General features: G+C 44.5%; 56 protein-coding genes and 1 pseudogene. 21 read left to right on the top strand and 36 right to left on the bottom strand.

Annotation, left to right across the window (positions count from 1 at the left end; translation table 11 throughout):
- A pseudogene (locus tag AB4232_RS04255) lies at window positions 1-188 on the top strand (thioredoxin-dependent thiol peroxidase); the annotation flags it as partial.
- A 141-nt stretch (window positions 189-329) separates the two neighbouring features.
- On the opposite strand, the gene AB4232_RS04260 reads toward AB4232_RS04255, so the two are convergent.
- Both AB4232_RS04260 and AB4232_RS04265 read right to left on the bottom strand, forming a co-directional pair.
- Window positions 330-1,406, bottom strand: coding sequence for an AI-2E family transporter (locus tag AB4232_RS04260; protein ID WP_009847379.1), 1,077 nt, complete (start codon window positions 1,404-1,406; stop codon window positions 330-332).
- Window positions 1,399-1,638 (bottom strand): sulfurtransferase TusA family protein, encoded by a 240-nt coding sequence (locus AB4232_RS04265; RefSeq protein ID WP_012604576.1) that lies wholly within the window; start codon window positions 1,636-1,638, stop codon window positions 1,399-1,401. Before AB4232_RS04265 ends, AB4232_RS04260 begins: the two co-directional genes overlap by 8 nt.
- Window positions 1,639-1,816: 178 nt before the next feature.
- Between AB4232_RS04265 and AB4232_RS04270 the strand changes: the two genes are divergently transcribed.
- The 4 genes from AB4232_RS04270 (at window position 1,817) to AB4232_RS04285 (ending at window position 4,779) form a co-directional block, all read left to right on the top strand.
- Window positions 1,817-3,271, top strand: a complete 1,455-nt coding sequence (locus AB4232_RS04270; protein ID WP_009847382.1) for a M48 family metallopeptidase — start codon at window positions 1,817-1,819, stop codon at window positions 3,269-3,271.
- A gap of 123 nt (window positions 3,272-3,394) precedes the next feature.
- The gene (gene arsC / locus AB4232_RS04275) at window positions 3,395-3,745 is read left to right on the top strand and encodes an arsenate reductase (glutaredoxin) (RefSeq protein WP_009847383.1); all 351 of its coding nucleotides are present in this window, start codon (window positions 3,395-3,397) and stop codon (window positions 3,743-3,745) included.
- A 6-nt stretch (window positions 3,746-3,751) separates the two neighbouring features.
- Complete coding sequence (wrbA, locus tag AB4232_RS04280) at window positions 3,752-4,345, top strand: NAD(P)H:quinone oxidoreductase (RefSeq protein ID WP_009847384.1); 594 nt, start codon at window positions 3,752-3,754, stop codon at window positions 4,343-4,345.
- On the top strand, window positions 4,342-4,779 hold the full coding sequence (locus AB4232_RS04285) for a DUF2069 domain-containing protein (RefSeq protein WP_009847385.1): 438 nt from the start codon (window positions 4,342-4,344) through the stop codon (window positions 4,777-4,779). The genes wrbA and AB4232_RS04285 overlap by 4 nt, the downstream gene beginning before the upstream one ends.
- Window positions 4,780-4,894: 115 nt before the next feature.
- On the opposite strand, the gene AB4232_RS04290 is transcribed toward AB4232_RS04285, so the two are convergent.
- Window positions 4,895-6,154 carry a DUF2066 domain-containing protein gene (locus tag AB4232_RS04290; protein ID WP_372086361.1) on the bottom strand — a complete coding sequence of 420 codons (1,260 nt, stop codon included), beginning with the start codon at window positions 6,152-6,154 and terminating at the stop codon, window positions 4,895-4,897.
- 277 nt (window positions 6,155-6,431) lie between these two features.
- Here AB4232_RS04290 and AB4232_RS04295 point away from each other — a divergent pair, with 277 nt between their 5' ends.
- Window positions 6,432-7,670, top strand: coding sequence for a uracil-xanthine permease family protein (locus tag AB4232_RS04295; RefSeq protein WP_004734317.1), 1,239 nt, complete (start codon window positions 6,432-6,434; stop codon window positions 7,668-7,670).
- A gap of 160 nt (window positions 7,671-7,830) precedes the next feature.
- On the opposite strand, the gene upp is transcribed toward AB4232_RS04295, so the two are convergent.
- Window positions 7,831-8,457 (bottom strand): uracil phosphoribosyltransferase, encoded by a 627-nt coding sequence (gene upp / locus AB4232_RS04300; protein ID WP_009847387.1) that lies wholly within the window; start codon window positions 8,455-8,457, stop codon window positions 7,831-7,833.
- 169 nt (window positions 8,458-8,626) lie between these two features.
- On the opposite strand from upp, the gene purM reads away from it, so the two are divergent.
- Both purM and purN read left to right on the top strand, forming a co-directional pair.
- Window positions 8,627-9,667 carry a phosphoribosylformylglycinamidine cyclo-ligase gene (gene purM / locus AB4232_RS04305; protein WP_008222945.1) on the top strand — a complete coding sequence of 347 codons (1,041 nt, stop codon included), beginning with the start codon at window positions 8,627-8,629 and terminating at the stop codon, window positions 9,665-9,667.
- A gap of 120 nt (window positions 9,668-9,787) precedes the next feature.
- Window positions 9,788-10,474, top strand: a complete 687-nt coding sequence (gene purN / locus AB4232_RS04310; RefSeq protein ID WP_372086363.1) for a phosphoribosylglycinamide formyltransferase — start codon at window positions 9,788-9,790, stop codon at window positions 10,472-10,474.
- A 135-nt stretch (window positions 10,475-10,609) separates the two neighbouring features.
- Here the strand turns inward: purN and AB4232_RS04315 are convergent, their stop codons facing one another.
- The gene (locus tag AB4232_RS04315) at window positions 10,610-11,455 is read right to left on the bottom strand and encodes a class II glutamine amidotransferase (RefSeq protein ID WP_009847389.1); all 846 of its coding nucleotides are present in this window, start codon (window positions 11,453-11,455) and stop codon (window positions 10,610-10,612) included.
- A gap of 67 nt (window positions 11,456-11,522) precedes the next feature.
- The gene (gene lpcA, locus AB4232_RS04320) at window positions 11,523-12,098 is read right to left on the bottom strand and encodes a D-sedoheptulose 7-phosphate isomerase (RefSeq protein ID WP_009847390.1); all 576 of its coding nucleotides are present in this window, start codon (window positions 12,096-12,098) and stop codon (window positions 11,523-11,525) included.
- A 328-nt stretch (window positions 12,099-12,426) separates the two neighbouring features.
- Here lpcA and fadE point away from each other — a divergent pair, with 328 nt between their 5' ends.
- The gene (fadE, locus tag AB4232_RS04325) at window positions 12,427-14,892 is read left to right on the top strand and encodes an acyl-CoA dehydrogenase FadE (RefSeq protein WP_372086365.1); all 2,466 of its coding nucleotides are present in this window, start codon (window positions 12,427-12,429) and stop codon (window positions 14,890-14,892) included.
- Between the two features lie 160 nt (window positions 14,893-15,052).
- Here fadE and AB4232_RS04330 read toward each other — a convergent pair whose 3' ends face one another.
- A complete protein-coding gene (locus AB4232_RS04330) occupies window positions 15,053-16,300 on the bottom strand; it encodes a TIGR03503 family protein (protein ID WP_135384116.1) in 1,248 nt (415 codons plus the stop codon).
- A 9-nt stretch (window positions 16,301-16,309) separates the two neighbouring features.
- Window positions 16,310-17,077: a DNA polymerase III subunit epsilon gene (dnaQ, locus tag AB4232_RS04335; protein WP_009847393.1), complete on the bottom strand. Its 768-nt coding sequence runs from the start codon at window positions 17,075-17,077 to the stop codon at window positions 16,310-16,312.
- Window positions 17,078-17,133: 56 nt separating this feature from the next.
- Between dnaQ and rnhA the strand changes: the two genes are divergently transcribed.
- Window positions 17,134-17,598, top strand: coding sequence for a ribonuclease HI (gene rnhA, locus AB4232_RS04340; RefSeq protein ID WP_009847394.1), 465 nt, complete (start codon window positions 17,134-17,136; stop codon window positions 17,596-17,598).
- A 76-nt stretch (window positions 17,599-17,674) separates the two neighbouring features.
- Here rnhA and AB4232_RS04345 read toward each other — a convergent pair whose 3' ends face one another.
- Window positions 17,675-18,460, bottom strand: coding sequence for a class I SAM-dependent methyltransferase (locus tag AB4232_RS04345; RefSeq protein ID WP_122046034.1), 786 nt, complete (start codon window positions 18,458-18,460; stop codon window positions 17,675-17,677).
- A gap of 53 nt (window positions 18,461-18,513) precedes the next feature.
- On the opposite strand from AB4232_RS04345, the gene gloB reads away from it, so the two are divergent.
- The 3 genes from gloB (at window position 18,514) to AB4232_RS04360 (ending at window position 21,597) form a co-directional block, all read left to right on the top strand.
- A complete protein-coding gene (gene gloB, locus AB4232_RS04350; RefSeq protein WP_009847396.1) occupies window positions 18,514-19,272 on the top strand; it encodes a hydroxyacylglutathione hydrolase in 759 nt (252 codons plus the stop codon).
- Between the two features lie 70 nt (window positions 19,273-19,342).
- Window positions 19,343-20,914, top strand: coding sequence for a LysM peptidoglycan-binding domain-containing protein (locus AB4232_RS04355; protein ID WP_372086368.1), 1,572 nt, complete (start codon window positions 19,343-19,345; stop codon window positions 20,912-20,914).
- Entirely contained in the window at window positions 20,911-21,597 is a 687-nt protein-coding gene (locus AB4232_RS04360; protein WP_009847398.1) for a YIP1 family protein, read from the top strand. The genes AB4232_RS04355 and AB4232_RS04360 overlap by 4 nt, the downstream gene beginning before the upstream one ends.
- 138 nt (window positions 21,598-21,735) lie before the next feature.
- Here AB4232_RS04360 and AB4232_RS04365 read toward each other — a convergent pair whose 3' ends face one another.
- From AB4232_RS04365 to rpsB, 21 genes are all read right to left on the bottom strand, one after another.
- Entirely contained in the window at window positions 21,736-22,578 is an 843-nt protein-coding gene (locus AB4232_RS04365) for an endonuclease/exonuclease/phosphatase family protein (protein WP_029223798.1), read from the bottom strand.
- Between the two features lie 61 nt (window positions 22,579-22,639).
- Window positions 22,640-22,978 (bottom strand): nitrogen regulatory protein P-II, encoded by a 339-nt coding sequence (gene glnB, locus AB4232_RS04370; RefSeq protein ID WP_017063373.1) that lies wholly within the window; start codon window positions 22,976-22,978, stop codon window positions 22,640-22,642.
- Between the two features lie 130 nt (window positions 22,979-23,108).
- Entirely contained in the window at window positions 23,109-23,432 is a 324-nt protein-coding gene (locus AB4232_RS04375) for a cytochrome c (protein WP_372086370.1), read from the bottom strand.
- 46 nt (window positions 23,433-23,478) lie between these two features.
- The gene (tilS, locus tag AB4232_RS04380) at window positions 23,479-24,825 is read right to left on the bottom strand and encodes a tRNA lysidine(34) synthetase TilS (RefSeq protein ID WP_009847402.1); all 1,347 of its coding nucleotides are present in this window, start codon (window positions 24,823-24,825) and stop codon (window positions 23,479-23,481) included.
- Between the two features lie 131 nt (window positions 24,826-24,956).
- Entirely contained in the window at window positions 24,957-25,916 is a 960-nt protein-coding gene (gene accA, locus AB4232_RS04385) for an acetyl-CoA carboxylase carboxyl transferase subunit alpha (RefSeq protein WP_017096819.1), read from the bottom strand.
- 45 nt (window positions 25,917-25,961) lie between these two features.
- Entirely contained in the window at window positions 25,962-29,441 is a 3,480-nt protein-coding gene (gene dnaE / locus AB4232_RS04390; RefSeq protein WP_009847404.1) for a DNA polymerase III subunit alpha, read from the bottom strand.
- Window positions 29,442-29,584: 143 nt separating this feature from the next.
- Window positions 29,585-30,205, bottom strand: coding sequence for a ribonuclease HII (gene rnhB, locus AB4232_RS04395; protein ID WP_012604594.1), 621 nt, complete (start codon window positions 30,203-30,205; stop codon window positions 29,585-29,587).
- 48 nt (window positions 30,206-30,253) lie between these two features.
- Window positions 30,254-31,450, bottom strand: coding sequence for a lipid-A-disaccharide synthase (gene lpxB, locus AB4232_RS04400; protein ID WP_269335651.1), 1,197 nt, complete (start codon window positions 31,448-31,450; stop codon window positions 30,254-30,256).
- A gap of 129 nt (window positions 31,451-31,579) precedes the next feature.
- The gene (lpxA, locus tag AB4232_RS04405) at window positions 31,580-32,368 is read right to left on the bottom strand and encodes an acyl-ACP--UDP-N-acetylglucosamine O-acyltransferase (RefSeq protein WP_009847407.1); all 789 of its coding nucleotides are present in this window, start codon (window positions 32,366-32,368) and stop codon (window positions 31,580-31,582) included.
- Between the two features lies 1 nt (window position 32,369).
- Window positions 32,370-32,822, bottom strand: coding sequence for a 3-hydroxyacyl-ACP dehydratase FabZ (gene fabZ / locus AB4232_RS04410; RefSeq protein ID WP_009847408.1), 453 nt, complete (start codon window positions 32,820-32,822; stop codon window positions 32,370-32,372).
- A 93-nt stretch (window positions 32,823-32,915) separates the two neighbouring features.
- A complete protein-coding gene (gene lpxD / locus AB4232_RS04415; protein ID WP_009847409.1) occupies window positions 32,916-33,947 on the bottom strand; it encodes a UDP-3-O-(3-hydroxymyristoyl)glucosamine N-acyltransferase in 1,032 nt (343 codons plus the stop codon).
- A 5-nt stretch (window positions 33,948-33,952) separates the two neighbouring features.
- Window positions 33,953-34,453, bottom strand: coding sequence for an OmpH family outer membrane protein (locus AB4232_RS04420; protein ID WP_009847410.1), 501 nt, complete (start codon window positions 34,451-34,453; stop codon window positions 33,953-33,955).
- A 27-nt stretch (window positions 34,454-34,480) separates the two neighbouring features.
- Window positions 34,481-36,886 (bottom strand): outer membrane protein assembly factor BamA, encoded by a 2,406-nt coding sequence (gene bamA / locus AB4232_RS04425; RefSeq protein WP_009847411.1) that lies wholly within the window; start codon window positions 36,884-36,886, stop codon window positions 34,481-34,483.
- 48 nt (window positions 36,887-36,934) lie between these two features.
- A complete protein-coding gene (rseP, locus tag AB4232_RS04430) occupies window positions 36,935-38,293 on the bottom strand; it encodes a sigma E protease regulator RseP (RefSeq protein ID WP_269335654.1) in 1,359 nt (452 codons plus the stop codon).
- Entirely contained in the window at window positions 38,290-39,498 is a 1,209-nt protein-coding gene (gene ispC / locus AB4232_RS04435) for a 1-deoxy-D-xylulose-5-phosphate reductoisomerase (RefSeq protein ID WP_009847413.1), read from the bottom strand. The genes rseP and ispC overlap by 4 nt, the downstream gene beginning before the upstream one ends.
- A 51-nt stretch (window positions 39,499-39,549) precedes the next feature.
- Window positions 39,550-40,392, bottom strand: a complete 843-nt coding sequence (locus tag AB4232_RS04440) for a phosphatidate cytidylyltransferase (RefSeq protein WP_009847414.1) — start codon at window positions 40,390-40,392, stop codon at window positions 39,550-39,552.
- Between the two features lie 16 nt (window positions 40,393-40,408).
- Window positions 40,409-41,161, bottom strand: coding sequence for an isoprenyl transferase (locus AB4232_RS04445; RefSeq protein ID WP_009847415.1), 753 nt, complete (start codon window positions 41,159-41,161; stop codon window positions 40,409-40,411).
- Window positions 41,162-41,259: 98 nt separating this feature from the next.
- The gene (frr, locus tag AB4232_RS04450) at window positions 41,260-41,817 is read right to left on the bottom strand and encodes a ribosome recycling factor (RefSeq protein ID WP_009847417.1); all 558 of its coding nucleotides are present in this window, start codon (window positions 41,815-41,817) and stop codon (window positions 41,260-41,262) included.
- A 98-nt stretch (window positions 41,818-41,915) separates the two neighbouring features.
- Window positions 41,916-42,647 (bottom strand): UMP kinase, encoded by a 732-nt coding sequence (pyrH, locus tag AB4232_RS04455; RefSeq protein WP_009847418.1) that lies wholly within the window; start codon window positions 42,645-42,647, stop codon window positions 41,916-41,918.
- 156 nt (window positions 42,648-42,803) lie between these two features.
- Window positions 42,804-43,649: a translation elongation factor Ts gene (gene tsf / locus AB4232_RS04460; protein ID WP_009847419.1), complete on the bottom strand. Its 846-nt coding sequence runs from the start codon at window positions 43,647-43,649 to the stop codon at window positions 42,804-42,806.
- Window positions 43,650-43,786: 137 nt separating this feature from the next.
- Window positions 43,787-44,518: a 30S ribosomal protein S2 gene (gene rpsB, locus AB4232_RS04465; protein WP_009847420.1), complete on the bottom strand. Its 732-nt coding sequence runs from the start codon at window positions 44,516-44,518 to the stop codon at window positions 43,787-43,789.
- A gap of 457 nt (window positions 44,519-44,975) precedes the next feature.
- On the opposite strand from rpsB, the gene map reads away from it, so the two are divergent.
- The 3 genes from map to AB4232_RS04480 all read left to right on the top strand — a co-directional run bounded on the left by map (window position 44,976) and on the right by AB4232_RS04480 (window position 49,217).
- Complete coding sequence (gene map, locus AB4232_RS04470) at window positions 44,976-45,854, top strand: type I methionyl aminopeptidase (protein WP_012604605.1); 879 nt, start codon at window positions 44,976-44,978, stop codon at window positions 45,852-45,854.
- Window positions 45,855-45,993: 139 nt separating this feature from the next.
- Window positions 45,994-48,615 carry a bifunctional uridylyltransferase/uridylyl-removing protein GlnD gene (glnD, locus tag AB4232_RS04475; protein WP_065679078.1) on the top strand — a complete coding sequence of 874 codons (2,622 nt, stop codon included), beginning with the start codon at window positions 45,994-45,996 and terminating at the stop codon, window positions 48,613-48,615.
- Window positions 48,616-48,833: 218 nt separating this feature from the next.
- Window positions 48,834-49,217, top strand: a complete 384-nt coding sequence (locus AB4232_RS04480) for a DUF3461 family protein (RefSeq protein ID WP_004734354.1) — start codon at window positions 48,834-48,836, stop codon at window positions 49,215-49,217.
- Window positions 49,218-49,378: 161 nt separating this feature from the next.
- On the opposite strand, the gene truC is transcribed toward AB4232_RS04480, so the two are convergent.
- Together truC and AB4232_RS04490 are read right to left on the bottom strand one after the other, a co-directional pair.
- A complete protein-coding gene (gene truC / locus AB4232_RS04485; RefSeq protein WP_009847423.1) occupies window positions 49,379-50,128 on the bottom strand; it encodes a tRNA pseudouridine(65) synthase TruC in 750 nt (249 codons plus the stop codon).
- Window positions 50,128-50,442, bottom strand: a complete 315-nt coding sequence (locus tag AB4232_RS04490; protein ID WP_372086375.1) for a YqcC family protein — start codon at window positions 50,440-50,442, stop codon at window positions 50,128-50,130. The genes truC and AB4232_RS04490 overlap by 1 nt, the downstream gene beginning before the upstream one ends.
- 87 nt (window positions 50,443-50,529) lie before the next feature.
- Between AB4232_RS04490 and AB4232_RS04495 the strand changes: the two genes are divergently transcribed.
- Both AB4232_RS04495 and AB4232_RS04500 read left to right on the top strand, forming a co-directional pair.
- On the top strand, window positions 50,530-51,570 hold the full coding sequence (locus tag AB4232_RS04495; RefSeq protein WP_012604610.1) for a DUF3549 family protein: 1,041 nt from the start codon (window positions 50,530-50,532) through the stop codon (window positions 51,568-51,570).
- 84 nt (window positions 51,571-51,654) lie between these two features.
- Complete coding sequence (locus AB4232_RS04500; RefSeq protein ID WP_009847426.1) at window positions 51,655-51,963, top strand: DUF3301 domain-containing protein; 309 nt, start codon at window positions 51,655-51,657, stop codon at window positions 51,961-51,963.
- On the opposite strand, the gene AB4232_RS04505 is transcribed toward AB4232_RS04500, so the two are convergent.
- The gene (locus tag AB4232_RS04505; protein ID WP_009847427.1) at window positions 51,929-52,447 is read right to left on the bottom strand and encodes a GNAT family N-acetyltransferase; all 519 of its coding nucleotides are present in this window, start codon (window positions 52,445-52,447) and stop codon (window positions 51,929-51,931) included. The two genes, AB4232_RS04500 and AB4232_RS04505, sit on opposite strands and share 35 nt — an antisense overlap.
- A 768-nt stretch (window positions 52,448-53,215) precedes the next feature.
- Here AB4232_RS04505 and AB4232_RS04510 point away from each other — a divergent pair.
- Both AB4232_RS04510 and AB4232_RS04515 read left to right on the top strand, forming a co-directional pair.
- Complete coding sequence (locus AB4232_RS04510) at window positions 53,216-53,503, top strand: hypothetical protein (RefSeq protein WP_009847428.1); 288 nt, start codon at window positions 53,216-53,218, stop codon at window positions 53,501-53,503.
- A 38-nt stretch (window positions 53,504-53,541) separates the two neighbouring features.
- Window positions 53,542-53,985: a YaiI/YqxD family protein gene (locus AB4232_RS04515; RefSeq protein ID WP_009847429.1), complete on the top strand. Its 444-nt coding sequence runs from the start codon at window positions 53,542-53,544 to the stop codon at window positions 53,983-53,985.
- Between the two features lie 277 nt (window positions 53,986-54,262).
- On the opposite strand, the gene AB4232_RS04520 is transcribed toward AB4232_RS04515, so the two are convergent.
- The 3 genes from AB4232_RS04520 to AB4232_RS04530 form a co-directional block, all read right to left on the bottom strand.
- The gene (locus AB4232_RS04520) at window positions 54,263-55,849 is read right to left on the bottom strand and encodes an AbgT family transporter (RefSeq protein ID WP_009847430.1); all 1,587 of its coding nucleotides are present in this window, start codon (window positions 55,847-55,849) and stop codon (window positions 54,263-54,265) included.
- Window positions 55,850-56,236: 387 nt separating this feature from the next.
- The gene (gene ykgO, locus AB4232_RS04525) at window positions 56,237-56,362 is read right to left on the bottom strand and encodes a type B 50S ribosomal protein L36 (RefSeq protein ID WP_009847431.1); all 126 of its coding nucleotides are present in this window, start codon (window positions 56,360-56,362) and stop codon (window positions 56,237-56,239) included.
- A 1-nt stretch (window position 56,363) separates the two neighbouring features.
- On the bottom strand, window positions 56,364-56,624 hold the full coding sequence (locus tag AB4232_RS04530) for a type B 50S ribosomal protein L31 (protein WP_017103667.1): 261 nt from the start codon (window positions 56,622-56,624) through the stop codon (window positions 56,364-56,366).
- 124 nt (window positions 56,625-56,748) lie between these two features.
- Here AB4232_RS04530 and tsaA point away from each other — a divergent pair, with 124 nt between their 5' ends.
- Window positions 56,749-57,444: a tRNA (N6-threonylcarbamoyladenosine(37)-N6)-methyltransferase TrmO gene (gene tsaA, locus AB4232_RS04535; protein ID WP_372086377.1), complete on the top strand. Its 696-nt coding sequence runs from the start codon at window positions 56,749-56,751 to the stop codon at window positions 57,442-57,444.
- The last annotated feature ends 50 nt before the right edge of the window (window positions 57,445-57,494 follow it).

The raw sequence follows: 57,494 nt of genomic DNA on the forward strand, positions 1-57,494 counted from the left end.
AAGACCACAGTGTTGCTGAACAGTTTGGTGTTTGGGGCGAGAAAAAATTTATGGGCAAAGTGTACGATGGTCTGCACCGTATTAGCTTTCTAATTGATGAAGAAGGTCAGATTGAACACGTCTTCAACAAGTTCAAAACCAAGACTCACCACGAAGTGGTTTTAGATTACTTCAACCCAGAAGCTTAATGTCGATTTTAGTGAGTTGATTCTCTAAATTCGCACCTAGCGAATCTTAATACGCTACTCACTACTAAGCCAAATGCCAAAAGGCCGAATATCATGGATATTCGGCCTTTTTAATACTTACTCAACTGTATTGATCTTCAATTACGATTGATGCTCAGGGTCATCGTCGAGAGCATGACTCGGTAAAGCATTCCAAACCGCTTTCACCAGCGTAGCAAGCGGGATAGCAAAGAACACGCCCCAGAATCCCCACAGTCCGCCAAACACCAACACCGCTACAATAATCGCTACGGGGTGCAGATTCACTGCTTCAGAGAACAAAACCGGAACGAGCACGTTGCCATCTAGCGCTTGGATAATACCGTAAGCCAATAACAGCCAGTAAAACTGAGGCTCTAATCCCCACTGGAACAGGCCAACAATCGCAACTGGAACGGTCACAGCCGCCGCACCGATGTAAGGAATCAATACCGAGAAACCAACCGCAACAGCCAGCAGTGCTGAATAACGTAAATCCAGAATCGCAAAGGTTACGTAGCTGACACCACCGACGATCAAAATCTCGAGCACCTTACCGCGAATGTAATTTGAGATTTGTTGGTTCATCTCAACCCAAACCTTGGTCGCTAGACGACGGTTCTTAGGCAGAACACCACTAGCCATACTGATCATCTCTTCTTTGTCTTTCAAAAGGAAGAAAATCAGCAGCGGTACAAGAATCAGGTAAACCGCAAGCGTCGCCAAACTAACAAGAGAAGCTAAAGAGCCCTTCACAACGCTTTCGCCAAAGCCTAATGCTTTGTTTTTCGCATTAGACACAATCGATTCAACGATCTGCAGGTTTGCTAGTTCAGGGTAACGCTCAGGAATGGTTGCGATGAACTTCTGTAAGCCACCATACATGCTTGGAATATCATTGATAAGGTTACCTACCTGTTCCCAAATCGTTGGTACTAGACCAAACAGCGCAAGTAACATCACGCTAAAGAACATTAAAATCACCAACATCACTGATGGGGTTCTTGGAACACCGAGTCTTTGAAGTTGAGTAACCGGCCACTCAAGCAGATAAGCCAAAACAATAGCCACCAAAAGTGGGGCAATGAGGTGACCAAAGAAGTAGATCGTTATAAAGCCGAAAAGAATGATGGCAACCAAGCTGACAGCATGGGGATCAGAGAAACGTCGTTTATACCAACGATTGACCATTTCAAGCATTTGACTGCAATTCCTTTTTAGTGACGAGGAGATGATGGTAATTAGAGCAAACCTCTACGATGACGTCATAGGCTTGCTTAGACAAAAAAGTAACAATATCTTTCATCGAGCTGTTATCAGAGACATAAATTGACAATGATTGCCCTACTTCTAACTTTACACTGTGACGCTTGGCTAATAATAGTGCCATTGGACAGCGCTCTTGGCGTAAATCTAGAATATTAGGTGTCATTCTTTAGCTCGATGCTTATTATAAGGGTCGTATTGTAATCTGTTTTTGAAAACGCGCCATCATTCATTCATCTTCCTTCATGATAGCGCACGCACTTGGTAAAGGTTAAATCAGATAGAGAACCAATTTGCATTGCACTTGTCTTACTGTCAGAAGAAACGGAGTATTACTGACTAATATGTTTAAACGCGCTCGCTCAATTGCTTGCTTATGCATCGCAGCTACATTAAGCACTCCAACGTTGGCAAATACCAATGGTTTGGAGCTACCCGATATCGGCACCGCGGCTGGCGGCACACTCACTATCGACCAAGAACTTATCTATGGTGATGCCTACATGCGCATCATCAGAAGCAGCCAGCCTATTGTAAACGACCCGGTTCTAAACCAATACATTGACACGCTTGGCCATCGCCTTGTCGCGAACGCAAATGATGTAAAGACACCTTTTCAGTTCTTTATGATCCGTGACCGAAACATCAACGCTTTTGCTTTTTTTGGTGGTTATGTTGCTTTGCACTCAGGTTTGTTCTTGCATGCACAGTCTGAAAGTGAACTCGCTTCCGTATTGGCGCACGAAATCGCGCATGTTACCCAGCGTCACTTAGCACGTAGTATGGAAGATCAAGCTCGCCGCTCTCCTGCAACCATCGCAGCATTGGCCGCTTCTGTATTATTAGCGATTGCAGCACCAGAAGCCGGTATCGCAGCTATCACTGCAACAACTGCTGGTAACATGCAAAGCCAAATAAACTACACCCGAAGTAATGAAAAAGAAGCCGACCGCTTTGGCATCAACACGCTTGCAAAAGCAGGGTTCGATGTAAACGCTATGCCACGTTTCTTTGGCCGCTTAGCTGATGAATACCGCTATGCAAGCACACCGCCACCAATGCTATTAACTCACCCGTTGCCTGAAGACCGAATCACAGATTCACGCGCCCGTGCTCGCAGCTATACACCACTAAAACTGGCTCCGTCACTGGATTATCATTTAGCAAGAGCCCGGATTGTTGCACGCTATGCAGGTATTAATAATGATGCAGCTCTTGATTGGTTTGAGCGAAAGCTGAAGAAAGCCCCCAAAGCCTTGGTTCCATCATTAGAGTATGGACAAGCACTGGTTTACCTAGATTCAAAAAAACTAGATAAAGCAGAACCGATTCTGACCAAGCTGATGAATAGCGACCCAACCAACTTGTTCTATCTGGATGCTATTTCAGATCTGCACATTGAACAGAAAAAGCCTGAGATTGCGATTAAAGAACTTAAGTCAGCACTTGAGCGTCAACCAAACAACTCAGTTCTAACCATAAACTACGCCAATGCACTGATCGAAAATGAAGACCTACAGGAAGCCGTTCGCGTGTTGCAACGTTACACGCACGATAACCCGAACGACACCAATGGGTGGTACCTGCTTTCAAAGGCAAATACAAACCTTGGCAACAGCGATGAAGAATTGTCTGCTAGGGCAGAGATTTTGGCACTGCAAGCCAACTGGAACAAAGCGATTCAGTACTACACGCAGGCGAGCCAAATAGCAGAACTAGGCAGCCTAAAACAAGCACGTTATGACGCTCGAATTGATCAACTAATGATACAGCGCGAACGCTTCTTATCGTTGCAATAAGTATAATGACTGGTAGCGAAGCTCGTTGCCAAAATACAAAGAAAGCTCAACGTTACACAATAAGAAGCCACTCAGTTGGCTTCGGCTGAACTATTAAATCAAAAATAATAATGAGGAAGAACCATGTCTGTCGTGATTTATCATAACCCACGCTGCTCAAAGAGCCGTCAAACTCTCGAACTGCTTGAAGCAAACGGCGTACAACCAGAGGTGATCAAATACCTAGATGCGCCTTTGACTGTTGAACAGCTGAAAGTGCTTTTCACTCAGCTTGGTTTTGAGAGTGTTCGCGACATGATGCGTACCAAAGAAGCGGATTACAAAGAAGCGAACCTTGGTGACGCATCAGTGACTGATGAAGATCTTTTCGCTGCAATGGCAACGAATCCAAAACTGTTTGAACGTCCAGTGGTTGTCGCGAACAACAAAGCAAAAATTGGTCGTCCACCAGAACAAGTACTAGAGATTCTGTAATCCAATATGAGCATCAACATTCTTGTTCTCTACTATAGTCGACACGGCAACACCCAAGCGCTAGCAAGGCAAATCGCTCGAGGGGTGGAATCCATCCCGAACTGCGAAGCCATGCTAAGAACGGTGAACAACGTGTATACGGTAGAAGAGCAGCCGGATTCGCGCTATCAACCAACAGATCCTATTGCGACCTTACAAGATCTCCGTTCTTGCGATGGTTTAGCACTCGGCAGCCCAGTATGGTTTGGCAATATGGCTGGGCCAATGAAGCACTTTTGGGATAGCACAACATCGTTATGGATTAATGGCGATCTCATCGATAAACCAGCTTGTGTATTTACTTCCTCTTCATCACTACATGGTGGTCAAGAGACGACACAGCAAAGCATGATGCTGCCTCTACTTCATCATGGCATGTTAGTCGTGGGCATCCCCTATTCAGAACCTGCGCTGCACACCACTCAAACCGGTGGCACACCTTACGGTGCAAGCAGCACTGGAGAGAGCGCTTCATTAAGCAAAGAAGAAATTGAGTTGGCGAAAAACCTAGGCAAACGCGTAGCGCGCATCGCTATTAACCAGAAGGGAATGCCTCAATGATGTATATGTCAGAGAGACCGATGTCTCCCAAAACCAAGCTATTTCGCTACCTTGCTTTAACGGGCAATTTGTCGCTTTTATTCTGGGTGGTTGCTTGGCAGATGACACTTTCACCGCACCCTCACCTCAGTAATGTAACACTGGCGATTGCTTGGGCTATACCGCTGTTACTACCATTACCGGGAATATTATCGGGCAAGCCTTATACGCATGCTTGGGCGAATTTCGTCTTAATGCTCTACTTCCTACACGCGTTAACTATTATGTATGTAGACGGTGGAGAGCGCTTGTTAGCCGCTGTAGAACTGCTTTTGACGACTCTAGGCTTCGCAGGCAATATATTATTTACCCGTTTTAGAGCCAAAGAGTTAGGCATCAAGTTGAAGCGCCTTTCCGAAGTAGAAAAGAAAGAGAAAGCTAAGTTCGAACAATAATATTGGTTCGATGCTCTAGATCTGACATGACAACAGATAAACAAAAAGCCCTGCGAGATTTCTCTTGCAGGGCTTTTTTCGTGATTTCATATCAATCTGTCATGTCGGTAGACGATTACGAGCGAACCCATTCGTATACTAAGCTTGGCTTAGCGTGCACTGGCGCTGTGACTGGTAGCGCTTCCTCATCAGATTCACCTAGCGTCACCTCAGTTGTATTTGTTAGCTCAGCACCTGTAGATAACTCACTGCCTTTCATCACTTGAACGCTTGGGGTAGTTTCATTGCCCATCGCATTAGTAACAACAGCAGAGTCATCGCCTACAGACATAATGTTATCTTGCGCTTCAAATTCTGGGCTCACTTCAGGTTCGATATAAGACTCTTCAACCTTCGCGACTTGGCGAATGCTTTCAACTTCTTGTTCAAACTCTTGTTGGGTCGATAACAAATGAATTCGGAACGTCACTTCATTGTTTTGAATTTGTAGAATATCTAAGCTTGCCACCGAGTTTAGACGCTTCAGTGCATTCTCCAATTGGAAGAAGTCTTGCGCGTTATTCAGGCTGATAAACTGCGTTAAGATTGATTCCGAAGATTCACTCGCCACCGTTACTGCACTCTTACTCGCGTAGTAGTTACTGATTTGGTCAACAAGCTTCTTAGAAGTCGTCGCGCTGTTGCCCGATACCGAACCACTCACAGGCGATGTTGGCGCGCTCGTCAGTTGGTTTGGTTTTTGATCATACAAAGTCCAGCGTAATCCAGAAGACTGTGCCTTAATCACCAAAACAGCATCAACAGGGTAACGTTGACTCGCGTTGCTAATCGGTGTGACAAAGCTGCCCCACAAATCCGAGGTGGCCACTCCCGTAACATCATCAAAATCACCAACAGGAAACATCAAAGGCAAACCGCGCTCTTTTGCATTGGCTTGTAAGCCTACAGCTAACAGTGAGTTGGAGTGTTCCCAGACAATGTTCTTGTCGTAGTTACTCTCTTCTACCAGCCAAACAAGAATATTTGAGCGAGTATCAGGCCAGTACGGTAATTGCGCTTGAGTCAGTAGTGAACGAATTTGAGCACCATTAAAACGCATGCGCAATGTTGATTGGTCATTGCTTTCGCCAAAACTCATTTGAGACATGTACTGCGCACTCTTACGCATCGCCTTTTGAATAGTTTCATTCGACGCGACATCAGTTTGGCCAGTCGCACGTATCAATACCTGCTCCATGCCAGTATTTCTTGCCACTTGTTCTGGTTGTTTGTCTTCAGCGTTAATCGCAACTTCAGCACTAAAGATATCTACTTGAGTTAAGGCATAACTCGGAGAGGCTAATAGTCCCATCAACAACAATGCTATGTAGCGCATATTGATCCTAATATTCAAAGCTTGTGCCTTGATGATAAGCAACTATGGATTGAGGGGCAAGGTCGTTAGCCCCCACTGTGTTTAATAACCATAAAATATCACCTGACCATGATAAATCGTTCACTTGTAAACTGAATTTTTCTTATTTTGATAGAGATAAACATAACTAATATAAATAAATTTGATCTATCTGACATAGCAACCGATTGCCAAGTGATAGAATCCCGCGAATTTTATTTTTCGCTTTTCATATAACGACCATTTTTAAGGACATAACATGAAAAATGCTCTGCAAGGTGCGCAAATGCTATTTGTCGCTTTTGGTGCACTTGTACTGGTGCCCCTGCTGACAGGCCTTGATCCCAACGTAGCGCTCTTTGGTGCAGGTATCGGTACCCTTTTATTCCAACTTATTACACGCCGTTCAGTACCTATTTTCCTTGCGTCTTCTTTTGCATTCATCGCACCTATCATGTTTGGCATTCAAACTTGGGGTGTAGGTGCAACTATGGGCGGCCTTATGGCGGCAGGTGTTGTGTATGTATTAATGGGTGCCTTAATTAAGGTACGTGGTGTAGCCTTTATCCACAAACTGCTTCCCCCAGTCGTAGTTGGCCCTGTAATCATGGTGATCGGCTTAGGTCTTGCTCCTGTTGCGGTAAACATGGCGCTAGGTAAAACAGGCGATGGTGCGGTTCAGCTTATCGATGCAGACGCAGCGTTATGGATTTCTTCTATCTCATTACTGGTAACGATTGTCATCAGTGTTTTCTCGAAAGGCTTTCTTAAGCTGCTGCCGATCTTCGGCGGTATTGTGGCTGGTTATGTAACGAGCTTAGTATACGGTGTCGTTGATTTTACCCCTGTCGCTCAGGCCGCTTGGTTAGCTCTACCTAACTTCACAGCGCCAGAGTTCAACATCAACGCTATCTTCTTTATGGTATTTGTAGCAATTGCACCTGCTGTTGAACACGTAGGCGACATGCTTGCTATTTCGAATGTAACCGGTAAAGACTACCTTAAAAAGCCAGGTTTACACCGCACAATAACTGGTGACGGCGTGGCAACGATTGCAGCTTCTATGTTGGGCGCTCCACCAAATACAACCTACAGTGAAGTAACGGGGGCTGTAATGCTGACCAAAGCATTCAACCCAGTGATCATGACTTGGGCAGCAGTAACAGCGATTGTTCTAGCATTAGTAGGTAAGCTAGGCGCTCTATTACAAACAATCCCAGTTCCTGTGATGGGCGGCATCATGATTCTACTGTTTGGTTCAATCGCAACGGTAGGCTTGAATACTTTAATTCAGAACAAAGTCGACCTACACAAATCACGTAACCTTGTGATTGTCGGCATTACTTTAGTCTTCGGTATTGGCGGCATGGCATTTGGCATCGGCGACTTTAGCCTGCAAGGCGTAAGCTTATGCGGTATCGTTGCTATTCTACTGAACCTAGTCCTTCCTGAAGAGCTAGGCGACAACACCGTAGTAGATAAAGCTCAAATCGACTAACTGCAAGTCAACAAACTGTAGAGGCTTGTAATCCTCAATTAAGAGCATCACAAGCTAGCAAGATCAAAAAAGGGAGAGCATCGAATGCTCTCCCTTTTTATTAATACGGCTAATTCAGCGAGTTAAGAAACGGTTTAGCGTAACTTAAGCTGAAACCGAATTACTTAGTACCGAAGATCTTATCACCAGCATCGCCAAGACCAGGAACAATGTAGCCCTTGTCGTTTAGCTTCTCATCGATTGCAGCAGTGTAAAGCTCAACATCTGGGTGCGCTTTTTCTAGTGCAGCGATACCTTCAGGGGCAGCAACAAGTACCAGTACTTTAAATACTTTACAGCCTTGCTCTTTTAGAAGGTCAAGAGTTGCAATCATAGAACCGCCAGTTGCTAACATTGGATCAACCACTAGAGCAATACGCTCATCAATGTTAGATGCTAGCTTGTTGAAGTATGGTACAGGCTCTAATGTTTCTTCGTCACGGTAGATACCCACGACACTGATTCGAGCACTTGGCATATGCTCTAAAACACCATCCATCATGCCTAGACCTGCACGTAGGATTGGCACTACTGTTACCTTTTTACCTTTAATTTGGTCAACTTCTACTGGGCCGTTCCAACCATCAATAGTTACCCGTTCAGTTTCAAAGTCTGATGTCGCTTCGTATGTTAGAAGGCTACCCACTTCTGTCGCTAGCTCACGAAAACGCTTAGTACTAATGTCACCTTCACGCATCAGGCCAATTTTATGTTTTACTAGCGGGTGTTTCACTTCAACAACTTTCATTTCCAACTCCGGCAATATTTAAACAAACCTGTAGATTATACACGAACTGTGGGGTTATTTCAGAATCTTTATTCTAATAAAAAAAACCGCGCAAACGTTTGCTCTTCGTAATCAAGCCCTGTTAGAATAGCGCCGTTTTCACATCCAACTTAAGTTCGAGGACTATCCCGTGAGTGGTAATACTTCTTCTCTAAGCTACAAAGACGCTGGTGTTGATATCGACGCAGGTAATGCACTAGTAGACCGTATTAAAGGTGCTGTTAAACGCACTCGTCGCCCTGAAGTAATGGGCGGTATTGGTGGCTTTGGCGCCCTATGTGAACTTCCAACGAAATACAAAGAGCCGGTACTTGTTTCAGGTACTGATGGTGTTGGTACTAAACTTCGCCTTGCTTTGGATCTGAAAAAACACGACACCATTGGTATCGACCTAGTGGCAATGTGTGTGAACGACTTAATCGTTCAAGGTGGTGAGCCGCTATTCTTCCTAGACTACTACGCAACAGGTAAGCTAGATGTAGATACAGCAGCAGATGTTGTTTCTGGTATTGCTGAAGGCTGTGTTCAAGCAGGTTGTGCACTCATCGGCGGTGAAACTGCTGAAATGCCAGGTATGTACGAAGGCGACGACTACGATGTAGCCGGCTTCTGTGTTGGTGTTGTAGAAAAAGCTGACATCATCGACGGTACTAAAGTAGCTGCAGGCGACGCACTTATCGCTGTTGGCTCAAGTGGTCCACACTCAAATGGTTACTCTTTGATTCGTAAAGTTCTAGAAGTTTCTGGTGCTGATAAGAGTGAAGAGCTAGAAGGTCGCACTATCGGTGAACACCTACTAGAACCGACTAAGATTTACATCAAATCGGCACTTAAGATGATTGCAGAGCATGACATTCATGCTATCTCGCACATCACAGGTGGTGGTTTCTGGGAAAACATCCCACGCGTACTTCCTGAAGGTACTAAAGCAGTGATTGATGGCAAGAGCTGGGAATGGCCTGCTATCTTCAACTGGCTACAAGAGAAAGGTAACGTGGAGACATTTGAAATGTACCGCACTTTCAACTGTGGTGTAGGCCTAGTTGTTGCTCTACCTAAAGATCAAGCAGACGCAGCTGTTGAACTGCTGAAAGCCGAAGGCGAAAACGCTTGGGTTATCGGTGAGATCGCAAACGCTGAAGCTGGCGAAGAGCAAGTTGAAATTAAATAAGTGACACGTTCGCTTACTTAGTTAATCAATGAGGACCTTATGGTCCTCATTTTGCTATTAAGCCCACAGAAAACCTTAGTTTATGTAGGTACATTGTAAACAGTTCAGTTAATCAATCGCATGACCCACTCTATGAAAAACAGCCATTCTATGAATAACAGTCACTCTAAGAAAAACATCGTCGTTTTAGTTTCAGGAAGCGGAAGTAACTTGCAAGCAATTTTGGACGCCTGCGAGAGCAATATGATTGATGCTTCAGTTAAAGCTGTCTTCTCAAATAAAGCAGAAGCTTTTGGTTTAGAGCGAGCGAAAACCGCGGGTGTTGACGCACATTCTGTGAACCCAAAAAACTATGGTTCACGTGAAGAGTTCGATCATGAATTGATGATTCAGATCGATGCTTACCAACCCGATTTAATCGTACTTGCGGGATACATGCGTATCTTGAGTTCAGAATTTGTTCGTCACTATGCCGGTAAAATGGTCAACATCCACCCTTCCCTGTTACCTAAATACCCAGGCCTACACACCCACCAGCGTGCCATTGATGCACAAGACAAAGAGCACGGTACAAGCGTCCACTTTGTTACCGAAGAACTTGATGGTGGCCCTGTAATCTTGCAAGCCAAGGTGCCGGTATTTGAAGATGATGATGCTGACATGTTAACAAGCCGAGTACTGACTCAAGAGCACTGTATTTACCCGATGGTTTGTAAATGGTTTGCTGAAGATCGTTTATCGATGGTAAACGGGAAGGCTGTCTTAGACGGTGAAACATTAGGTACACACGGTTACGCAGAAGAGTAATTAATAAGGTTGTTCTCCCAGAGTAAATCACGGAAGAATAAGCCTTAAAAAACAGAAAACAAAAAGGCCGCCCACTGACTTATTAGTACAGTAAGCGGCCTTTTTTAATCAGGACAAATAATAGTATCGACTAGATTAGCTCAATGGTTCAGTAGGCGCTTGGCTTGCCACCTTCTTCGGAGCATAAGCGACATCTTCCAACGCTTGGTGGTTGTTGCCAATTAACTCTCCAAAATGAAACAGCGCGTATTCACCCGGCTTCATTCTAAACCACTCTTCATTGTCTGTTAGAGGCTGAGTTGCGACGACGGTTACCACATCATTAGGCGTGGTCTCTTCTTGGAAGTTAATCTCAACATCTTCATCAATCAGGCTCGCGTTACCAAAAGGAGCTCGTCTTGTTATCCAGTATAAATGGTTCGTACAGTAGTTCATCACGTACTCACCGTCACTGAGCAACATATTGAAAACACCTTTCTCTCGTAACTGGTCACAGCACTCAGCGACAAAGCGAAACATACCTTCCATATCTTGAGGAGGTTCAGGAAAACGGTCTTCAAGTTGTTTCAACAACCAGCAGAAAGAGAGTTCGCTGTCCGTCTCACCGACAGGTCTGAATCGACCACTAATCAGATCATCATAATCCGTTAGTTGACCATTGTGAGCAAAGGTCCAGTATCGTCCCCAAAGCTCACGAGTGAAAGGGTGAGTATTTTCTAGATTAACGCCACCGCGGTTAGCTTGACGGATATGACTGACAACAGCTTGGCTCTTAATTGGGTAGTTTTGAACCAGCTCAGCGATCTTTGATTCACAACTAGGATTAGGGTCTTTAAATGTACGAAAACCCTTCCCCTCATAGAAAGTAATACCCCAGCCATCACGATGTGGACCAGTGTTGCCTCCACGCTGCATAAGGCCAGTAAAGCTAAAACAAATATCAGTTGGCACATTCGCGCTCATACCGAGCAATTCACACATGGTTTAATCTACTCCCTATTTAAACCAATGGAGCCACAAACCTAGGCTCCAAATGTCTGTAAAACTATTATTCCATTTCTTTTTCAACAAGCTGAATCACAATGTGGATGATCTTAATGTGGATCTCTTGGATGCGATCAGCGTAGCCAAAGTGTGGGACTCGGATTTCGATATCAGCACAACCTGCCATTTTACCGCCATCTTTACCGGTCAGCGCAATGGTTTTCATCCCTTTAGCTTGAGCAGCTTCAATCGCTTTTAGGATGTTGCCAGAGTTACCTGAAGTCGACAAACCAAACAACACATCGCCTTTACGACCCACGGCTTCTACATAACGAGAAAATACGTGGTCGTAACCAAAGTCGTTACTCACGCAAGACAGATGACTCGGATCTGAAATCGCAATACCAGCAAAACCTGGGCGATTTTCACGGTATCGGCCTGTTAGCTCTTCCGCGAAATGCATTGCATCACAGTGTGAACCACCGTTACCACAAGAAAGCACTTTGCCTTCTTGCTTGAATGAATCTGCAATCATTTTTGCAGCAGCTTCAATTTGAGCAATGTTATGGTCATCACTCAAGAACTTGTTCAGAACGTCAGCAGCTTCGTTCAATTCACTTTTGATTAGGTCTTGGTACATTTGGCTTATCTCTTATGTTTTTTGACGCAACTTAAAGTGCGTGAAATGAGAATTGAGGGTTTTCCCCTCTTTATAACTGAGTTTACCCACAAACATGAAATAGTGTCGACACTTAAGCCCAAAGATTGCCATCTTAATTAACCTCTCACTGTCGATCCGTCCAAATATTCACCACCAACCTCTCACAATTAGAACTTTAACTCTATTGAGATCACTTTTTATCCACTTTGGAGTTTTACAAATATTTAATATTTTGTTTACACTTGACTGGTTAGACCTCTTACCTAAACTTAATAACAATAAGTGATCTCTGAAAAGGAAATCGATCATGAACATATTGCTCTCCCTACTCGGCATGACAGCCATCTTAAGCGTCTGTCTTTACCATAGAGTTAGTCTGGTCCGTGCGTTAATTGTGTTAACCGGCGCAATGGTAGCATTAACCCTGTTTGGCAGCGTGGCAGTCACTGGTTGGCTTTGTTATCTATTGGCCATTGCAATCTTTGCTGTACCAGCAATTCGCCAGACCCTGATTAGCCAAAAAGCACTTTCTTTGTTTAAGAAGGTTCTACCAGCAATGTCTCAGACGGAAAAAGAGGCATTAGAAGCAGGCACTGTATGGTGGGAAGCAGAGCTGTTCAAAGGCAAGCCTGAGTGGAAGAAGCTTCAAAACATTGCGGATCCGAAACTTTCTGAGGCGGAACAAGCGTTTTTAGATGGCCCAGTCAATACAGTGTGTGAAATGGTCAATGATTACCAAGTAACACATGAGCTTGCTGATTTACCACCAGAAGTTTGGCAGTACCTAAAAGACCATAAATTCTTCGCCATGATCATCAAGAAAAAATACGGCGGTTTAGAATTTTCAGCTTACGCTCAGTCGTTAGTTCTACAGAAGCTAACGGGTGTTTCTAGCGTATTATCCTCAACCGTTGGCGTCCCTAATTCGTTAGGTCCCGGTGAGCTATTGCAACACTATGGTACAGAAGAACAAAGAAACCACTACCTACCTCGCCTAGCCGAAGGTAAAGAGATCCCTTGTTTTGCCTTAACTAGCCCAGAAGCCGGCTCAGACGCTGGCTCAATCCCAGATTACGGCGTGGTGTGTAAAGGTCAATGGCAAGGCGAAGAAGTATTGGGCATGCGCCTAACTTGGAACAAACGTTACATCACTCTAGCGCCTGTCGCGACAGTTTTAGGCTTAGCCTTTAAACTGAGAGATCCAGAAGGTCTGCTTGGTGACAAGCAAGATCTTGGCATCACCTGTGCCCTTATCCCTACCGATTTAAAAGGCGTAGAGATTGGTAACCGTCACTTCCCACTCAACGTGCCTTTCCAAAATGGTCCGACTCAAGGTGATGACATCTTCGTACCTATCGATTTCATCATCGGCGGCCAGAAAATGGCAGGACAAGGCTGGCGTATGTTGGTTGAATGTCTGTCGGTTGGTCGTGGTATCACACTGCCTTCAAACTCAACCGGTGGTATTAAGTCTGCAGCATTAGCAACCGGTGCTTACGCTCGTATTCGTCGTCAATTCAAACAACCCATTGGTCGTATGGAAGGGGTTGAAGAGCCACTGGCACGTCTAGCAGGTAACGCCTATGTAATGGATGCAGCAAGTAATCTAACGGTTGCGGGTATCGATCTTGGTGAAAAGCCTTCGGTTATCTCAGCAATCGTGAAGTACCACTGTACTCACCGTGGCCAACGCAGCATCATCGATGCGATGGATATCGTCGGCGGTAAAGGCATTTGCTTAGGCCCATCGAACTTCCTCGCTCGTGGTTATCAAGGCTCACCAATTGCAATTACGGTTGAAGGCGCAAACATCCTGACTCGTTCAATGATCATCTATGGTCAAGGCGCGATTCGCTGCCACCCTTATGTTCTGAACGAAATGGAAGCGGCTTATTCGGAAAGCAGCGATGCACTTGATAAGTTTGATTCAGCATTAGCAGGACACGTTAGCTTCACTATGAGTAACCTAGTCCGCAGCTTGTGGTTTGGTTTAACCGACGGTCGTGGTTCAGATGCTCCAACACCATCCAATAAAACGGATAAGCAGACACAGCGTTACTACCAACAGCTGAACCGCTACAGTGCTAACCTAGCGCTACTGTCTGATATTTCAATGGCTGTATTAGGCGGTTCACTGAAACGCAGAGAGCGCCTATCAGCAAGACTGGGGGATATCCTGAGTCAACTCTACCTAGGTTCAGCAACACTCAAGCGCTTTGAAAGCGAAGGTAGCCATGCTGAAGATCTCCCATTAGTCCATTGGGGTATGCAAGACAGCTTGCGTCAAACTGAAGTCGCGATTGATGAGTTCTTGGCGAACTTCCCTAACCCTGTGATTGGTCGACTACTTCGCGTTGTGTTAATGCCATTTGGCCGTATCCGTCGTGCACCAAACGACAAGCTGGATAGCCAAGTCGCGCACATCCTACAAACACCAAGCGAAACACGCTCTCGTATCGGCCGTGGCCAATACTTGGAAGCAACGGAATACAACCCTGTAGGCAAGATTGAAAAAGCGCTAGAAGTGATTCTTCAAGCTGAACCTCTGTTTGATAAGGTTTGTAAAGAAACACATCAAAAACGTGCTTTCTTACGACTCGACCTTGTCGCTCAGCTGGGACTTGAGAAAGGTATCTTAACGCAAGAAGAAGCAAATCTTCTGATTAGCGCTGAGGAACATAGACTGTACACAATTAACGTTGATGACTTCTCACCAGAGGAGCTTGCAGCAAAGACTCAGTACCCAGAACAATCGATTGATAACGTCGCTTAAGGTCAGAGACAGAAACAAAAACGGGACTCCTATGAGTCCCGTTTTTTTATTCATCACTTCATTGTCACAAATTTTAATGCTTACTCTCTCGAGGTTTGTTGTCCCGAGGTTTACTCACTCAAGACAACAACCTCAAGACAACTCTAGGAATGCAGACGAGTTACTTAGGTGCCTTGAGCTGCATCTCGGGTAACGCTCTCTTCTTCGCTGTGATTTTACGTATTACAAACCAAATCAGTAAGCCCAATAAAATCGCAGCCACATTCCCTACCGCTATAATCATTATGCTGCGCTGCCTGTCATCTTCTCTTTTTTGAAGAATCATTAATTTTTCAGCAATACGCTTCTGCTCAGCAAGAGCTTCCTCTTGAAGACGTCGAGATTCTGCTAGGTCTATCTCTTGAACAACGCTGTACGACTGCTCGGTAATCGGGAAGATCAGTGGACGCTGGCTTGACGCATCGGTGGCATAAACCATCCCCGACCAAGTGTAAATTCCCAAATCATCATTATAAGGCAACGATAAAGATACTTTCATCGCATCAGCTTCTGCTTGCCCTTGCTTATACATCACATACCCATCAGGAGCTTTATACTCAATATGAGCTGCTAAAGAACTTGGTGCAATCATACCTGGCTCGCCAGATGCCACGACGGTATGAGATAAGCCTTCTTTGCGAGACTGAATGAAGGTGGTGGTGATTGGCGTTGGGTAGACCAAGACTTCTTGCTCTTGCGCTCGCAGGAACACACCATTACCAGAAGTAATTCGAGCTCGATATTTACCAGGCTCAATGTCCATTGGCAACGATACCGTGAATACACCATCTCCAGCTTTTTCGTCAAGATCAACGCCATCATCGGCAAATTCCCCCATGACAACCGGAATTGGCCGCGCTTCTCTCACTAAGGACTCTTCGTTTTCGACGAACTTAGTGAATGTTACTTTAAGCTTCACACGGTCAAGAAAGTCACGCAGCACAAGCGGCTTGCCATCGGATGTCAAACGAGCGGTAAATTTAATGTGTTCGGTTTGGTACAACTTGTCTGGAAATTCATTGGCGTCTAAAACCAGATGAGATAAAAGTTTGATATTATTTTTAGGTGAGACTTTACCTACCGCTTGCCAGGGACCCGGCATCGGATTGTCGATAGAGATAATATCCATTGACGATTCTTGGTACCAACGGACATTATCAGCATGACGCAAAGCGTGATACTTCTTGCCATCAGGACGAACCAAGACGACGGGTTTAGAATTATCGGCTCGATAGATTACAAAAGTAACTTGCTCGATACTGGGATCAACTCGAAAGCGATTATCCAATAAACTCATTACAGATTCTGTTGCTGCGTGTAAGCCAAAGCTCAACAGCAATAAACAACCGGTAGCCAATACCCTTAACATACTTTCTCCCTACTGACGCCAGAGGCAGCTTCCGCTTTTCTCGACGAGGTCTAAACGACTTTGATGCGCTTCTACTTCATCGGCCGTAGCTCGCAAAACCTTTAGGGATTTTCGACCACTTTCTGCTCTTCGTATGCTTTCGCCTTCGCCTTCTTGTTGGCCAGCGTTAAATTGCAGCGAAGTTTGCCCACCTGTCATCAATAAGTAGACGTCAGCTAGAATCTCCGCATCGAGCAATGCGCCGTGAAGAGTACGGTGTGAGTTATCAATACCATAACGGTCACATAAGATATCTAGATTGTTTCTTTTCCCTGGGAATATCTTCTTCGCCATCGCCAAGGTATCGGTAACTTTACAGTAGTCATCCGTTTTACCTATCGCAGGGTTAAGTTTCTCAAACTCATAATCCATAAAGCCCGTATCGAAGGGCGCGTTATGAGCCACCAGCTCCGCACCTTTAATAAAGTCGAGAAACTCTTTATGTATGTCTTGGTATTCTGGTTTATCAATCAAGAATTCATCGGTAATACCGTGAACGCCAATTGCCTCTTCTTGAATCGCACGATCGGGCTTGATATAGACGTGAAAGTGACGCCCAGTCAGCCTACGGTTGATGATCTCTACTGCACCAATTTCAACGATGCGATGTCCCATATAGTGGGGGCCACCCTCTGTATTCATACCGGTGGTTTCGGTATCGAGTACAACGATGCGTTTGTTTTCATTCGAACTGTTTTTTTCGTTCGTGCTTTGTTCTGGAGTGCTACTGGTATTCATAAGGATAACTGTGTCAGACTATGCCGATAATGTGCTTGAGGTAATAGTATCAAATCATGACGAAACAAGTTGAAATTTTCACTGATGGTTCTTGTTTAGGCAACCCAGGTCCTGGCGGCTACGGCATCGTACTTCGCTACAAAAAAGTCGAGAAGACGTTAGCCGAAGGTTTCACCTTAACCACCAATAACCGCATGGAAATGCTCGCCGCTGTTGTGGCTCTCCAAGCCCTCAAAGAGCCTTGCTCTGTCATTCTGACCACAGATAGCCAATACGTACGTCAAGGTATCACCCAGTGGATTCACAACTGGAAAAAGCGTGATTGGAAAACAGCCGATAAAAAGCCCGTTAAAAACGCAGACCTGTGGCAAAGACTCGACAAAGAGACGGCGCGCCATAGCGTTGATTGGCGCTGGGTTAAGGGGCACGCGGGGCACCGAGAAAATGAAATGTGTGATGATTTAGCTCGAAGTGCAGCTGAAAACCCGACCCAAGAAGATACGGGCTATCAACCAAGCTAATCACCTTTGTAAATGAGATGTAGATTTCAGAAACAGATTTATAGTTTCTGAAACTGATAGATAGATGAAAAGCCGACTATGAGTCGGCTTTTTCTGTTTTTAACGGATACGAAGTTTTAGCGGAGTCCAAGGTGCGACGCGTATTGGTTCTAAAACTGGCTCCTACAGGAGAGAAGCGTCGCTTAAGGTGCCAATGTGGCTTGATAGGCTTAAGTGGATAAGTACGTTTACGAGCAACAATAAAGTATTGGCTACCAGCGAACGATGCACAGCTGCCTAAGCTGTTCTCCAACCACGTCCACATCGCTTGGTATTTACTCATCGGGAACAGCGCGTAGGTGTCACAATGAATCACTTCATAATTAAGTACACCTAGCCAATCTTTAATTCGGTTTGGCGTATACATACGCCCACTCCATGGCAAGCTGTTCTTTCGCCAAGGCATCAAACTGGCAAGCCCAGTCACACTAAAAGGGTTAAAGCCGGTGATGATAATATAGCCATCATCCATCATTACTCGGTCGACTTCTCTCAATAGCCGGTGTGGGTCGTTGCTATAATCTAACTGATGACTCAGCACCACAACATCAAAGCTTTTCTCTAAAAAGGGTAAATTATAACCATCTGCTATCACATTATGTAATGGGTTCTGGATATCTAGGTTTACTTGATGTTGAATGTTGCATGTGCAGCTAGAAATCTCACTGCTGAGGCCACCGAGTTTGAGCATATGGTAACCAAATAGTTTTGGGCACCACTCATCGAGTCGAGTTTGAATAGATTCTCTCAACCAGTCCCCATTGTGCAATTGTGCCCAAGTATAAGGACGCTCAAACTTCTTTCTGCTACGTGCTGGCTTCATCAATAATCTGTCTCACTTATTCTGTCTCACTAAAAGTGACTGGAGAACCAATAATGTTACATATCAAAAGCATACCTGCATTTAACGACAATTACATCTGGCTGATTCAAAATAGCGATCGCCGTTGTGCTGTCGTCGACCCTGGTGATGCAGCTCCAGTATTAGAGTACTTAGCACACCATGAGCTAACTTTAGATGCAATCTTGATTACGCACCACCACCACGATCACATTGGTGGCGTGCCAGAGCTGGTAAGACAATTCCCTGGCGTGGATGTCGTTGGCCCCAAAAATGAACCTATCCCGACCTTAACGCATCCCGTTGATGACGGTGACCAATTAGAGCTGTTTGGCGAAGTATTCCTCGTGCTAGGGCTCAGTGGGCACACCGCTGGGCACATTGGTTATGTTGGTGATGCCAAACTGTTTTGTGGCGATGTACTGTTTTCAGCTGGTTGTGGGCGAATCATGGAAGGCACACCACAGCAGATGTTTGATGCATTGAACAAGATCACAGCACTCCCACAAGAAACCGAGGTTTACTGTGCTCATGAATACACGGCAGCCAATATCGCTTTTGCACTGGCTGTTGAGCCTGACAACCAACATTTGCAACAATACCGCGACCAAGTGAATCGGCTTCGAGCCCAAAATAAGTCGACCATCCCCACAAATTTAAGACAAGAAAAGTTTGTTAACCCCTTCTTACGCTACACAGAACCAAGTGTAGTGAAATCAGTATCTAATCGTACTGAGCAGACCGATCCTTTATCGGTTTTTACCGCTTTACGTGCGTGGAAGAACGAATTTTAACAAATACAGGCTTGTCACTCATAGGGAGTGGCAAGTATTATCATCGGCCGTTTATTAAAAAGGCTGTAACATGCGAGTTAAGTACAGCTGGGCTTTGGTACTACTACTTTCTGGTTGCCAATTAACTCAGTCAGAGAATCCAGACCAAGCTTCCGAGCAAACCAACACCTCCCCTACTAAAGAAGTTTCTCAAGCGAACGTTTCATCGGGAGCGATCCAAGAACAACCAAAAGTTGAAACACCCGTCGTTACTCCACAAACACAGCAAGATGTTTGGAAACGTATTGCGATGCAACTTGAAATGGAAGTGCCGGACCAAAAGAAAGTCGACTACTACCGCACTTGGTACCTCAAGCACCCTGGTCATCTAAAAACTGTATCAAAACGCGCTGAACCTTTCCTTTATTTGATCACAACTAAGATTGAAGAAAGAGACTTGCCTTTGGAGCTGGCCCTGTTGCCCGTCGTTGAAAGCTCGTTTGATGCATTTGCTTATTCTCACGGTAGCGCTGCTGGACTATGGCAGTTCATTTCGGGTACTGGCAAAGCTTACGGACTAGAACAAAACTTCTGGTACGATGGCCGCCGTGACGTAGCCGCTTCAACCGACGCTGCATTGGATTTCTTAACCGACCTGAACAAACGTTTTGATGGGAACTGGCAACACGCAATCGCTGCCTACAACAGTGGCGGTGGTCGTGTGAACAGCGCAATCCGTAAGAACAAGAAGCTGGGTAAGCCAATCGACTTCTTCTCTCTAGACTTACCAAAAGAGACCAGCAGCTATGTACCTAAGCTACTTGCACTGGCCGACGTGATTGCCAACCAAGAAAAGTATGGCATCGATATCCCTGCGATCCCGAACAAGGCAGTACTGACTCTGGTTAACCCAAATGAACAACTTGATTTAGCCATTGCCGCAAGCTACGCCGACATTCCTGTCAAAGAGCTGCAAGGCTACAACCCGGCTTATAACCAGTGGGCAACGGCACCAGAGAAACACCAACAATTATTGCTTCCTCTAAGCTCTGTTGAGAAGTTCAACAAAGAAGTGGCAGCCAATAAAGGCAAAGGCATGAAGTTGGTGCGCTATAAAGTGCAATCTGGCGATAGCATCAGCGTACTGGCGAGTAAATACAACACCACCAGCAAAATGATCCGCTCTGCAAACGGTTTGAGCAACAATAATATTCGTGTTGGTCAGCACCTATTTATTCCAACATCAACCAAAGACGATAAGACATACGCACTAAGCGCTTCAAATCGCCTAGCAAGCACACAGTCAAAGAGTCGTGGTCAATATAAGCTTAGCCATACCGTAAAAAGTGGTGATAGCCTATGGACGATTGCGCGCGCAAATAAGGTATCTCACCAATCACTGGCTAAGTGGAATGGCATGGGACCACGTGACACTCTTAGAATTGGTCAAGAACTGGTCATTTGGAAGAATAGTTCAGACGGTGCCATCATCCGAACTGTCTTTTATAACGTAAGATCAGGTGACACAGTCAGCGGTATTGCATCAAAGTTCAAAGTAAAAAGCGCAGATGTTGTAAAATGGAACGCTTTGCAGAACAAGAAATACCTACAGCCAGGACAAAAACTGAAGCTGTATGTTGATGTAACTAAGGTAAGTGTATGAACCCGTCAAGTAACCCACTCGTCATGCTGTTGGATATATTCCGTTCACCAACAGCGTGTTTCTTAGCGCTTTATCAACGAAGTGCTTGGGGATGGCAACCCTACGTCGTATTAATGCTCAGCCCATTCTTATTTTGGGGAGCCTATTTTTCGAATGTAGATTTTGCATGGTTAAGCGCTGAGTTGTCACAGCAACTGGCTCAAACAAACCCTGACCAATTGGCGTTACTTGACAGTAATACTCTACTCGCGAGTGAAATCATCAGTGATGTATTCGGCCGTACGTTAACCATCATTCTGTTGGCATTTTGGTTTAACTTAGCAACAAAGCCAAGCCAACACCAACATAGCTTTTGGCGATGGTTTGCAGCCGCATCGGTAGTGATATTCCCTGCCGTTCTAGGCGATGTAGCAAGCTACGCAAGCCTGATACTCAAGCACGGGCATGTGATGAGCTACGCGGCCGACTTGAACAGCTTAAACGGCTTAATCAAGTTGCCACTAACCAATGATTGGTCGCAATTTGCCAGCTCATTACCACTCTTGTTGCCTTGGTACATTGTATTGGGTTATGCAGCAGTATTAACTTGGACGGAGTTTGAGCGTGGTCAGGCACTGGTCATCTCTGGTTTGCCATGGGTTGGCTATTACCTAATCTGGGCTCTCTACATTTTAATCTTTTAAGCTGAATAGATAAAAACAAGGCTAGCGAAAATTCACTAGCCTATTTATTCCCCTGCTTATTACCCAAAGTAACCACAGTGTGAATGGTGAATAGCTAAGATCCAATGACTAATAGGCTAATAGGCTAGATAGCTTCTTCTATTTAACCTTAAAGGTCACTCGCATAGGGTTATGATCAGAGGCGTCCGTAATGGGCGCCTTTGCTTTGTCTACTTCTAACCCTCGATAGAACACATGATCGAGCACCAACCCTGTCATAAACTGTGTACGGTTATCTGGTTCAAAAGCAACTTCCGTCAAACCTACCTGTTCCAACGCATCTTTCAATACAGCAAAGCGAGCTTCACTCCAACTGTTAAAATCCCCAGCAAAAATAACAGGCCCACGATACTTTTGGAGATTGTCGGTTAAGCTCTTGAGCTGAGCCTCATAATCTTCCGTACCAAAGGTAAAGTTCACCGCATGGATATTAATCACAGCCAGTTCTTCGCCATTACTTAGCAGATAGCGAGACCAAAGTGCAGATTTAGGTAATTGAAGCCAAGGTTCTTCATGAGTATAAGCACAAGCTTCAATCGGTAGATGCGTCGCTAGGTTGAGTACGCCTGCACTTTGTTCAAAAGCTTCAAATGCATTCACTCGAGTACTTCCCCATTGACCACTCGTTACCCATTGGCGAAGCCCTTCTGTCATACTCGCTTCTTGCAGCAAAACTAAATCGCTACCGGCTGACAGCTGATTTAACTCACTTTGCCAATTATTTCGGTTTTGCTTATAGATATTCCACACGGTAATGTCTAGGCCATCAGACACATCAATCGCTTTCGGGGCTGAGTTTTGGTAGCAGCTGTAGATATCGTTGCTAGTATTTTGAGAAGAAGTGATCAAATTGGGTTTATTCGGGATCACGAAGATAATATGAAAGCTAACAACAGCAAGCGTTATCAATAGCGTGATAACAATGATGGTTTTCTTAAACATACAGCACCCTACCAGAAATGAAAAAGGAGCGATAAACGCTCCTTTTAAGGTAATAGTTTTTTTATACGGCGTCTTCGTCTTCTTCGCCAGTACGAATACGTACCACACGTTCAACTTCAGTAATGAAGATCTTACCGTCACCAATTTTACCTGTTTGAGCCGTTTCGATAATGGTATCAACACATTGGTCAGCCACTTCGTCGGTCACAACAATTTCCAATTTCACTTTAGGTAAAAAATCGACCATGTACTCTGCGCCACGGTATAGCTCAGTATGACCTTTTTGACGTCCAAAGCCTTTAACTTCAGATACTGTCATACCCGTAATACCCACTTCTGCAAGTGCTTCACGTACATCATCAAGTTTGAATGGCTTGATAATGGCTTCAATCTTTTTCATGTTCATCCCTTAAACTGTGCGAATAGCTCATTATCGGTTAGCTATAGTAAACATTCAATGAAAAAAGCCAGAGCATTAAAGCTCTGGCTCGAAATTTATCATCTTGTTTAATCAGCGCTTTAAGAAGGTTTTACTTAAGGCTTGAGTAGTAAGCAGCTAGATTAGCAATATCTTCATCACTCAGCATTGAAGCCTGAGCCTGCATTACAGCCGCCAAACCGCCGGTGCGCTGGCCGTTCTTATATGCCTTAATTGATGAAGCGATGTATTGCTCGTTTTGGCTTTTAAGATTTGGATATCCTGGGATCATTGCGATACCGTCTGCGCCATGACAAGCCGCACAGATTGCCGCTTTAGCTTGACCCGCAGCAACATCACCCGCCAGAGCGTTACCACTCAATAGTCCAAATCCAAGAACTAATCCTAGTGTAATTTTCTTCATTGCATATTCCATTAATTATTTTTATTAAAGTGACGGTGAATTGTGACACAAACTTTTTCTACTTGCTCCAAAGCGCTTCACAATCTTGACCTTCGTAGTTTTTATCTACGAATAGGCCTAAAACAGCGATCACTCGATCGCCATCCATTAATATCGGCGTTCTACGTCTTAACCAGCTGGGTACTTGATATTCCTGAAAAAGCTTCTTGAGTTTTCGACTATGACCACGACCAACTGGGTGAGCCGACACTCCTTCAGGGTTAAAGATCACTCGTAAGGTTCCGTTGGCTTTAGTAAGGGAAAAACGTTGTACATCTCGGTTATGAGATGCACTACCACTCGACACCGCTTTTAAATGGATCTCACCTAAACCATCAGGCAATAATAAATTCTCATCAATCAAGATTTCACTTTTCCAGCTCGACAAATCTTTGGTGTCTTGTACCAAATAGAGCTGATTATTAAAGCGCCTAATCTCAACATCATTCAACACCAGCTTAGGATTGGCATCTGCCTGAGCACAAGCCACTTCATCCCAAATAAGTTTTAGCTGCTTTTGGCTTGGCATCGGTTGATTGCAATGGCTGAGCCACATTCTGATCAAACGTGCTCGTAACAAATCAGAATGCTGAGATAACGAATCAATGCTTAAGCTCTGGCTCTTACTGTTACAGCCTCCCAAAGCTTGTTGTAAGTGAGACTCAAGCAGTTCGTCGAGTAGCGACTCTTGTTCTGCACATAATTGAGCACTGCGACAGACCGATTCTCGAAAGCTAGGCCAGCGCTCTGTCAACGTCGGAGTGACTTGATGACGAATGAAATTTCGATCAAAGCGCAGATCCTGATTACTCTCATCTTCGACCCAAGTTAACCCCATATCGTGAGCCGACGCTTCGATGTCTAATCGAGTCACAGACAGCAGAGGTCTCACAATAAACGCTTCGCCAAACGACATCACTTTCGCCATTGAAGAGAGTCCTTTCGGACCACTGCCACGTTTTAATGCCAGCAAGAAAGTTTCAAGTTGGTCATCAATATGTTGGCCTGTAATTAGAACATCACCAAAACTAAGGTGCTTCTGAAGCGAATCATAACGAGCATCTCGAGCCAGCTTTTCAACACTTTCTCCGCTGTTAATATCTAGAGATACTCGCTCGATGGCTAAAGGAACCGACGACGCATCACACCATGTTTGGCATTGCTCAGCCCAAAGATCAGCATTCTTACTGAGACCGTGATGAACGTGCACCGCACAGCACTCAATGTGATGGGACTTAGCGTATTTCGCGGCCAATTCCAATAACACTCGAGAATCGACACCACCACTGAAAGCAACGACTAACCGACGAGGTTTGAGATCGCTTTGTTGAAATGCAGAGGTAAAAGTTTCGATTAAGTGAGTCATGGGGTTAAGTGAGCCGTGTGTACTAATGAGAAAGGAGAATGTTTTAATAATAAAAAAGGGTTGGCACTGAGTCCAACCCTTTCATCAACTTGTTACGGAAAGCAGGTCTTATACCTTGCTAAGGTCCCTTATCAGCAGTAACCGTAGCTCATTAGACGCTGGTAACGACGCTCTAGAAGTGCTTCGTTGTCAAATTGCTCTAGCTCTTCTAACTGCTTAACTAACATGTCTTTCATGTTCTGAGCTGTCTGTATTGGATCGCGGTGCGCGCCACCTAGAGGCTCAGGGATGATTTCATCGATAAGCTCAAGCTCTTTAAGTCGAGGAGCTACTAGGCCCATCGCTTCAGCAGCTTGTGGTGCTTTATCTGAATCACGCCACAGGATTGAAGCACAACCTTCTGGAGAGATTACTGAGTATGTAGAGTACTGAAGCATGTTCACGTAATCACCAACACCGATTGCTAGTGCACCACCAGAACCGCCTTCACCAACAACGTTACAGATAACTGGAACTGAAAGACCAGCCATTACTTTAAGGTTCTTAGCGATCGCTTCAGATTGGCCACGCTCTTCAGCACCAACACCTGGGTAAGCACCCGCTGTGTCGATGAAAGTAATGATTGGCATGTTGAAACGCTCAGCCGTTTCCATTAGGCGAAGTGCCTTACGGTAACCTTCTGGCTTTGGCATACCAAAGTTACGGATCACTTTCTCTTTAGTCTCACGACCTTTCTGGTGACCAATAACCATAACAGGACGACCATTTAGACGAGCCATACCACCCACAATTGCTTTGTCGTCAGCGTAAGCGCGATCGCCCGCCATCTCTTCAAACTCTGTGAATGCATGCTCCAGGTAATCTTTGGTGTAAGGACGTTGAGGGTGACGAGCAAGTTGAGCCACCTGCCATGCACCTAAGTCACTAAAGATTTTCTGTTTAAGCTCTAAGCTTTTTTTCTCTAGTTGTTCAATTTCTTTGTCTAGATCTACCGCTGCGTCACCACCGTGACGCGAAACGTCACGTAGCGCTTCGATTTTTGCTTCAAGTTCAGCGATAGGCTTTTCAAATTCTAGAAAGTTCAGGCTCATCTATGAATCCTTGTTGATTCAGCTCCGCAGTTACGGAGCTAAATTTTAGTTAAATTCGAGTTCTACTTGGCTATTTCCAAGCAGCTGTTTTAATTCGTCTAGTAATGTATCACTTGGCGTCACACGCCATTCTGTGCCCAATGTTAACCGCGCTCTAGCGTCGGCACGTTGGTAGTATACATTGACTGGGACCGTTCCGGCTCTATAAGGTTCTAAGATTTGACCAAAGCGTTCAAAAAATTGACCGTTAATTTGGGATTGCTCGATAGATATCGACACCCCACGAGCATATTTCTCACGGGCGCTTCCTAAGTCCATGACCTCGCGCGCGGACATTTTAAGCCCACCATTGAAATCATCAAAGCTGACCTGTCCAGAAACAACCACAATTTTGTCTTTTTCGAGCAATTCTGCGTAGCGATCGAGCGCATCCGAGAACAACATCACTTCCATCCGACCCGATCGGTCGTCGAGGGTCATCAAACCAATTCGAGTTCCGCGCTTCGTGGTCATTACCCTAGCAGCAATTACTAAGCCTGCAATCGTTAATGACTGGTCACGACGTGTCGGCGTGGCATCTTTCAAGCGACAGCTGGTGTATTTCGCGAGCTCTTTAATGTACGCATTAACCGGGTGACCCGTTAAATACAAACCTAACGTCTCACGCTCACCTTCAAGCCAAACCTTTTCAGGCCACTTCGGTACTTGGGTATACTTGTGTTCTACTTCTTCCGGAGCGTCGGTCAACACGCCAAACATATCCGATTGACCAAAAGACTCAGCGTGGTGATGTTGGCTTGCCGCCTTAACCGCATCTTTCAATGAGGCCATCATCGCAGCTCGGTGAGGACCTAATCTATCTAAGGCGCCTGACAGAATCAACTTTTCGATAACACGCTTGTTCACTTTTTTCAGATCAAGTCGTGCACAGAAGTCGAACAAGTCTTTAAAGTAACCGCCTTTATTACGCGCTTCGATAATAGCTTCAATTGGGCCTTCACCAACCCCTTTAATCGCACCGATTCCATAAACAATTGCGCCATCTTCATCGACATTAAAGCGGTATAGGCCCGAGTTGATGTCAGGTGGAAGGAGCTTGAGTTTCATACGGAAACACTCATCGACAAGGCCAATAACCTTCTCGGTGTTATCCATATCCGCGGTCATTACTGCCGCCATGAATTCCGCAGGGTAGTGTGTTTTCAACCACAGTGTTTGATAAGAAACCAGTGCGTATGCAGCCGAGTGAGATTTGTTAAAGCCGTAGCCCGCAAACTTCTCTACCAAGTCAAAGATCTTCATGGACAGTTCGCCATCAACACCATTGGCTTCAGCACCTTCTTTAAAGGTACCGCGCTGTTTTGCCATCTCTTCAGGCTTTTTCTTACCCATCGCACGACGCAGCATATCGGCTCCACCAAGCGTATAACCCGCAAGGATCTGAGCGATTTGCATTACCTGTTCTTGATACAGGATGATGCCGTACGTAGGTTCTAGTGTCTCTTTAAGCGATTCGTGTTGCCACGTTTCATCAGGGTAAGAGACCGCCTCTCGTCCGTGTTTACGGTCGATAAAGTTATCTACCATGCCTGATTGCAGAGGGCCCGGACGGAACAAGGCCACCAATGCGATGATATCTTCAAAACAGTCGGGTTGCAGACGCTTGATCAGATCTTTCATACCGCGAGATTCCAGTTGGAATACCGCAGTCGTTTCTGAATTCTGTAATAGGTTAAATGACGCTTGATCATCCAAAGGAATCGACTCGATACGAACCGGATCTTTCCCCTCTTTCGCTAAGCGAGGGTTTACTAGGCCTAGTGCCCAGTCAATGATCGTCAGTGTACGCAGCCCCAAGAAGTCAAACTTAACCAAGCCAGCAGTTTCTACGTCATTCTTATCGAATTGCGTTACTGGGAAGTTACCTTCAGCATCGGCATAGATAGGTGCAAAATCAGTAATCGTGGTCGGTGAGATTACAACACCACCTGCGTGTTTACCTGCGTTTCGCGTACAACCTTCTAGAATTCGACATTTATCAATCAGCTCACGAACTTCTTCATCGCCGTCGTAGAGTTCAGGCAATGCAGGCTCAGCGAGGAATGCTTTCTCTAGCGTCATACCCGGATCAGGCGGAACTAGCTTAGAAATACGGTCAACGAAGCCAAATGGGTGGCCTAATACACGGCCAACGTCACGGATTACCGCTTTTGCCGCCATAGTACCGAAGGTGATGATCTGAGAAACGGCATCACGGCCGTACATTTCAGCCACGTGATCAATAACTTGGTCACGCTTATCCATACAGAAATCGATATCGAAATCGGGCATGGATACACGTTCTGGGTTCAAGAAACGTTCGAACAGCAAGTCATATTCAAGTGGATCAAGATCGGTGATATCAAGCGCGTAAGCCACCAAAGAACCAGCACCAGAACCACGACCCGGGCCTACTGGTACATCGTTATCTTTTGACCACTGGATGAACTCCATTACGATCAAGAAGTAACCTGGGAAACCCATGTTATTAACTACTTCTAGCTCGATTTTAAGTCGCTCATCGTATTCAGGCCTGCGTTCAGCTCTGACTTTTTCGTCAGGAAATAGGAATGCTAAACGTCGTTCAAGACCTTCTTCTGATTTTTTGATCAAGAAGTCTTCAATCGCCAAACCTTCCGTCGGGAAGTTCGGCAAGAAGTATTCGCCCAATCGAACGGTGACATTACAACGCTTAGCGATCTCAACACTGTTCTCTAATGCTTCAGGGATATCTGAGAACAACTCACACATCTCTTCTTCGCTACGGAGGTACTGTTGTGGACTGTAGTTTTTCGGTCGACGTGGATCAACCATGGTAAAGCCGTCGTGAATCGCCACACGGATTTCATGAGCGTCAAACAAGTCTTCAGAAATGAATACCACTTCGTTGGTCGCAACAACTGGCAGGTCTTCTTGCTCAGCCAATTCCAGCGCAAAGTGCAGATAAGACTCTTCGTCCGTACGTCCAGTTCGAATGAGCTCCAGATAAAAACGGTCTGCGAAATGTGTTTTGTAAAACTCAACGCTGCTTGCAACCAACTCTCTATTGCCTTTCAGCAACGCTTTACCAATCTCACCTTCTTTTGCACCCGATAAAAGAATCAGGCCTTCCGCATGTTCAATCAGCCACTCTTTATCAATAACAGGCTGATGCTGCACATGGCCACGAAGGTAAGCTTTTGATATTAATAACGTTAGGTTATTGTAGCCTTTATTACTCGTTGCAATAACGGTGAGTTTTGTCAATTCATCGCCAAAATCAGGAGACTGCATCAAGAAGTCAGCACCAATAATTGGTTTAACCCCACACCCATGAGCAGTACCGTAGAATTTCACCAAACCGCACAGGTTGGTAAAGTCGGTCAATGCTAGAGCAGGCATACCCATTTCAGCGACTTTTTTAACTAATGGTGGCACCTTGGATAGGCCATCCACCATCGAAAAGTCACTGTGTACGCGTAGGTGAACAAATTTTGGATCTGACATTATTTTTCCTGAGTTCTAGGTTTGAGCCTAGGATTACAACTGTGTGTATTCTATTTTTTTCTAGCGTCACTAAGCAACTTTATTCGATGCTAAGCTCTAGTTTACGTAAAGCTCTAATCTATATAGAGCTTATTCAATTCGCTCTAATCTATGCCAAGAATACGTTTTACTGGCTTAAAGCTTTTGCGGTAATGCTCGGTTACGCCATGTTTTTCAATCGCTTCAAAATGCGCTTTTGTCGGGTAACCTTTATGTTTAGCAAAACCAAACTCTGGATGAAGCTTATCAAGTTCTTCCATCTCTTGGTCACGAACCACTTTAGCGATGATAGACGCTGCGCTGATTTCAGCCACCCGTAAATCCCCTTTCACAATAGCCAGACCGGCCATCGGTAGCTCAGGGACTCGGTTTCCATCTATTAGCGCCATATCAGGTTGAACACTCAGCCCGGCAATAGCACGCTGCATAGCTACCATAGTCGCTTGTAAGATATTCAACTCATCAATTTCTTGTGGGGAACAACGCCCCACAGACCATGCCAAGGCTTTCTCTTTAATTTCAGGAAGCAGAGCAAGGCGCTTTTTCTCAGACAGTTTTTTTGAATCGTTCAAGCCTTCGATTGGGTTATTCGGATCGAGGATAACCGCGGCGGTAACTACATCACCAACTAACGGCCCACGCCCCACTTCATCAACACCAGCGAATAACTGGTAGCCTTGAGGATACTCAAAAGGAGGAAATTCTTTTTTCTCTTTTACTGCCATGACAATTCTCTTTGTAACTTTTAAGCAAATGCTTTTGAAAGAAGCACTTTATGATTCAACAAACTCTCGACCGATCAATTTCAGAACTGCGTTAGCTGCCTGTTTGTCAGCATCTTTACGAATCCAGTGATGCATTTCAGTAAAGCGTTCAATAAGTGGCGCGTTGTCAGTTGAAAGCATCTTATCGACCGATGGGAAAAGGTAATCTGGGTGACACTCCTCAAGAATGTGTTCTTTTACGATTTCTTCACCCGCTAGGATATTCGGTAACGAGACAAATTCTGTGATCGACAATTTCTTAACGATATAGCCAGTGAGCTTGTTGACCTTGTAGCCAACGACCATCGGTCGTTTCAGCAACATACACTCAAGAGCAACAGTACCAGAAGCTAACAAAACAGAATCAGCAGCAGTAATCACATTGGTAGCCGTATCTTCTACCAAGGTAAATTCAAGTTCAGGTGCCGTCGATTGCCAGATCTCTGTAAACTGTTTCTTGCGCTGTTCATTAACCAATGCAACAACAAAATTGATATCAGGGTACTTTTGCTTAATGCGCTGACAAGTTTCGATAAATGGTTGAGCAATCAAACTCATTTCACCACCACGGCTACCTGGCAATACCGCTAACCACGGCTTATCTTGATCTAAACCTAAAAGATCGCGAGCCTCTTTCTTATTCGGCTCCAGTGGAATGGTATCAGCCAACGTGTGGCCAACGAATTCACAAGCAACGTTATATTTATCATAAAACGCTTTTTCGAATGGTAAGAAAGCCAGTACCAAATCGGTTGCTTTGTCGATTTTAAAGATACGCTTTGGACGCCATGCCCAGACTGAAGGGCTGACATAATGAACAGTCTTAATGCCCGCGTTCTTAAGATCTAATTCAAGTCTTAGATTAAAGTCTGGCGCATCGATACCGACGAAGACATCTGGCGGGTTTTGAGTAAAGTACTTAACTAGCTCCGCTTTCACTTTTAGCAAGCGAGGTAAACGACCAAGCACTTCTACAAGCCCCATCACGGCAAGCTCTTCCATTTCGAAAAGAGACTCACAACCAAGCGCCTTCATTTTTGGTCCGCCAATACCCACGAATTCAGCATTCGGATATTGTGATTTGATCGCTTTAATAAAGCCTTCGCCAAGCGTGTCACCAGAGAGTTCTCCGACAACGATACCTACACGCAGAGGTTCATTCGAAACAAAGTCCAAGCTATTGGTTGCTGCTTCTTGCTGTGCCATAGTTTTCTAATTCCCTTCTTGCCTAAAACAAAAAAGATCGCCTAACGAGTAGCGATCTTTTTGTTATACCAATCTAACGAGGTAACTATTGTCATACTCATATTGATTGGTACATAACCACATCAAGTATTAACGAATAATACCGCGCTCAGAGCTCTCTAGCATTTCTAACATAGGAGTTACCGAAGCAAACTCTTTCGCCATTTCAACTAAAGCGGCTTTCGCTTCTTCAAGTGTTTTGCCTGAACGGTATAACTCTTTGTACGCTTTCTGTAATGCTCGAATTTCTGGTTTCTCAAATCCGTTACGCTTCAAGCCCACTAGGTTGAGGCCGAATGGAGCGGCATGATTACCCTGTGCAAGCACGTACGGCAGTACATCTTGAACAACCGCAGAACAGCCGCCAATGTACGCATAAGCACCAATAGAACAAAATGGGTGAATAGCAGAAAGCGCCATAACACCCGCATAATCGCCAACGGTTACGTGGCCACCAAGAATAGCATTGTTACCAATGTGAGTATGGTTACCAACAATAACATCATGCGCTACGTGAGCATTTACACAAAGTAAGTTGTCATCGCCAATCACAGTGGTAGCTTTGTCTTGAGTTGTACCACGGTGGATCTGAACTGCTTCACGAATCACATTACGGTCACCGATCACAACAGTCGTGTCTTCACCACCGTATTTCTTATCTTGGTTTTCTTCTCCAATCACTGCGTGTGGGAAGATTCGGTTTTGCTTACCAATTGTCGTGTGACCTTTGATCACAACATGCGACATCACTTCAGTGTCATCACCAATTGTCACGTTACCAGCAATGTAAGTGAAAGGACCAACCGTCACGTTAGCACCGATAGTTACATCACCTTCGATTACTGCTGCCGGGTGAATTTTCGCTGTTTCATGAATCATATTAAAACTCTCTACGAGCACATTTAAGTTCAGCTGAACATACAACTACGCCGTCAACTTTCGCTACACCGTTGAACGATGCAATGCCACGACGTTCTTTTAAGAACTCAACTTCGATAACCAATTGGTCACCTGGCACTACTGGCTTGCGGAACTTCGCTTTATCTACGCTAGCAAAGTAGTAAAGCTCATTACCAGAAGGAGCACCAAAAGATTTAAATGCTAGAAGACCTGTTGCTTGCGCCATTGCTTCTAAGATCAACACACCTGGGAATACAGGAAGTTGTGGGAAGTGGCCTGTGAACTGAGGTTCGTTAACAGAAACATTCTTAATCGCAGTCAGTGTCTTTTCTTTTTCAAAGCTAGTCACACGATCAACCATTAAGAATGGGTAGCGATGAGGTAATAGTTCCTGAATTTCAGTAATGTTCATCGTTGTCTGTTCAGTAGTCAAAGTCGTATTCCTATGTATATTCTTTATTTAATGAGAAGGATTATAAACGAAAAAGACTCGCTGTACGCGAGCCTTTTATTAGAAATGCTGGAATTATGATTCCGCGCTGTTCTCGATAAGTTTTTCAACGGTTTTCAAACGCTTGTTCATTTCATCAATACGATGAACTCGCGTTGCTGTTTTACGCCAATCTTTATTTGGCTGTAAAGGAATACCTGAAGAGTACATGCCTTTTTCGGTGATACTGCGCATTACCATCCCCATACCGGTGATTGTAACGCCGTCAACGATTTCAATATGACCATTAATCACACAACCGCCACCAATAATACAGTACTTACCTATCGTTGTGCTGCCGGCAATGATAGTACCACCTGCAATAGCAGAACCATATCCGATGTGAACATTATGAGCTATCTGAAGTTGGTTATCTAAGATAACGTTATCTTCAATAATAGTGTCATCTAATGCGCCACGGTCAACGGTAGTACACGCGCCGATTTCTACGCGGTTACCAACACGAACTGAACCGACTTGCGGGATCTTAACCCACTCGCCTTTCTCATTCGCATAACCAAAACCATCGGATCCAATCACTGTACTAGATTGAATCAAACATGCTTCGCCAATCACCACTTCATGGTAAACACTTACGTTAGCCCAAAGCTTAGTACCTGCGCCAATTTTTGCATTTTGACCAATAAAGCAACCAGCACCGATAACGACGTCATCACCAAGCACTACGCCAGTTTCAATCACAGCATTGGCACCAATAGACACATTTTGTCCAATGGTCGCGTCGCCTAAAATTGAAGCAGAATCAGCAATACCAGCAGCTGGCGCTGGCGTGGTATCAAGCGCTTGAGCAACCTTAGCAAAAGCAACATAAGGGTCGCTGACCACAATAACGTTGGTCTTACACAGTTCACGCTCGCTCTCTTTAACCATAATAGCGGATGCTTTACAGTCGCCAAGGTGCTTGCTGTACTTCACGTTCGAAAGGAACGTAATATTTCCTTCTTGCGCTTTATCCATAGGAGCGACTGCTGAAACGGTAACTGCACCGTCTCCGTGTAGCTCTCCACCGGTAATCGTTGCCAATTCGGCTAAGGTCAGATTCTTCATAAAACTTATTTCAGTGATTTAATTACTTTTTCAGAGATGTTGTATTCTGGCTTACCGTACTGCAGAGCTTGAATATCAACGATCATGTCGTAGCCTTCTTTCTCTGCAACTTTAGTTACAGCATCTTGAATTACTTTGAATAGCTTCTGCTTCTCTTGTGCTTCACGACGTTGGCTTGCTTTTTCTAATGCTTGAGCTTTGATTTTGTATTTGCTGTCTAGTTGGCCGACTTCAATACGAAGTTTCTCTACTTCATCAGGCCCTAATAGCTCACCATCACGCTTAAGCTTTTCAATCTTAGTCTTAGCTTCAGCTTGGATACTTTGAAGCTCAGCAGCTTTATCTTTGAACTCTTCCTGCATTTTTTGAAGAACAACTTCACGCTGAGGTAGAGCCTGGAATACTTGTGCAGTATTTACATAGCCCACTTTTTGCGCAGCTTCAGCCGCTGTTGCAAAGAAAGAAGAGCTAAGAACTACAAGGCCTAAACCTGCTGCTTTAATCATATTTTTCAAAATATTGTCCTTTAAAGATTAGAAAGTTCTACCAATGGTGAATGTGAAGAATTCTTCGTCATCGCCTTCGTAGATTTTAATTGGTTTCGCTAGAGAGAAAACCAATGGTCCCATCGGTGACATCCACTGAAGAGCGGCACCATAAGATGAACGGTAATTTGTTGGGTCAGAGTAATCGTAGTAGTACTGTTGACCGCTATTAGGTACGCCACGGTCTACGAATTCGGTATCCCATACACTTGCCATATCGAAGAACACGCTAGTTCGAATCTGACTGCGCGCTTCATCAGAAGCAAACGGTGTTGGTACGATTAACTCTACGCTAGCCAAAGCAACCGCATTACCACCAACCGAATCATCGGTTGCAGAATTGTACGTCGGGTTGTTGCCCGTGCTATTTCCGTAAACAGCTTTTGGACCAGCTGAGTTCGAACCAAAACCACGTAGTGTTGTAAAACCACCCGCGTAGTAGTTTTCGTAGAATGGGAACAAGTTATCATTACCATCCGTTTGACCATAACCGTTACCATAGCCTAATCGACCACGCATCAATAGTGTGAACTCATGCTTTTTAGTCAACGGAATGTAATGTTTTACATCGTATTGCGCTTTGAAGTATTTCGCATCCGAGCCTGGTACGGTTATTTTCGCGAAAGCACGTTGGTGGTTACCTTCAGTAGGGAAGAAGCCACGGTTAAGGTTGTTGCGCGTCCAAGAGATATTGATATCGAAGTCATCGGTTAAGATATGCTCATCACCGTATTGGTCAATACTTCTCGCAAACTGTTCAACTTGAATATAGGTAGGAACGTTACCGATTTTGTTGTGCGTATAACCAAAACCAAACTCGAGACGGTTCAGCTCATCCATAGGGAAACCCCATGTTAAGCTCGTACCATAACTTTGGTTGGTATAATCGACAATACCCGCTTCAGAGGCTTCAAATTCGTTGTAGAAGATTTTCCCTCCCATACTCACGCCATCAAGGTTCCAGTATGGGTCGCGGTAGTCTAAGCTCACATTCTTTTGGTAATCGTTCATCATGGCGCTTACGCCAACACGGTTACCAGAACCTGCAAAGTTATCTTGCTGTAAACCAACCTGGAAGCTGACACCCGATTCAGTACCGTAGCCAACACCGAAGTTGACGCTACCCGAGTTCGCTTCCTTAACGTTGTAAACCAGATCCACTTGGTCTTCACTGCCAGGAACACGTACCGTTTGCACATCGACCGTTTCAAAAAAGCCTAAACGGTTAAGACGGTTCTTACCTGTATCAATCGACTTGGAGTTCAGCCAGCTGCCTTCCATTTGACGCATTTCACGACGCAGTACTTCATCTTTCGTTGAGTTGTTACCCGTGAATCGAATATCACGAACGTAGATACGGCTGCCCGCTTCTACATTGATAACCAACGACACTTCTTTGGTCTCATCGTCAAATTCAGGAATCGTACGAACTTGTGGGTACGCATAGCCAGATTCGCCTAGAATTCGTTTCACGCCCTCTTCTAAAGACGTTACAGAAGAACCGTTATATGTATCGCCATCTTCGAATGGCACTAACGCTTCGAAGTCAGCCTCGCGGCCGATAAGCTCACCACGGAAAGAGACATCTTTAACGGTATAAGCTTCGCCTTCATCTAGGCCTAGCGTGATGTAAACACCTTTCTTATCAGGAGAGATCGCAACCTGAGTCGAATCCACCTTAAATTTAAGGTAACCACGGTCAAGGTAGTAAGATTTCAACGCTTCGATATCACCAGCCAGTACTTGCTTCTGGTATTTTTCATCCGCAAGGAAATTCCACCATGCAACATCAACGTTCAAGTTGAAACGACTAAGTAGATCAGCGTCAGAGAAAACTTCGTTACCGATAAAGTTAATTTGCTGAATCTTAGCGGACACGCCCTCAGTAAATACAAACTTAAGGTCAGAACGGTTACGAGGCAGAGGCGTCACTACGGCTTTTACTGTCGCGTTGTATTTACCAACACTGTAGTAGAAATCTTCAAGGCCCTTCTCAATGTTACTCAGTGTAGTACGGTCAAGGGCTTCACCTTCACGAACACCAGATGCATCTAGGTTCTGCTGAAGTTGTTCTTCTTTGATCGCCTTGTTACCTGAGAATGAGATACTTGCGATGGTCGGTCGTTCTTTGACTTGAACAACTAAAACATCATCATCGCGAAGAACTTTAACGTCCTCAAAGTTGCCTGAAGCATACAGTGCACGAATGATCTCAGACACATCGCCGTCATCCACTTCATCGCCAATACGTACTGGCATTTTCAGTAGAGCTGCACCAAGTGCAACACGCTGTAAACCTTCGATCTTGATATCTTGAACTACAAAGTTTTGTGCTCCGTTCGCAGCCACACTAGTGGCCAATAGACTTGCGAACAGAATTTGCTTAATCGCCATACTTATTCTAATTATTCCTTGCTACTACCAATGCCTGTGAGAAACCATTCACAGACGAGTAAAATCATTAAATATTGCCAGAGCCATCAAAGAGAAGAGGATTGCGCCTCCCACTCTATATCCCATTTCTTGAACTTTTTCAGGTACAGGTTTACGAGTAACGGCCTCAATAGCGAAAAAGAGCAAATGTCCGCCATCAAGCATAGGCAGCGGAACTAAATTAATAATACCCAAGTTAACACTAATCAGAGCTAAAAAACCTAAGAAGTAAACTAAACCGTAATCGGCGGTTGCCCCTGCGCCTTTAGCAATTGAAATTGGGCCACTCAAGTTATTTAAGCCAACATCACCAACGATAAGCTTCTTAAGCATTGTCAGTGTCAAACCTATGATTTGACCTGTTTTATTAAATGCTTTTCCTACAGACTCAATTACACCAAATTGTAACTCAAAGCGATAATCTTCTGGCCATTCTGCGACTTCGGGAGCAATACCCGCATAGCCGATTGTAGAACCATCAGAAAATTCGCGACTATTGGGCGTCATAACCAATGACCGCTCAACACCATTTCGTAATACGACAAGGTCCAAGGGCATCATTGGGTGTGAACGGATTAATTCAACAACCGACTTCCACTGTTCAATAGGCTGACCATTAATTTCGACAATTTTATCGCCAGATTCTAGCCCTGCAGAATAGGCAGCACCGTCATCAATAACTTGAGCGAGCACTGTCGATATCTCTGGAGAATAGGGTCTAAAACCAAGCGTTGTCATTGCTGACTCAGTTTCTGGGTTGAACGACCAGTCAGAAATATCCAATGTTATCTGTTGTTCAAAGCCGATGTCGTCTTGAGAAGAAACCGTTACAGTCATGGACTCATCACCAATATGTGATATCAAACCCAAGTTTACTGATTCCCAATCTGCGGTTTTGATTCCTGAAATAGATTTAAGTTCCATTCCAGTTTCAATTCCGGCTCGTGCAACAATAGATTGCGGGGTGACCTCACCGATCACCGGTTTAACCGCAGGCACGCCAATCAAAAATACCAGCCAATATGCGAACACGGCAAAGATAAAGTTGAATGCTGGACCTGCACCCACAATCGCTGTTCGTTTCCACAACGGTTTCTTATCAAAAGCGTATTGCTGTTCGTCTTCAGAAAGGTCATCAACACGACCATCAAGCATCTTAACGTAGCCACCCAATGGAATGACTGACAAGCTATATTCCGTTCCATCGCGGCCAACTTTACTCCAGATCGATTTACCAAAACCAATCGAGAATTTTTCTACTTTCACACCGCAGCGACGAGCAACCCAGAAGTGTCCAAATTCATGAACAGCGACCAGAATACCAAGCGCTACAATAAAGGATGCGAAGTTCCACAGAATTCCACTCATGCTAGCTGCTCTTTTATAAATTGAATGGCTATTTGACGAGACATATTATCGAGCTCGAGAAGGCTTTCCAAGCTATCTAAGCCTTCAGAGTTATGTTGTTCACATACTTTGTTCATAACATGCTCGTTAATGATAGCAATATCGGTAAACTTCACTTGATTGTTCAAGAAAGCATCGACTGCAATTTCGTTTGCCGCATTAATTGCTGTTGTTGCATGCTGCCCCAAATAGCACGCCTCAATGGCTAATCTCAAACATGGGTAACGAGTTAAATCGGGCTCTAAGAAGGTAAGCTCGCCCACTTTGGTGAAATCCAGAGGCTTAACACCCGCTTCAGTACGATCAGGATAAGACATGGTCAAAGCAATTGGCGTCGCCATATCAGGTTCACCCATTTGAGCCAATACTGAGCCATCTTTGTACTGAACCATAGAATGAATCACAGACTGAGGGTGAATAATAACTTTGAGTTGCTCTTGAGAGGCATTAAATAGCCATTTCGCCTCAATGTACTCTAAGCCTTTATTCATCATCGTAGCTGAATCAACAGAGATCTTAGGGCCCATTGACCAGTTAGGGTGTGCAATCGCTCTCTCAGGTGTGACCGAATCTAACTCTGCAACATCCGTATAGCGAAAAGGGCCACCCGAACCAGTCAAAAGAATATGGTTGATACCATTTTCTTCAAGGTCACAACGGCCTAGTTTGGTTTGCACATTCTGAGGTAAACACTGAAAGATAGCATTATGCTCGCTGTCGACAGGAAGCAGTTCAGCGCCGTACTTCTCTACGGCGTCGATAAACAACTGGCCAGACATCACCAACGCTTCTTTGTTAGCCAGCAAGATGCGCTTACCAGCCTTAACCGCAGACATCGTAGGAAGCAAACCTGCCGCACCCACAATAGCAGCCATTACCGTGTCCACTTCATCTAGAGAAGCGACCTGACACATGCCTTCAGAACCAGAAAGAACTTTGATGTTTGGGTGATTTGTAGACAACACTTCAGTCAGCTTAGATGCTGCATCAGGGCAAGCCATAGCAACATAGCTTGGTTGCCACTTTTCAACTAACGCCAGCATCTTTTCAACATTCGAGCCTGCAGCCATTGCTACAACCGAATAGAGTTCTGGGTTTTGTTCAACGACTTTTAGTGTACTTGCACCAATTGAGCCGGTAGCGCCAAGGATAGTTAGATTTCGCATCACATATGACCGTAGAAATGTAATAAAGGGCAGAATCACTGCCCTTTTTTATTAGAATGCTAAATAAAGCAGAGCAAAGACAGGGAACGCAGCCGTTAAGCTATCTATTCTATCAAGTATACCACCATGACCAGGAATCAGATTACTGCTGTCTTTCACCCCAGAAACACGTTTAAACATGCTTTCAACAAGATCACCAAGAACAGAAATAACGACGGTCACAAGAGTAATAACAATCATGTGGAGAGGGCTTGTGAATTGGATATCAAACAAGTCAGCAAAGATCCAGGCCACGATCACTGCTGTAATGATGCCACCAATAAGACCTTCAATCGTTTTATTAGGACTCACCGCAGGGGCCATTTTGCGCTTGCCAAAGCTCTTTCCTGAAAAGTAAGCACCACTGTCCGCAGCCCAAACAAGCAAGCAAACGAACATCACCAATTTTGCGCCGTGGTAAGGATCAACATCAATACCGTTAGCACGCAGGATAACCACACTCCAGAAGAATGGTAGCAAAGTCAGCACGCCAAATGCGTGACGAAGAATGGATGAGTCTTTCCATGCTGGCATAGACTTAGGATAAGTCACTGCCATACCACTCGCGATTACCCACCAAATTGAACCAATCGTTAGAATGGCGTAGTGAGCACCCGATAAGTTATTAAGGCTAAATGCATCAAAAGGTATAAAAGCAAAACTTGCAGCACTTACCACAACTGTTGGAATCAACGCTAAATAACGTGATTTGCTTTCAACAAACTGAGTCCACTCCCAAAGACCCAATAGCGAGATTACTGCTAGTGAAAGAATAAACGTGGGAAGTGATAACTCGAAAATACCTAGAATAACTAGGGGAGCTAAAATCAACGCCGTAATAATTCGTTGTTTCAAACCAAAAAAATCCTTATTAACTGTCCATCAGAGCTTTAATTTGCTCACCGGTGCATCCAAAACGACGCTCGCGGTTTACAAACCAAGTCACAGCTTCTACTAAGCTGTCTTCATTAAAGTCTGGCCAGAATTGTTCAGTGAAATACATTTCGGCGTAAGCTAATTGCCAAAGCATAAAGTTACTAATGCGGCACTCGCCACTGGTGCGGATAAGTAGATCGACTTCTGGAATATCTGCCATCGTCAGGTGTTGTGTAATCATAGCTTCATCAATGTCTTCTACATTAATATCGCCAGACTTAACCTGTTGAGCAATCGAAGTCATCGCTTGCTGGATATCCCACTTACCGCCGTAGTTAGCCGCAATATTAATAACCATACCCGTATTGGTGCTAGTCAAAGCTTCCGCTTCTTCTATTTTCTTTTGTAGTCGCTCATTAAAACGACTTTTATCACCAATAACACGAAGTTGTAGATTATTTTTATGAAGCTTTTTTACTTCACTCGATAGCACTGAAATAAACAGTTCCATCAAGAGACCCACTTCTTCTTCAGGACGACGCCAATTTTCACTACTAAAAGCAAAAAGAGTTACGGCTTTAATGCCAAGTCTGGCTGCTGAAGATATGGTTTTTCGAACAGCTTGAACGCCATTTTTATGACCAAAGACACGAGGCTTACCCTGAGCTTTTGCCCAGCGACCATTACCATCCATAATGATAGCAATGTGTTTAGGAAGAGAGTCTGTGAACGCTTGAGAATTATGCATAAAAGAGTGAATCAAATTCTAATAGTCGAACAGAATAGCATAAAAAAACGCTGCACCGTGAGTACAGCGTTTTTCCTGAAAGAAAAGAATATGGAAAATTAAACTTCCATCAACTCTTTTTCTTTAACTGCTAGAACTTCGTCTACGTTCTTAACCGCAGCGTCAGTTAGCTTTTGAATTTCGTCTTGTGCTTTACGATCTTCGTCTTCTGAAATTTCTTTGTCTTTAAGAAGTGCTTTTAGATCGCCATTCGCGTCACGACGGATGTTACGAATAGCAACACGGCCACCTTCAGCCTCGCCACGAACGATTTTAACTAGGTCTTTACGACGTTCTTCCGTAAGCGGTGGAAGTGGAACGCGAATAACCGTACCTGCAGACATAGGGTTTAAGCCTAGGTCAGAAGTCATGATTGCTTTTTCAACAAGAGGAGTCAGTGTTTTATCAAACACTGTAATTGCTAGTGTACGTGCGTCTTCAGCAATAACGTTAGCTACTTGAGTCAAAGGTGTTGGTGCACCGTAGTACTCAACAGTAAGACCAGAAAGTAGGCTCGGGTGAGCACGGCCTGTACGGATTTTTTGTAGGCTGTTTTTTAGTGCATCAACACTTTTTACCATGCGCTCTTGAGCGTCTTTTTTGATTTCGTTAATCACAATTTCACCTTGATTATGTTCTTTCTTCAAGAAAGCTTTTTATTTGGAGTGATAAGGATAAGCTTACCGAAGCATTATACTTCAGTAAGCCCGAAAAATTAGTCAGCGTCGCTGATTAATGTACCTTCAGTTTCACCCATAACCACGCGACGTAGTGCGCCTGGCTTATTCATGTTAAATACACGGATTGGCATTTTGTGGTCACGTGCTAGCGTAAATGCGGCCAAGTCCATTACTTTCAATTCTTTTTCAAGAATGGTGTTGTAAGACAACGTATCATACAACTCTGCGTCTGGGTTTGCTACTGGGTCAGCAGTAAATACACCATCTACTTTTGTTGCTTTTAGAACTACGTCAGCTTCGATTTCGATACCGCGTAAACATGCAGCAGAGTCTGTAGTAAAGAATGGGTTACCAGTACCAGCAGAGAAGATCACAACACGACCTTGACGTAGTTGGCTGATTGCATCTGCCCAGTTGTAGTCGTCACATACACCTTTAAGAGGAATTGCTGACATTACACGTGCGTTTACGTAAGCACGGTGTAGTGCGTCACGCATAGCAAGGCCGTTCATTACCGTTGCCAGCATCCCCATATGGTCACCAACAACACGGTTCATACCCGCTTCTGCTAGGCCTGCGCCACGGAAAAGGTTACCACCACCGATAACAACACCAACTTGAACGCCTAGTTCAACTAATTCTTTTACTTCTTGAGCCATACGATCAAGGATCGTTGGGTCAATACCAAAACCTTCTTCGCCTTGTAGCGCTTCACCGCTAAGTTTTAACAGAATACGTTGATACGCTGGTTTAGGGTTCGTAGTCATGGAGCTTACCTTCCAAAGAGTTGATGATTAACAGTCATGGATAAAAACTGAAGAGCTCAGTTTGCATTCATAACAGCTAAAAGCCGGAAATAATTCATTATTCATAAAAAGACCGCAGCATTTGCCACGGTCTCTTTTCAAACAATACGCTAAGGATTAACCTTTTTGTACCGCTGCAACTTCGTCTGCGAAGCTCATTTCAGCTGCTTTCTCGATACCTTCACCAACTTCTAAACGAACGAAGGTAGTAACTGATGCGCCTTTCTCTTTAAGAATGTCAGCAACAGTTTTCTTAGGTTCCATGATGAAAGCTTGACCAGTAAGAGATACTTCGCCCGTGAATTTCTTCATACGGCCGATAACCATTTTCTCAGCGATCTCTTGTGGTTTGCCTTCGTTCATAGCGATTTCAACTTGAACAGCTTTTTCTTTTTCTACTACGTCAGCAGGTACGTCAGATGGGTTAACGTACTCAGGCTTAGAAGCAGCAACGTGCATAGCGATGTGCTTAAGCGTTTCAGCTTCGCCTTCACCAGCAACAACAACACCGATTTTCTCGCCGTGACGGTAAGAAGCTAGTGCAACACCTTCAACAAGCTCAACACGACGGATGCTGATGTTCTCACCGATCTTAGTTACTAGAGCGATACGTGCGTCTTCAAACTTAGCTTGAAGTGCAACGATGTCTAGACGTTCAGCTAGAGCAACTTCAGCAACTTCGTTAGCGAATGCAAGGAAACCTGCATCTTTAGCTACGAAATCAGTTTGGCAGTTCACTTCAAGAAGAGCAGCAACGCCAGCTTCTTCTTTAATGATGATTGCGCCTTCAGCAGCAACGTTACCAGCTTTTTTAGCTGCTTTCGCTGCGCCAGATTTACGCATATTTTCAATTGCTAGCTCGATGTCGCCTTCAGCAGCAACAAGCGCTTTTTTACATTCCATCATGCCCGCAGCTGTGCGTTCACGAAGTTCTTTAACTAGAGCTGCAGTTACAGTTGCCATTCTCTATTCCTCAGTAAATTCTAAAAAAGATAAAAAACAGGGGCCTAATTAATTGGCCCCTGATATTGACTGTATTCAGTTCTTAAGCCATCGATTATGACCGCTTAATATGAACTAAATATGGCTCAGAGCCGCTATTATTCAGCTTCTACAAAACCGTCTTTTTCAGCAGCTACAGCAGCAACATCTTTGTTACGACCTTCTTTAACCGCGTCTGCAGCAGCGTTTAGGTAAAGCTGTACTGCACGGATTGCATCATCGTTACCAGGGATAACGAAGTCAACACCGTCTGGGTTAGAGTTAGTATCAACTACAGCGTAAACTGGGATACCTAGGTTGTTTGCTTCTTTAACTGCGATGTGTTCGTGATCAGCATCGATAACGAATAGAGCGTCTGGAAGGCCGCCCATGTTCTTGATACCACCAAGAGACTTCTCTAGCTTCTCCATTTCACGAGTGCGCATTAGAGCTTCTTTCTTAGTAAGCTTGTCGAAAGTACCGTCTTGAGCTTGCGCTTCAAGTTCTTTCAGACGCTTGATAGACTGACGAACAGTTTTGTAGTTCGTTAGCATACCGCCTAACCAGCGGTTGTTAACGTAAAACTGGTTGCTGTTGATAGCAGCTTCTTTAACAGCTTCAGATGCAGCGCGCTTAGTACCAACAAAAAGAACTTTACCTTTCTTCTCGCCAACTTTAGCGATTTCAGCTAGAGCGTCGTTGAACATTGGTACAGTTTTTTCTAGGTTGATGATATGTACTTTGTTACGAGCACCAAAGATGAATGGCTTCATTTTTGGGTTCCAGTAACGAGTTTGGTGACCGAAGTGAACACCAGCTTTAAGCATATCGCGCATTGATACAGTTGCCATTTTAAAATCCTCTATGGGGTTAGGCCTCCACATCCCCCATGAATCCGACCCCTAACAACTAACCACTTTTCAGCCGTTATCTGTGTTGTTGAGGCACCCCGGAACATGTGTCGGAATGTGTGTGATTTAAAGAAATAAGTTAGTGGACACAAAGCTTGTTTCGCCAATTGGAGAAAACAGTCCTGATGTCCGGCGCGCTTTATACCATATTTTGTCTATCTATGGCTAGAAAAAAATCCAAAAATGGCGACTGCTATACTCTAGCCTATTAGCGGATTTCACCGATAAATCGCGGCCTAATCAAATCGATTCAGCATCGTCTTACAGAGCAATATCGGCTTAAATTAAGTAGTATCCACCAGCATTGTATGGATATGGGAATGTTGCGCTAAAATGCTGCACTGATAGAATAGCCCCAATATGCACACTTAGGTGCTACCAAATTAAGAGATATGCAATGGCTGTAAAAATTAAAACTGCTGAAGAAATTGAAAAAATGCGCGTCGCCGGCAAGCTGGCTTCTGAAATTTTAGAGATGATTGAACCTCACATCCAAGTGGGTACAACGACAGAAGAGCTTAACCAAATCTGTCACGAGTACGCTCTAGAGAGAGGCGCATACTCAGCACCACTTGATTACCACGGTTTCCCTAAGTCTATCTGTACGTCTATCAACCACATCGTGTGTCATGGTATTCCAGCATCACAAGATGAGACTGGTAGCACAGGTCAATTCAAACCTGCAGTATTGAAAGATGGCGATATTCTAAACGTTGACATCACTGTGATTGTTCCTGATGACGAAAATGCAGACCTAAGCACTCGTCCGCAGGGTTACCATGGTGACACATCTAAAATGTTCCTTGTGGGTGAAGTTTCACCAGCAAACAAACGTCTATGCATGGTTGCTCAAGAAGCACTTTATGAAGGCATGCGTCAGGTTAAACCAGGCGTTCAACTTGGCCAAGTTGGTACTGCTATCGAGAAGTACATCAAGACAAACAACAAGAATAACCCACGCGCTAAGTTCTCTATTGTAAAAGATTACTGTGGTCACGGCATTGGTTCTGAGTTCCACGAAGATCCACAAGTCGTTCACTACAAAAACAGCGATCGCACAGTGCTAAAAGCAGGCATGTGTTTCACAATCGAGCCAATGATCAATGCTGGTAAATTTGGTTGCCGTCTAGATGACGAAGATAGCTGGACAGTGTACACAGCTGACAGCAAGAACTCGGCTCAGTGGGAACACACATTAGTTGTGACTGATACAGGTTGTGAAGTACTAACACTACGCAGCGATGATACGATTCCACGTATTATGAAGAATGCTTAGTTCAACAAACTGAACACCTCAGACTTTTGAAAATATCCTCGCATTGCCGAGGATATTTTTTTATCCGCTCAATTTCGATTTTGCATCAGCTTCTGTTAAATTGTTTACTATTCTCATTTGCTTGCACGGATAGCAGACTATGCCTTATCAATGCCCTATTACGTTCAATGACGAACAACTTGAAATCTGCGAATTAAAAAATCAGCTCGAAATATTCACGCAGTATCAAAAGAGTGAATTTCTAAATCATCATCCAGTTACCGATTTGGTTCTGCTGCGCTCCGAATACATGGATTTGCTTCTCAACCGTTTATGGGAGCATTTCGGATTTAGCAAACTGCCTCATATTGCGTTGGTCGCAGTAGGCGGCTATGGCCGTGGTGAACTACACCCTTTATCCGATATTGATATACTCATCGTCTCGCAAAAAACTCTGCCACCAGCACTAGGTGAGAAAGTCAGTCAATTCATCACCCTATTGTGGGATTTGAAGCTAGAAGTCGGCCACGCAGTCCGTACCATTGCCGAGTGTCTTGAGATCGGCATTGATGATTTAACCGTTGCGACCAACTTACAAGAGTCACGTTTATTATGCGGAAGCGAAGACACCTTTCAAGAGTTAAAGCTTAAGATTCACTCCGATTCATTTTGGCCAAGTGAGACCTTCTACAAGGCGAAGATTCAAGAACAGAGAGAGCGTCACGCTCGTTATCACGACACGACTTACAATCTAGAACCGGATATCAAATCAACTCCGGGCGGGCTCAGAGACATCCACACTCTGAGTTGGGTAGCACGTCGCCACTTCGGTGCGACTTCTTTGTTAGAAATGAGCAAGTATGGCTTTCTTACCGATGCCGAATATCGTGAACTCGTGGAGTGCCAAGACTTCTTGTGGCGCGTTCGCTTTGCACTGCACATAGAGCTGCGCCGTTATGACAACCGACTTACCTTTGCGCATCAGGCTCAAGTAGCCGAACACCTTGGTTACACTGGTGAGGGCAATCGCGGCGTAGAAATGATGATGAAGGAGTTCTACCGAACACTTCGTCGTGTAGCAGAGCTCAACAAGATGCTGCTTAAGCTGTTTGACCAAGCAATCATTAACGGTGGTCAAACACAAGAAGCCGAGATTCTCGACAATGACTTCCAACGTCGAGGTTCATTAATCGAAGCGCGTAAGCCAGCCCTATTCCAAGCACGGCCAGAAACGATTCTCGATATGTTTATCCATATCGCGAATGACTCGACGATCGAAGGGGTAAGCCCACCAACATTACGACAACTGCGAACGGCGCGTCGCCGATTGAACCGTTTCCTGCATACCATTCCTGAAGCTCGTGACAAGTTCATGGATTTAGTTCGCCACCCCAACGCACTGCACAAAGCTTTTAGCTTGATGCATAAACTGGGCGTGCTATCGGCGTACTTACCGCAATGGAGCCAAATTGTCGGCCAAATGCAGTTTGATCTGTTCCACGTTTACACCGTGGACGAACACAGTATTCGCCTGCTCAAGCACATCAACCGCTTTAGCCAAGTAGAGAACCACGACAAACACCCAATTTGTTGTGAAGTGTACCCTCGAGTTCAGAAAAAAGAACTCCTGATCCTGGCCGCTATCTTCCACGACATCGGAAAAGGCCGTGGTGGAGACCACTCCGAGATCGGTGCTGTTGAAGCTTACTCTTTCTGTATTGAGCATGGGCTATCGAAGCCTGAAGCCAAACAAGTTGCGTGGCTAGTACAAAACCACCTGTTAATGTCAGTGACCGCTCAGCGCCGTGATATCTACGATCCGGATGTGATTACCGAATTCGCCAAAAAAGTTCGCGATGAAGAGTCACTTGAGCTGCTGGTTTGCTTAACTGTCGCTGATATCTGTGCAACCAACCCAGAGCTATGGAACAGCTGGAAACGTACCCTACTCGCAGAGCTATTCCATTCTACGCAGCGAGCACTGCGTCGCGGCTTGGAAAACCCAGTCGATGTCAGAGACCGTATTCGTCACAATCAACAAATGGCATCTGCACTGCTGCGTAAAGAAGGTTTCTCCGCTCGTGAAATTGAAGTGTTGTGGCAGCGTTTTAAAGCTGACTATTTTTTGCGTCATACACACACTCAAATTGCTTGGCACTGTGAGCACCTACTTCGCTTAGAAGATCCGAGCCAACCTCTAGTACTTATCAGCAAAAAAGCAACACGAGGTGGTACAGAGGTATTCGTATACTGTAAAGACCAAGCGGCACTTTTCGCAACCGTTGTTGCCGAGCTCGACAGACGTAACTTTAACGTTCACGACGCACAGGTCATGGTCAGTAAAGATGGTCACGTTTTGGATACCTTTATCGTACTTGATCAGCATGGTGAAGCGATTGATGAAGCAAGACACAAAGCCGTTGCGAAACATCTAACTCATGTTCTAGCTGATGGCCGTCCAACTAAGATTAAGACACGTCGCACGCCTCGAAACTTGCAGCATTTCAAGGTAAAAACTCGGGTTGAGTTCCTACCAACTAAGAGCAAGAAGCGCACCTTGATGGAGTTGAGAGCTCTTGATACACCGGGGTTGTTGGCTCAAGTCGGCGCAACCTTTGCTGAGTTAGACATCAATTTGCACGGCGCTAAAATTACCACCATCGGCGAACGTGCAGAAGATTTGTTTATTCTGACCAGTGACGCGGGAGGAAGGTTGTCTGAAGAACAAGAACAAGCCTTAAGAGAAAGATTAACCGAACACGTTTCAGAACTCGCACCTTAGAAAGCTAATTTAGAGCTAGAAGTAAGTTGTGACTAGGAAACAAGTTTAGCTCTTGGAGCTGCTTTAATAGCCAAATAAGTGTGGGCAAAGATAGAGAGCGATCTTGCCCACAACTTACAATCAATTCACAGATATCAACTATCTAGCTCGTCGTTAGGCTGCTACATTGATCAAGTCAATTACATAAAAGTATTACATTCATAACCTAGAGGTCGCTTATGTATCCAAACCTCACTGGCTTAGGTATCCACGAACCTAAACAGATTGAACGTTACTCCCTTCGCCAAGAAGCGCACAAAGATATCCTGAAGATTTACTTTCGTAAGCAGAAAGGTGAACTGTTCGCGAAAAGCGTTAAGTTTAAGTACCCGCGACAAGTAAAAAGTGTGCTTGTTAGCGGCGGCAATAATCAATACAAAGAAGTGACCGAGATTAACCGCAACCTCACTCTTGTGATTGATGAACTCAACAAGATCACCAAACCGACGCCAACGGCTGAGGTGGATGTGAAGCAGAAGATCCTTACTGACTTACGCCATCTAGAAAAAGTGGTATCAAGCAAGATCGCAGAGATCGAAGCCGATCTAGAAAAACTTAAATGATCCCACGATTAACTGTTAGCGATTAACTATCAACTAACCAACATTAGTTATGTTGTTAAGGTCGCACAGACGTCAAAAAGGGCTGATATCACTATCAGCCCTTTGTTTTTATTCTATTTTCTCTATTCACTTAGACTCGCAATTGCTTAAACACGCGTGACTTACTTCGATAAGCAAGTTTGAGCATCGATTAAGTTGGCGTCCCACTCAAAAGTTTCAAACAACCTTAACCACGTTTCATCTAAGTTCGCCTTCATCACCAATTCTTCTTTAGTGAAAGGATGAATGAAGCGCAATTCAGAAGCATGCAGCAACAGACGGTGTGAGTCTAAATCATCACGGAACAGTCGGTTATGCTTACCATCACCATGTGAAGTATCGCCCACGATTGGGTGTCTTAGATGAGCCATGTGACGACGCAGCTGATGTTTACGTCCTGTTTTTGGCATCATCTCAACTAAGCAATAACGACTGGTAGGAAAACGGCCTGTTGAATACGGCACTTCGACTTTCGCTAACGGCTCGTACACAGTGACAGCTTCTTGTGGTTCTTTATCTTCTTTCGCGAACTTATCGGCGATCTTATCCAGCTCAACCTTAAGCGCATAATCGAGCGTATCGCCCTCTTCTATCCAACCACGCACAATCGCATGATAGGTTTTTTGCATCTCGTGGTTGGCGAACATCGGCATCACCTCAGAGGCAACTTCACTCGACAGAGCAAACACCAATACGCCAGACGTTGGACGGTCTAAGCGATGCAGAGGAAATACGTGCTGACCAATTTGGTCGCGCAGAGTCTGCATCACAAACTGAGTCTCGTGTTTATCCAACCATGAGCGATGCACTAGCATACCCGCAGGCTTATTCACCGCGACAAAATACTCATCTTGATAAATGATCTCTAACATTACGCGCATACCTCATCAATGCTCTGAATCGTCACTAGCAATTCCGCTTTCTCTGCCTCATTTTTCCACACTTCACAAAAATAAGGATGAATAGCAAAGCCCTTAGGTAGGCTCATTTGGGCATCCATCATTGCGTTGATCTTAACGATAAAGATCCACTGCAACCACTCTTCAGGTTGTAGCGAGTCAATAGCGAAAGGTTCAACGCTCGCCAGAGCTTCATCCGAAGGCGAAACATCGCTCCATAGAGAACATTGGCGCATTTGTTGTTCTAATTGTTGAAGTAAAAGAGGTAACTTTGTGGCTGCTGTCATTTTTCACCAAGTTATTTATCTAGTGACCTTGAAATTGGGGCATAGAGTACCATCTATTTAGGAAAGAAAGTTAGGAGCTTTATTACTATGGAAACGATTCACACGCTCACTCAGTTGCTAAAGAATAGCGGTTGCCAATACGACATCTACGACCTAGGTCGTCGTATCCAGAAGATCGACAACACCCTATTCTCTGATGTTGAGCAGGGGAAACAGCCATACCCGTTTCCACTTCAAAAACAAGCTCACTTAGCGATCAGCTACTGGAACGAACACAAGCAACCTTGGATCTGGTTCCTAAAATTCAAACTCGATGAAAGAGGCTTACTGCATCAAGGGGATGTGGGTAATTTTCTTAAGTTTGTTATCGAAGCGATGGGCACACGTTTGAACGGTGAGATCAGCGAAGAGCAACAACAAAAGCTGTCAAACAACCCTTATACCTTCAAGCCTTCTGAAGACAAAATGGCCGTATTCCATAGCCAAGTAAGAGCAGGGTTAGACCTCGCGACGAGCCAATATTACGAGCACGCTCAGCATTACTTCACAGGTGAGCTTGGTTGGGATAACTGGAAAACCGTTGGTCTTCAAGGCATCACCGATATGTGCGCGCGTTTAGGCAGCCAACAAAACGGTGTCGCGATTCGCAAAGCATTGAATAAACTGCCATCAGAGCCGCTATACGCAACACTAGGGGCGCTTGAGCACACGCAAATCAATGACAAGCTCGCTCAACGCTTACAAGAGATGGCAAACAATGAGATTAACAGTCAAGAGCCGGATCTGTTCTTACTGTCAGCTTTGGTTCGTGCCCTTTCCGGTGCAGAACAAGGGATCGCGAATAACATCATTAACCAAGTTCTCGCGAGTCCACGCTTGAGCCACCAAGAAGTGTTGATTGGTTTAGCGGGTCGCAGCTGGCATGCGCTACAAGATCCAGCGATTGCCGAGCAATTCTTGTTGCGCCTCGCACAAACAGGCAACCAAAACCTGTTCAATCAGTTATTTGCAGATTTAGTGATGATTCCGACACTAAGAATGGTATTTTTGCCGTTGTTGAATTCGAACCCATCACCAGAACTCGCAAACGCATTGATTGAGTTACAACAAGCAGCTAAGTCGCAATAAAAACTAGACAGAACAGCTCAGTAGTTCGTAACAATAAGCTAAAAACACGATTGGAATAGAAAGATAAAAGGAAGTGTGGACTAAATGATAGATAACTTAGTGGCTATTTTGATGCTGTGCTTCTTTTGCTTTCTATTTTGGCAGCAGCGCAGGCAATCCGAGCTTGCGAAAGCTGCCATTGCGAGAAAGTGTAAAGAGCTCGACCTACAATTATTAAGTGTCGCCTTCAACGGTCATAAACTTAAGATGCGCCATGAGCTCACGACCATTTGGCGCTGGCATACTGTGTACCATTTTGAATTTTCGGCGTTAGGTGATGACCTGTACCAAGGAAAACTGACCATGGTCGGCTTCCGCTCTATGCGGTTTGAGCTACAGCCTCATAGAATGTAACGTCGCAGTGCGCGTTATAGCTATATTCATGATAAGGGCCAAACGAATCTTGTTTGGTTTCCTTAAATTCAAACCCTAGTTTTTCTAATAACTTAATCGATGGGTTGTGGCCGACATTCACAGTCGCAACAACATTCGTTAGGCGCTCTTCAAAACACACCAAACTTAAAAATGGTTTTAGCACCTCACTAGCAAAGCCGCGATTCCAATACTCTTTATCCAAAATAAAGCCAAGCTCATGCCTACCCTCTTCTGATGAAATAAAGACATGTCCAAGATATTCACGGGTTTGGTTGTGGATGATAGCGCGGCAGAAGCCGACGTTGTCTTGCAGTATCTCTTGAAATAAGAACTTCGCAGAGGCAATAGAGTGCGGCCCATTCATTTCAGAACGATTAACGGGGCAGCAATTCAACTTGATAAAGTCGTGTTGTAGCTGTTCGGTATAAGGTACCAACAGCGTTCTTGAGGTTGCTATCGTCATAAAACACTCCTTGTGTTGACCATTAGCAGAAAAGCAGATGTCGCGATCTTAGATAAAAGCTCCTGAATTAAAGAGCCCCCTAGATAGAAGAAAAGCCTCAGATAAAGAAAAGCCCCGACACCGAAGTGTCAGGGCTAGGGTCTTACTCGCAGCAGTCCGGCTACTAATAAATGCTCCATGCATCATCCATAATAGTGGCTGTAATCCTTCAGCTCTTTCCTTTACTTCGCCGTCCTAGCGGTGTCCAATCATCCTGAAAGCTAACAATCCTAGTTAGCGCACATCACTTGTTCCGTGAGCGGTGTCCTTTACATCGTCCTGATGCTAATCCAACCCTTTAAATCCTAAAGGTGTCCATTGTCATTCCGTTGCAGCTAACTTCCTGTTAACTGACTGTATCCCTACAATGTCCTTACGCTCCATGCTTGACTACTCAATCCTAAGTAACCAAATCTTCATCCTGAAGATAACCAAATCCTTGGTGCTTTCCTGTTCCGTGTCAGAATCCTTCCGACAAGGTTTAATTTACGCGATTTACGATTTGGGACAATAGATTTGCATCACACTTTGAATTCATAAAAGTTGTTAATTATATAAAACAACAAAAAATCAACCACTTAATCATATGCACCTCAATCTCTCTAGCGATGTATTCGTGTTATCTCACAACCTTTGTAAGAGATCTCTCACAAGCTATGGGCGGTTTTATGATTCGCTATCACTCACCAGAGCGAGTAAAATGGCTGAAGACTAAAAATGGAGGTCAACATGCTGACAAAAGATGTGTCTGAAGAGTTGAAATCAGTGCTTGAAGGACTGCAAGCACAAGGGAAAGAGCCTACAGTTGCTTTAGTTAAAGCTCGTATGAGTACATCGGTTCCGATGCCCGCTTTAATCACAACCATCAAGAGCTGGAAAAGCGCGAATCGCGTTCCTAAAGTTGAAGTCGCGACACAAGAAGAGCCTGCACTTGATCGTGTTAGCCAACTGGAAAAGCAAATCCTTGAACTTACCACCCGCGTTGCCACGCTAGAAGCCAAGTTAACGGAACAATAAGTTAACTGAGCAATAAGCTAACAGAGAAATAGAACACTATGAAAATATGGGTTGATGCGGACGCTTGTCCTAAGGTTATCCGAGAAACAATCGTACGCGCAGCTGAGCGCACTGGGGTTGAATGTACCTTCGTGGCAAACCATCTGGTTCCTGTCCCTAAACGCAATAACATCCACTCAATTCAAGTCCCAAGCGGATTTGATATTGCAGATGATGAAATCGTAAAACGCACTGAACCCGGTGATCTCGTGATTACATCCGATATCCCTCTCGCCGATGAAGTGATCACCAAAGGTGGTCAAGCACTTAGCTCTCGTGGCGAGCTCTACACCAAAGAAACCATCAAAGCGCGCCTGAACATTCGTGACTTTATGGATACCATGCGTTCAAGCGGCATCCAAACGGGTGGACCAAGCGCCCTCTCACAGACCGATCGTCGTGAGTTCGCGAATCACCTTGATCGCCTGCTAGCAAAGCGCTAATCATTAAGAAACATTGATATTCGTTCATAGCCATAACCGTGAACCTGTAGATATGTTTGTCGACATACTCCGTTCTTGTTACTTAACACTTGATACTAAGTGCTACTTTAACGGAGTATTGATGATCCATCTTGTCACCATCTCTTCTTTTTAAATCATCCCAATTTTCTACACTCTTTCAGATCACTTTCCGTGATTGGTACACCATACTTTCGATCAAAAAAAACCTGCACGAGGCAGGCTTTAAAATCTAACAATATGACTTGTACTAACGTTACTACGGCGTGTAGAACGTTGCTGCACCTGGGCCTACTGGAAGACCAAATACGAACACCCATAGGTAGAACAAGATGCTCCAACCGAACATAAAGCAGATTGAGTATGGAAGCATTGTAGCAATCAGAGTACCGATACCAAGGTTCTTCATGTAACGCGTCGCTACAGCAAGAATAAGACCGAAGTAGCTCATCATTGGTGTAATGATGTTCGTCGTTGAATCACCGATACGGTAAGCTGCTTGAATCGTTTCTGGTGCGTAACCAACAAGCATTAGCATAGGTACAAAGATAGGTGCTGTTACTGCCCACTGAGCAGAAGCTGAACCGATCATTAGGTTAATGAAGCCACACATTAGGATAAATGCAAAGAACAACATTGGGCCAGTAAGACCGATATCTTGTAAGAAGCTAGCGCCACCAACAGCGATTACTTGACCAAAGTTAGTCCACTTAAAGAAAGCAACAAACTGTGCAGCAAAGAATACAAGAACAATGTACATGCCCATTGAAGACATAGACGTCGCCATCGCGTTGATCACGTCACGATCGTTCTTCATTGAACCGGTAACTTTACCGTAAACAAAACCAGGAATAGCGAAGAATACAAAGATAAACGCAACAATACTCTTCAGGAATGGAGAACCCGAAACCGTACCAGACGCTGAACGTAGAACACCGTCAGCTGGAACGATAGTCCACGCTAGAAGTGCAGAAACAGCCAATACAGCAATACCTGCTAGTTTTAGACCTTTCTTCTCAACATCCGTCAGTCTGCCCATCGAATCATTTGATAAATCTTCAGAAGCTTCTTCGTCGTTGTATTTACCCAACTTAGGTTCAACAATCTTCTCAGTTACAAATGCACCTGTAATCGCGATGAAGAAAGTAGAAACAAACATGAAGTACCAGTTTGACTCAGGACCAACCGTGTAAGACGGGTCAATCATCTGTGCCGCTGTTTCTGTAATACCAGAAAGCAGTGGGTCAACCGTACCGATAAGTAGGTTTGCAGAGTAACCACCTGACACACCAGCGAATGCCGCAGCAAGACCAGCAAGAGGGTGACGACCTAAAGAATGGAAAAGCATTGCTGCTAGTGGAATAAGTACCACATAGCCAAGCTCTGATGCTGTGTTAGAGATAATACCTGCAAACACAACCGTTACTGTAACCATGCGCTTAGAAGCACCCATTACCATGCCACGCATTGCAGCAGATAGTAGACCTGAGTGTTCAGCAATCGCTACACCAAGCATAGCAACAAGTACAGTACCTAGTGGAGCAAAACCAACAAAGTTCTTAACTAAGTTAGTCACAATAAGTTGTAGACCTTCTGCGTTAAGCAGACTTACAACGTGGATCATGCCGTCAGCAGCACGACCTTTAGCACCTTCTGGTCGAGGGTCCATAACAGACACTTCGAAGTAACCAGCAATACCTGAAGTAACGAGGATTGCTAAGCAGAAGATTGCGAAAAGAGTGATTGGGTGGGGTAATAGGTTCCCCAAATATTCAACGCCATCTAAAAAGCGAGTAAAAATAGGTTTTTTAGGCGAATTGTTTTTTATTGAAGCTGATGAACTCATCAGTTCCCTCCTTGTAGTGATTCCTGTGCAATTGTGACAAAGATGTTTAAATTGCCCGCGCAGATTACTCGACAAAAGGGTTAATTAGAAATCGTAAATGTTACAAAGTGTGTAACAAACCATTCTTTTTAACTTAATAAAAACAAAAAATTAGCAAATAACTCTAATTAAAGTATGAAAGTTAGGTTTATAATTGGTATGGATGCATTCATTCGATTTATGCTTGCGCTTGTAAGCTATTGATAAAGTGACAAATAAGAAACAGCGTACGCTAAGTGAGCACATACTCTCCTGCAAAGTTCCTCTCGAAGGAAAAGAAAAACAGACAAATGAATGAAGTTTGACTTTCCCCTCGTTTTTACACTCATGTCACATCAAATTGACTGACTATTTTTGAACCGCTTTGAATCTCGGGTTGGATTTACAGATGACATAGAGACGGCCTCTACGCTTTACTATTTGGCAATCTGGGTGACGGCTTTTCGCACTTTTCAGTGATTTCACAACTTTCATTCTATTTCGCTCCCTTACTTAATTGACCAAAACGACGAGTGAAGTTCGCAACGCGTCCCTCTTTATGTAGCACTCGCTGTTTACCCGTATAGAAAGGATGCGACTTTGACGACACCTCAATCGTGAAGTAAGGATATGTATTTCCGTCTTCCCATTCGATAGTGCGATCTGTTTTCAATGTTGATCCGATTAAGAAGTACTCATCGACACTGGTGTCATGAAAAACCACGGGGCGGTAATCAGGGTGGATATTCGGTTTCATTGTATTTCCCTTAAATAGTTAATTTGATATGTTATAACATATCAAATGATAATTATTATCAAAAGAAAAACAAGTGATTTTATGATATTTTTCCGTCTTAACTGAAACCAGAGAACACCTTGCTATGTACACCATTGAACCTGTTGGCTTTATTGAGTCTCCTTATAAAGAGAAGTTCGCTGTGCCAAGACAGCCTAGGTTAGTACCCACTTCTACCTCAAGAGTCAGGCTAGTTGAAGCAGCGAACTGCCTTGAGTCTGTTCGTGATATTGAACAATTTAGTCATGTGTGGTTGTTGTTTTTGTTCGATAAGAACCTTGAAGCAGGATGGAAACCAACCGTGAGGCCGCCTCGCCTTGGCGGGAACGAACGTATTGGTGTATTCGCGTCTCGTGCCACATTCAGACCGAATGGAATGGGTATGTCTGCGGTTGAACTAAAAGGTGTATCTCAAGAAAAAGGGCAAACTTGGTTGGATTTGGGCAGTGTAGATCTCGTTGACGGCACGCCTATCATCGACATCAAACCTTATATCCCCTACTCGGATTCGATTCCCGATGCATTGGGAGGGTTTGCCGCCGATGAACCTGAAGTGCTAGATGTGAACTTCTCGCAGCAAGCCCAAAGTAAGCTCGCAAACCACCCACAAGCACGCCATATCATTCAGGTGATCAAAGAAGTATTAGGCCAAGATCCTCGCCCTGCCTATAAGAAAGGCAAACCTGACAACAAGGAATATGCGGTAAATTTGTTCGATCTTAACGTGAAATTCGTGGTTGAAACGCTTTTCATCAATGTAACTGACATTGAACGCTTTTGAGATCCCAAATAGGCTGATATTATATGCGGCTATATCAGATTTGCTGTTGT

This window comes from Vibrio sp. 10N.286.46.A8 (assembly GCF_041470165.1).
Classification (GTDB): domain Bacteria; phylum Pseudomonadota; class Gammaproteobacteria; order Enterobacterales; family Vibrionaceae; genus Vibrio; species Vibrio tasmaniensis_A.

Excerpts from the sequence above, each read along its gene's own strand:
- AB4232_RS04260 (WP_009847379.1), bottom strand. The coding sequence starts at position 1,406 with ATGCTTGAAATGGTCAATCGTTGGTATAAACGACGTTTCTCTGATCCC.
- AB4232_RS04265 (WP_012604576.1), bottom strand. The coding sequence starts at position 1,638 with ATGACACCTAATATTCTAGATTTACGCCAAGAGCGCTGTCCAATGGCA.
- AB4232_RS04270 (WP_009847382.1), top strand. The coding sequence starts at position 1,817 with ATGTTTAAACGCGCTCGCTCAATTGCTTGCTTATGCATCGCAGCTACA.
- arsC (WP_009847383.1), top strand. The coding sequence starts at position 3,395 with ATGTCTGTCGTGATTTATCATAACCCACGCTGCTCAAAGAGCCGTCAA.
- wrbA (WP_009847384.1), top strand. The coding sequence starts at position 3,752 with ATGAGCATCAACATTCTTGTTCTCTACTATAGTCGACACGGCAACACC.
- AB4232_RS04285 (WP_009847385.1), top strand. The coding sequence starts at position 4,342 with ATGATGTATATGTCAGAGAGACCGATGTCTCCCAAAACCAAGCTATTT.
- AB4232_RS04290 (WP_372086361.1), bottom strand. The coding sequence starts at position 6,154 with ATGCGCTACATAGCATTGTTGTTGATGGGACTATTAGCCTCTCCGAGT.
- AB4232_RS04295 (WP_004734317.1), top strand. The coding sequence starts at position 6,432 with ATGAAAAATGCTCTGCAAGGTGCGCAAATGCTATTTGTCGCTTTTGGT.
- upp (WP_009847387.1), bottom strand. The coding sequence starts at position 8,457 with ATGAAAGTTGTTGAAGTGAAACACCCGCTAGTAAAACATAAAATTGGC.
- purN (WP_372086363.1), top strand. The coding sequence starts at position 9,788 with ATGACCCACTCTATGAAAAACAGCCATTCTATGAATAACAGTCACTCT.
- AB4232_RS04315 (WP_009847389.1), bottom strand. The coding sequence starts at position 11,455 with ATGTGTGAATTGCTCGGTATGAGCGCGAATGTGCCAACTGATATTTGT.
- lpcA (WP_009847390.1), bottom strand. The coding sequence starts at position 12,098 with ATGTACCAAGACCTAATCAAAAGTGAATTGAACGAAGCTGCTGACGTT.
- fadE (WP_372086365.1), top strand. The coding sequence starts at position 12,427 with ATGAACATATTGCTCTCCCTACTCGGCATGACAGCCATCTTAAGCGTC.
- AB4232_RS04330 (WP_135384116.1), bottom strand. The coding sequence starts at position 16,300 with ATGTTAAGGGTATTGGCTACCGGTTGTTTATTGCTGTTGAGCTTTGGC.
- dnaQ (WP_009847393.1), bottom strand. The coding sequence starts at position 17,077 with ATGAATACCAGTAGCACTCCAGAACAAAGCACGAACGAAAAAAACAGT.
- rnhA (WP_009847394.1), top strand. The coding sequence starts at position 17,134 with ATGACGAAACAAGTTGAAATTTTCACTGATGGTTCTTGTTTAGGCAAC.
- AB4232_RS04345 (WP_122046034.1), bottom strand. The coding sequence starts at position 18,460 with ATGAAGCCAGCACGTAGCAGAAAGAAGTTTGAGCGTCCTTATACTTGG.
- gloB (WP_009847396.1), top strand. The coding sequence starts at position 18,514 with ATGTTACATATCAAAAGCATACCTGCATTTAACGACAATTACATCTGG.
- AB4232_RS04355 (WP_372086368.1), top strand. The coding sequence starts at position 19,343 with ATGCGAGTTAAGTACAGCTGGGCTTTGGTACTACTACTTTCTGGTTGC.
- AB4232_RS04360 (WP_009847398.1), top strand. The coding sequence starts at position 20,911 with ATGAACCCGTCAAGTAACCCACTCGTCATGCTGTTGGATATATTCCGT.
- AB4232_RS04365 (WP_029223798.1), bottom strand. The coding sequence starts at position 22,578 with ATGTTTAAGAAAACCATCATTGTTATCACGCTATTGATAACGCTTGCT.
- glnB (WP_017063373.1), bottom strand. The coding sequence starts at position 22,978 with ATGAAAAAGATTGAAGCCATTATCAAGCCATTCAAACTTGATGATGTA.
- AB4232_RS04375 (WP_372086370.1), bottom strand. The coding sequence starts at position 23,432 with ATGGAATATGCAATGAAGAAAATTACACTAGGATTAGTTCTTGGATTT.
- tilS (WP_009847402.1), bottom strand. The coding sequence starts at position 24,825 with ATGACTCACTTAATCGAAACTTTTACCTCTGCATTTCAACAAAGCGAT.
- accA (WP_017096819.1), bottom strand. The coding sequence starts at position 25,916 with ATGAGCCTGAACTTTCTAGAATTTGAAAAGCCTATCGCTGAACTTGAA.
- dnaE (WP_009847404.1), bottom strand. The coding sequence starts at position 29,441 with ATGTCAGATCCAAAATTTGTTCACCTACGCGTACACAGTGACTTTTCG.
- rnhB (WP_012604594.1), bottom strand. The coding sequence starts at position 30,205 with ATGGCAGTAAAAGAGAAAAAAGAATTTCCTCCTTTTGAGTATCCTCAA.
- lpxB (WP_269335651.1), bottom strand. The coding sequence starts at position 31,450 with ATGGCACAGCAAGAAGCAGCAACCAATAGCTTGGACTTTGTTTCGAAT.
- lpxA (WP_009847407.1), bottom strand. The coding sequence starts at position 32,368 with ATGATTCATGAAACAGCGAAAATTCACCCGGCAGCAGTAATCGAAGGT.
- lpxD (WP_009847409.1), bottom strand. The coding sequence starts at position 33,947 with ATGAAGAATCTGACCTTAGCCGAATTGGCAACGATTACCGGTGGAGAG.
- AB4232_RS04420 (WP_009847410.1), bottom strand. The coding sequence starts at position 34,453 with ATGATTAAAGCAGCAGGTTTAGGCCTTGTAGTTCTTAGCTCTTCTTTC.
- bamA (WP_009847411.1), bottom strand. The coding sequence starts at position 36,886 with ATGGCGATTAAGCAAATTCTGTTCGCAAGTCTATTGGCCACTAGTGTG.
- rseP (WP_269335654.1), bottom strand. The coding sequence starts at position 38,293 with ATGAGTGGAATTCTGTGGAACTTCGCATCCTTTATTGTAGCGCTTGGT.
- ispC (WP_009847413.1), bottom strand. The coding sequence starts at position 39,498 with ATGCGAAATCTAACTATCCTTGGCGCTACCGGCTCAATTGGTGCAAGT.
- AB4232_RS04445 (WP_009847415.1), bottom strand. The coding sequence starts at position 41,161 with ATGCATAATTCTCAAGCGTTCACAGACTCTCTTCCTAAACACATTGCT.
- pyrH (WP_009847418.1), bottom strand. The coding sequence starts at position 42,647 with ATGACTACGAACCCTAAACCAGCGTATCAACGTATTCTGTTAAAACTT.
- tsf (WP_009847419.1), bottom strand. The coding sequence starts at position 43,649 with ATGGCAACTGTAACTGCAGCTCTAGTTAAAGAACTTCGTGAACGCACA.
- rpsB (WP_009847420.1), bottom strand. The coding sequence starts at position 44,518 with ATGGCAACTGTATCAATGCGCGATATGCTTAAAGCTGGTGTTCACTTC.
- map (WP_012604605.1), top strand. The coding sequence starts at position 44,976 with ATGGCTGTAAAAATTAAAACTGCTGAAGAAATTGAAAAAATGCGCGTC.
- glnD (WP_065679078.1), top strand. The coding sequence starts at position 45,994 with ATGCCTTATCAATGCCCTATTACGTTCAATGACGAACAACTTGAAATC.
- AB4232_RS04480 (WP_004734354.1), top strand. The coding sequence starts at position 48,834 with ATGTATCCAAACCTCACTGGCTTAGGTATCCACGAACCTAAACAGATT.
- truC (WP_009847423.1), bottom strand. The coding sequence starts at position 50,128 with ATGTTAGAGATCATTTATCAAGATGAGTATTTTGTCGCGGTGAATAAG.
- AB4232_RS04490 (WP_372086375.1), bottom strand. The coding sequence starts at position 50,442 with ATGACAGCAGCCACAAAGTTACCTCTTTTACTTCAACAATTAGAACAA.
- AB4232_RS04495 (WP_012604610.1), top strand. The coding sequence starts at position 50,530 with ATGGAAACGATTCACACGCTCACTCAGTTGCTAAAGAATAGCGGTTGC.
- AB4232_RS04500 (WP_009847426.1), top strand. The coding sequence starts at position 51,655 with ATGATAGATAACTTAGTGGCTATTTTGATGCTGTGCTTCTTTTGCTTT.
- AB4232_RS04505 (WP_009847427.1), bottom strand. The coding sequence starts at position 52,447 with ATGACGATAGCAACCTCAAGAACGCTGTTGGTACCTTATACCGAACAG.
- AB4232_RS04510 (WP_009847428.1), top strand. The coding sequence starts at position 53,216 with ATGCTGACAAAAGATGTGTCTGAAGAGTTGAAATCAGTGCTTGAAGGA.
- AB4232_RS04515 (WP_009847429.1), top strand. The coding sequence starts at position 53,542 with ATGAAAATATGGGTTGATGCGGACGCTTGTCCTAAGGTTATCCGAGAA.
- AB4232_RS04520 (WP_009847430.1), bottom strand. The coding sequence starts at position 55,849 with ATGAGTTCATCAGCTTCAATAAAAAACAATTCGCCTAAAAAACCTATT.
- ykgO (WP_009847431.1), bottom strand. The coding sequence starts at position 56,362 with ATGAAAGTTGTGAAATCACTGAAAAGTGCGAAAAGCCGTCACCCAGAT.
- AB4232_RS04530 (WP_017103667.1), bottom strand. The coding sequence starts at position 56,624 with ATGAAACCGAATATCCACCCTGATTACCGCCCCGTGGTTTTTCATGAC.
- tsaA (WP_372086377.1), top strand. The coding sequence starts at position 56,749 with ATGTACACCATTGAACCTGTTGGCTTTATTGAGTCTCCTTATAAAGAG.